The organism is Microbispora oryzae (assembly GCF_017896165.1).
Lineage (GTDB): Bacteria > Actinomycetota > Actinomycetes > Streptosporangiales > Streptosporangiaceae > Microbispora > Microbispora oryzae.
The window spans coordinates 1-56,549 of record NZ_JAFCNB010000015.1 but is presented as its reverse complement, the minus strand read 5'-3'; the positions used below and the strand labels follow the sequence as shown (position 1 = coordinate 56,549).

The following is a 56,549-nucleotide window of genomic DNA, read 5'->3' as shown; positions in this document are numbered from 1 at the left end:
GCCCGGTAGGTGTGACGTGCCTGCGCCGTGATCTTGATGGCGTCGGGCTCGGCCTTCTCGACCGTGACCGTGCCGCCGCCGGTGGTGTCGACGATCTGGTAGCGGCCGGAGAACATGTCGCCGCGTACCTTGACCACACCGTCGCGGTCGGGCGTGATGAGGAACTCGTCGGCCTGCCCGCCGCTCCACGTCGCGCCGACGGTGTGACCGCCGCGGCCGCGCAGACCGTCGACCTTGCCCTTCGGCCAGGCGGCCGGCAGCGCCGGCAGGATGTGCAGCTCGCCGGTGTGGCTCTGCAGCAGCATCTCGGCGATGCCGGACGTGGCGCCGAAGTTGCCGTCGATCTGGAACGGCGGGTGCAGGTCGAACATGTTCGGCGCGAGCCGGGCGGTCGTCACCAGGAGGCGGATCAGGTCGTGCGCCCGCGTGCCCTCCTCCATGCGCGCCCAGTAGTTGATCTTCCAGGCGAGCGACCAGCCGGTGCCGTCGTCGCCGCGCAGCTCCAGGGTCCGCCGGGCGGCATTGTAAAGCTCGGGGGTGCCGCGCTTGGTGATCTGGTGGCTGGGATGCAGACCGTAGAGGTGGGAGATGTGCCGGTGGTTCTTCTCGGTCTCCACCCAGTCGTACAGCCACTCCTGGATGTTGCCGCGCGAGCCGATCTGCATCGGGGCCAGGCGCTCGCGGGCGGCCAGCACCTGCGTCCGGAGGTCGGCGTCCACGCCGAGGACCTCGCTCGCCTGGGCGCAGCCGTCGAACAGGTCACGCAGGATCTGCATGTCCATGGTGGGACCGGCGCACACGCTGACGTTCGGGTGATGGGGGAGCTCGGGGGAGTTGGACGGGTTCGTGACCAGCCAGCCGAGCTTCGGCTCCACCACCAGGGTCTCCAGGAAGAACTGCGCGGAGCCCTTCATCGCCGGGTAGTACTTCCGGAGGAAGTCGATGTCGCCGGTGAACAGGTAGTGTTCCCAGATCATGGTCGACAGCCACGCGCCGCCGGACTGCCACATGCCCCACAGCGCGCCGTCGACGACCGACGTGGCCCGCCACCCGTCGGTGTTGTGGTGGGTGACCCAGCCGCCGGCGCCGTACTGCACCTGGGCCGTTCGCGCGCCGGTCACCGTGAGGTCCTGGATCATGTCGAAGACCGGCTCGTAGCACTCCGACAGGTTCGTCGTGTCGGCCGGCCAGTAGTTCATCGGCAGGTTGGCGTTGAGCGTGTACTTCGAGTCCCACTGCGGGGCCAGCGAGTCGTTCCAGATGCCCTGCAGGTTGGCCGGCTGGGTGCCCGGACGCGAGGAGGAGATCAGCAGGTAGCGCCCGAACTGGAACAGCAGCGTGGAGAACTGCGGGTCGTCGACGGCCGAGTGCTGCGCGATCCGCACGTTGGTCGGCTGGTCGGCGGCGTCGGTGCGGCCGAGGTCGAGCGTCGTCCGGCCGAACAGCTTCTGGTAGTCGGTCACATGCCGGCTGCGCAGGTCGTCGTAGGCCTTGCCGGTGGCGTCGTCGAGGTGTCCCCGCGCGATGCCCTGGTAGTCGCCGCTGACGTCCTTGTAGTTGACGTAGCTGGTGCCGATGGAGATCAGCAGGGTCACACTGTCCGCGCCGGACACCTGGAGCGTGCCAGCGGAGCTGGTGACGGTGCCGCCGTCGGCGACGGCCCGTGCCTGGACCAGGAACTTGACCGAGCCGGTCTTGCCCTCGAAGTTGCCCGAGACGCCGTCGGCGGCCACCGTCCTGGCGTCCGGGCTGGACAGCGTCGTCCGCTGCGGGCTGTCCCATGTCGTGGAGAACGAGATGGAGCCGGGCTTGTCCGCGGTCAGCCGGATGGCGATGACCTGGTCGGGCGCGCTGGCGAACACCTCACGCCGGTAGCGCACGCCGTTCAGGAGATAGGTCACCGAGGTGGTGGCCGTGGTGAGGTCGAGGAAGCGGTTGTACTCGGTCGCGCCGCTGGTGCCGGCGAAGTTCAACCGGAAGTTGCCGACGGTCTGGTAGGCGAGCTGGCCCGCCGGGCTGCCCAGCATGTTCTGGTCGACCAGGGTCTGGGCCTGGCTCCACTGGTCCGCGAAGACCAGCCGCTGGATCTCCGGCAGCGCGGCCGCGCCCTTCGTGTTGCTCTGGTCGTACGGCCCACCGCCCCACACGGTGTCCTCGTTGAGCTGGAGACGCTCCTGGTCGATGTTGCCGAACACCATGGCGCCGAGGCGTCCGTTGCCGATCGGCAGGGCGCTGAGCCAGTCGGTGCCCGCGCCCTTGTCGTACCAGAGGGCGAGGTCGTTGGCGGCGCGCACCTCGGGAGGCGCCACCGAGGCGGCCCGGGCGACCGCCGTCCATTGCATCGGCAACAGCAGGGCTCCGGCTCCCGCTGTGCCGATCTTCATCAGCTGCCTTCGCGTCAGGTCTGGCATCGTGCAACTCCATGCGCACTGCGGCCCAGCGGGCGGCCGGCACCCGCGCCAAATACGACGACGAACGCGGCTCTGGTGAGGAAGCCGAGCTCAGCGGGGCCGGCAGCTTGACGGGGCTAGATGGAAGGGGGTGATCGCAAAGCTACAAAGATTTGATGTATCGCGTCAATGGTTGTTATGAAACAGTCCTAAACCCCGCCTCTGTGCTGGTAGTGACCTATAGACATCCAACCTTTGTTCTGGTTGGGTCGCGAGATGAAGGCATGCCTGGCCCCGCGGGGGCTCCGGCACCGGGATCGGAGGCGCGGCGGTCATCAGCCGGTCGCGGTCCGCTACCTCCGCTCGGGCCGATCGTCCGCGGTGTGGATGTGGGCGAGACGGTCCTGCAGTTTCTCGTGCCGGAACCGGTACACGGGCCCCACCTGGCGGAGCAGCCCGACACGGTGGGCGTCCTCGAGTAGGCGCATCAGCCGTAGCGGGATCCGCCCGCGGGCGCGGAGCACGGCGACGGCGACAAGATAGTTCGAGCTGGCTCCCGTGAACCCGAAGGTGAGGGTGAACACGACTCCGCCCGCCAGCCCGAAGGCGATCCCGGCCTCGGCGCCGCGCGCCAGCCCGGAGAAGCCGTTCACCAGCGTCCCGGCGAAGCCGAACGCGAGGCCCAGCGCCAGCCCGAAGGTGAGGGAGCGCCCGTACACGAGCTGGAGGTCCCGCCGCAGTGTGATCAGCGGGCCCTGCGGCCGGTCGTTCGTGAGAGGGGTCGTCACCCACTTGTTGAGCCCGAGGGTGACACCGCCCATGGCGCCGATAACCAGCGCGTAGAGAATCAGGCCGTCGACCTCCGAGGAGATCCCCGCGACCCGCCACAGGGCGAACGCCGCGATCATGCCGACCGGAAGCACTGTGACCAGGCCGAGCGCGAGCTGCCCGGCGAGCCGGGGGACGCTGCCGCGCCAGCGCAGGTTGGCGTACGCCGGCTCCAGCGTGTAGCCCTTGAGGCGGTCCAGGATGAGCCCGCCGGTGAGGCCGCCCACGAGCCCGCCCACCGGTCCCCCGGCGAGACCGAAGAGAAGCGCGTCCCGGAGGCTGCCGCCGTGCGGGCTGCGCAGCGCCACCACGGCGTCACTGGTAAGCCCGACCGTGACGCCGACGGGCAGTCCGATGGTCACGCCTCCGACGAGGATGCTCCAGCGTCGCGAGACAGCCCGGTGGAGGTGCCACCAGTGGAAGTCCCTGGTGCCGGTCGCCGACATGTGACGGGCGACGAACGAGAGCCACCGGCGGGCCTCGTCCGGATCCCACGACCGCTGCGGACGGAACGGATGATCGTGCTCGTGCCGTTCGGCGGGGTCGTCGTCGGGCGGGGTGGCCGCGAAGCTCGCCTGCACGAGGTTGTCGAGCAGGTGGTCGATGACGGCGGCCGCTGTCGGGAAGCGCTCGGCGTCGCGCAGCGGGGCGGGGTCGGCGCCTGTCTCGACGTACACCTTGTAGAGAAGCCACACGACGAGCGGCGTGGAGAGGGCCTCGGCCAACGGGCCGGGGTCGGCCTTCAACTCGGACAGCAGGCCGGCCCACTCGGCCCGTTGCTCGGGGGCGAGCCGGTCACGGAGATACGAGATCACGTCAGAGCTCTTCACCGGTTTGGGCTCGATGACGGCCGCGCCGGCGAGCGCGGCGCAGCCGCGGACGCTGACGGCCGTCAAGTAGTCGGCCGTCCGGCACGTGAGGATGACTGACTCGACGGTCCAGGCGGCGTTCAGCGCGTTGATCACCTTCGGCCGCATCACGTCGGGCAGCTCGTCCAGGCCGTCCAGGACCGGGAGGATGCGGTGGTACGTGACCAGGCCGCGAGCCGCGTCAGGACCGAACTCGGGGGCGCGCAGCGCAGGGTAGTTCTCCCGTAACCGCCTGCCCAGCCACCGGTGGACGGGCTCGGCCGCCGGATCCCACCCGGACATCGACAGCAGCACGGGAACCGGGTCGCCGGGCTGCGGCTCCCTCAACAGTTCCCTGAGCAGGAGCACGGCCAGCGTCGTCTTGCCCATGCCGGCCTCACCGAGGATCACCAGACGCCGCCGGGCGAGCTTGCGGAACCGGCCGGCCATCTCCGGCATCCGATCGGTGCGCCCGTCGAACCGCACCCGCCCGAAGCCGAACCACGAGCGCAGCAGACCCAGCCCGTCGACGCGCTCGTCCTGGTCCATCACGTCGAGACCGGAGACCTTCCAGCGGACCGGCAGCCGGGCCGGCTCGTCAAGCTCGCGGATCACGATCTCCTCGCGCCACTGCTCGTGCACGAGTACTCGCAGCGCCCGCTCGGCGCGGTCGATCTGCTCGATCGTGCTCGTGCCGCCCGGCGGACGCCGCCGCCAGGTGCTCACCAGGGGAGGGATGAGCGTGAAGACGCCGAGGGCCACGCTCGCGAGCTGCGCCCAGTTGACGGCCGCGTCCGACTCGGAGAGCCTGGTCAGCGCGTAGCCGAGCCCGGCGACCGCGGCCAGGCCCGCGACGGGCAGCGCGACGCGGCGCCAGACGGCCCAGCCTCTCATTCCCACATGGTGACAGCAGACGATCTGTCTGGCGATAGGTCGATACATCCGAGCTTTTGGCGGCCGTCGGCCTCGCCGTGCGGAGTTGACGAATGTCGAGATCATGACGGACAGAAACTCGCACTGCTCGTTCTGCGGCGGCGCGTACGCCGCCGGTCAGCCGTGGCCGAGGACGTGTGCGGCGTGCGGCAACACCGGTTACCTCAATCCGCTGCCGGTCGCGGTGATGCTGCTGCCCGTGGACGACGGCCTGCTCGTCGTCCGCCGCGACGTCGAACCGCACCGGGGCGGTCTCGCGCTGCCCGGCGGGTTCGTCGACATGGGGGAGTCGTGGCAGCGGGCGGCCGCACGGGAGCTCAGGGAGGAGACGGGTGTCGTGGTCGATCCGGGCGAGGTCCGGCTGTTCGACACGATCAGCGCCCCCGACGGCACCGTCCTGATATTCGGTCTCGGGCCGGGCACGACCGCCGCCGCGCTGCCACCGGTCGTCCCGACGGCCGAGACGTCCGGGTGGCTGGTGCTCGACGGGCCGCGCGAGCTGGCGTTCCCCCTGCACACGCGCGTGGTGGCGGCGTACTTCGAGGGCAGATGACGTCGTGGCCGTGGGGAGACGCTCAACCGCCCGCAGGACGGAGGACGACGATCACCTCGAGCCCGCCGGCCGGGAGGGGACGCATGCTCAGCGTGCCGTGGTGCGCCTCGACGATGGCGGCGACGATGGACAGGCCGAGGCCCAGGCCGTCGCCGTCGGTCTTCCGGCCGGTTTCCAGGCGCTCGAAGGGCTGCGGCAGCGTCCGCACCCGGTCCGGGGGACGACTCGACGCGCACTGCGGCGTCGCCGTGCCCGTCGAGTGCCCGCGCGGTGGTCTCGGCGAGGTCGATCGCCACGGCGTCGCGCAGTCCCTGCTGGCCGCGGGCCAGGGTGAGCAGGGCCTCGATGAGCCGTTCCTGGTGCCTGCCCGCGACCAGCAGGCGTTCCAGTACGGCCCGCAGCGACGGCGCGTCGGCGTCCGGGTCCGCGAGCGCGACCTCGGTCATGGCCCGTTGCAGCGTCAGCGGTGTGCGCAACTCGTGCGAGGCGTTGGCGACGAACCGGCGTTGCGCGGTGAACGCGGCCTGCAGCCGGTCCAGCAGTTCGTCGAAGGTGTCGGCCAGCTCCTTGAGCTCGTCGGCGGGCCCGGACATCGCCAGCCGCCGGTCGAGCCGCTCCGCGGTGATGTGCCGGACGGTCGCCGTCATGTCGGTGAGCGGCCGCAGGATCCGTCCGGCGGCGAACCAGCCCATCAGCAGTGCGGCGAGCGCCGTCACCGCGAGCGCGATCAGGGAGTCGGCGAACAGCCGGCGCAGATACGCGACCTGCTGGGTGTCGATCGAGGACGCCTGACCCGGCAGGGCGCCTCCGCCGGCCGGCGCGGGAGCGGCCGGGGCCCCGGGAAAGGGGGAGTGTTCGAAGAGGACATAGATGAGAGCCACCAGCAGCACCGAGGCACCCAGGAACAGGCCGCCGTAGAGCAGGGTCAGCCGCAGCCGAGCCGTCGGTCTCATATCCGGTAGCCCGCCTGCGGGACCGTCTCGATGAGGGGTGGATCGCCGAGCTTGCGGCGTAACCGGCTGATCGTCACCTTCACCGTGTGGGTGAACGGGTCGGCGTACTCGTCCCACCCGCGTTCCAGGAGTTGCTCGGCGGAGACCACGGCGCCCCCGGCCGACAGCAGAAGCTCCAGCACGGCGAACTCCTTGGGAGTCAGCGGCAGGCGGCGCCCGTTCCTCGTGGCGACCCGGATCGACGGGTCGAGGCGCAGATCGCCGTGGACGAGCAGAGGAGGAAGGGCGCGGCCGGACCGCCTGCCCAGAGCCCTGATGCGGGCGACCAGCTCGGCGAAGGCGAACGGCTTCGCGAGGTAGTCGTCGGCGCCGATGCCGAGGCCCGTCACCTTGTCGTCGATCGTCCCGGCGGCGGTGAGCATCAGCACCCGCGCCCGCCGGTCCCCGTGCGAGAGCGACCTGCACACGTCGTCTCCGTGGAGGCCGGGCAGGTCCCGGTCCAGAACGACGACGTCGTAATCGGTCGCCGAGGTCCGGTCGAGCGCCGCGTAGCCGTCCAGCGCCACGTCCACGGCCATGCCCTCGCGGCGCAACCCCGCGGCCACCGTCACGGCCAGTTCCTCGTGGTCCTCGACCACCAACACCCGCATGATTCCAGGATGCCGGGCCTGGCGGTTACAGGGCGGTAACCGTCGTCGTTCCCGGCCCGTAACCGGCGCGCTGGTTGTCTGGCCGCACGGACGCAAGGTCACCGACGGAAACGGAAGCCATCATGAACCACTCGACGATCGGGCGGATCGTTCTCTCCGCGGCGGTCCTCGCCACGCTCATCGCCATGGGGACGGGCGAGATGCCCGCCGCCCTGGCCGGGAAGCCGTCCGGGGACGGCGGAAGGGCGTTCACGGTCTGCATGCGCGCGAAAGGCCTGCCGGACTTCCCGGACGTCTCGTTCTCCTCGGACGGGCTGGTCAACCTCACGATCAGGGGCGAACGCGTCGACGTCCTGTCCCCGAAGTACGGTGCGGCGGTCGCCGCGTGCCAGTCGCTGCTGCCGGCCGGTCCCCGGCGGCCGGGTGCGCCCGTGGCCCCGGAATAGTCCGGAACGGGACGAGCCGGGTCACTTCCCGAAACCGGCCGTGAGGCCGCTCAGCAGCTGGCGCCGGCCGACCGTGTAGAGGACCAGCATCGGCAGGATGGTCAGCACGACGGAGGCGAGCACGGCGGGCACGTTCACGCCGTACGGCCCGCCCTGGAACGCCGCCAGGGCCAGCGGGAGCGTGCGCTTGTCGGGGCTCTGGGTGAGGATCAGCGGCAGCAGGAACCCGTTCCAGACCGTCAGCGCGTTGTAGATCGACACTGTAACCACGGCCGGCCGGGTGAGGGGGAAGGCCAGGCGCCAGAGCGTCATCCACTCGGTCGCGCCGTCCAGCCGCATCGACTCGAACAGCTCCTTGGGCACGTCCCTGATGAAGTTGGCCAGCACCAGCACCGAAAGCGGGATCGCGAAGGCGACCGACGGCAGGATCAGGCCCAGCAGCGAGTCGTAGAGGTGCAGCTTGATGATCATCAGGTAGATCGGGATGACCGTCGCCTGCAGCGGGATGGCCAGGCCCATGAGGAACAACCCGTTCACCGCGCGGAGGAAGCGGCCCGCGCCGCCGCTCCGGACGATCGCGTACGCCGCCATGAAGGCGAACAGGACCGAGGGGATCACCGTGCCCACGGCGACGAGGAGGCTGTTGAGGAAGTAGAGCGGGAAGTCGAGCTGGAGGACGAGCCGGTAGTTGTCCAGGGTCGGGTCGATGGGCGGGAGCAGCGGGTTGGTCAGGTAGTAGTTGGTCTGCGTCTTCAGACTGGTGATCACGATCCAGTAGATCGGGATGATCACCACGGCCAGCCACAGCCAGCCCACCAGTCCGCCCAGCCAGTTGGGGCGCTGGGGCGCCGACGCCGGGCGCCGTCCGCTCGTCCTGGCGGCGGCGCGCTCGGCCCCCGCCGACGTGTGGGTCGCGGTCACGATCAGGCCCCTTCGAGCTGGCTGGCGTTGGGGTCGCGGCCGCCCAGCCGGCGCAGCAGCAGCGCCAGGGCGAGGCCCACGAGCACGAGGATGACACCGATCACGCAGGCCGCTCCCATGAGATTGGCCTGGAAGCCGCGCTTGTACATGTCCAGGGCCAGCGCGCGGGTGGCGTCGCCGGGACCGCCCTCGGTCAGCACGAAGATCAGGTCGAAGAAGGTCAGCGAGCCGACGATCATCAGCGTGGAGGACGTGATGATCGTGTACTTGAGCTGCGGCAGCGTGATGCTGAAGAACATGCGGACCCGCCCCGCGCCGTCCAGCTCGGCGGCCTCGTAGAGCGAACGCGGCACCTGCCGTACGCCGCCCTGGTAGAGCAGCGAGTGGAACGGGATGAACTGCCACGACACCACGAAGACCACGACGCCCAGGGCGAGACCCGGCTCGCCGAGCCAGTCCTGGGTCAGCAGGTCGATGTGCAGTCCCGCGCCGAGCCCGAAGTTCGGGTCGAGCAGCGCCTTGTACGTGATCGCGATGGCGGCCGAGCTGAGCAGCAGAGGGATGAAGTACAGCACCGCGAGCAGCTCGCGGTAGCGCTGGCGGCCCGCCAGGAACACGCCGATCAGGATGCTCGCCGGGGTCTGGAACGCCCAGGAGAGCGCGGTGATCAGGAACGTGACCCACAGCGCGTGCGGCAGGCCGGGGTCGGTCAGCACGGACCGCCAGCTCTCGAGGCCGGTCAGCTTGATCTGGCCGAGGGTGTCCCAGGAGGTGAAGCTGAGCAGCAGGACCCCGATCAGCGGGAGCACCGCGAATGCCACGAAGGCCAGCAGGGCCGGCAGTGCCAGCCACGGCAGGACGCCGCCGCCGCGCGCCTCGGGCGCGACGGCGGACGGCGTCCGGCCGGCGGTTGTCGCGGACATGCTCACTTGCCGATGACCGCGTTCATGTTCGTCGCGAACTGCTGGGGCGAGATCGACAGCTGGAAGAGCTTGGCGATGTTGTCCAGCAGCACCTCGGCCGCGGTCGGGCTGAGCGCCTGGTCCCAGGACTGGGCGAACACCTTGGCGTTGCTGGCGACGCCGTAGATGAAGTTCAGGAACTCGGCGTCCTTGGAGCCGGTGAACAGGCTGTCGGAGCCCTTGACGATCGGCACGCCGCCGGTCCCCACCCACTCCTTCTGCTCCGCGTCGTCGAGCACCCCGGTGGCGAAGAACTTCTTGGCGATCTCCTTCTGCTCGGGCGTGGCCTTGGACGAGATCGACAGGTACTGGCCGGGGTTGCCGACGGTGTCGCTCGGGTCGCCCTTGCCGCCGTCGACCGGCGGGAAGTTCATCCAGCCGAGGCCGCCGCTGGCGACGAAGTCGCCGCCCTGCGCCTGCTGGATGCCGTACGACCAGCTGCCGTGCAGCATCATCGCGGCCTTGCCGGTGTAGAGCAGCGCCTGGTCGGCGTTGGAGTCGGCGGTGATGGAGGAGAAGCCCTTGATGAACCCGTTGGCCTTGATGAGCTCCTGCATCTTGGTCAGGGCCTCGATGGACGCGGGGTTGTTCCAGGCGTCCTTCTCGCCGTCGAAGACGGCCTGGAACACCTCGGAGCCGCCGATGCGGTCGAAGAGGAATTCCAGCCACATCATGTTCGTCCAGCGGGACTGACCGCCGAGGGAGAACGGCGCGATTCCCTTGGCGTTGAACTTCTTCACCAGGTCGAGAATGTCGCCGTACGACTGCGGCGGCTGCACCCCGACCTGCTCGAAGACCTTCTTGTTGTAGAAGAGGACGATCGGCTGCACGGTCTCGCACGGCATCGCGTAGATCTTGTTGTCGATCGTCGCGGCACCGAAGGCGCCGGGGAACAGCCGGTCCTTCACGGCGGCGTTCTCTCCGAACCACGAGGTGAGGTCCTCGACCTGGCCGGCCTGCACGTAGCTGCGCAGGCCGCCGCCGCCCCATCCCCAGATGATGGTCGGCGCCTGGCCGGCGCCGATCGCCGTCTTGATCTTGGTCTTGTACGCGTCGTTCTGGATCGCGGTGATGTCGATCTGGCCGTTGGGGTTGGCCTTGTTGAACCGCTGGACGGCCGCGGTGCGGGGGGCCTCACCGGGCGGGCCGGAGAGGAACCAGTAGCTGGCCTTCGCCCCGCCGCCGCCGGCGGCTCCGCCGCTGGCGGCGCCTCCGCCCGACGGGGCGGGGCCGGAGGTGCCGCAGGCCGCCAACGCGGCACCCAGGGGGACGCCCATGGAAAGGCTGAGGAAGGTGCGGCGGGATGTTGTCCTGGACTCCACGCTGATCTCCGTACGTCGAACGCCGAGGCTGGCCGCGGCTCGGTGAAACATCAAATGCGGTGGCCGGCGGTGTGGAACAGCACGCCAGGTGCCACTTGTCCACTCCTCCTTGCGTCCGCTCGCCGAAACTTTTTCGAAACAGGGCCGCGTGGCACGCCAATTTAGGTTTCGACCACTGGCCTGTCAAGGGTCCGATCACACACTCGCCAGGACCGGGTGAGGCGTGTGTAAAGTACTTTCGCACGGGCGTTCACCTGGAGATATCGAGCGAACCCGAATCGCGCCCGGCGCCCTCACGGCGCTCCGAAAGGTTGCGAAGAGTTGCGGAACAGAGTCCTTTGAGGAGAGCAGATGACGGCGCAGGATTGGACCTCGACGACTGAGCGGACCCTCCGGCCATGGCAGGACCCCACGCTTCCCGTGGCCGACCGGGTGGACGCCCTCCTCGCGGAGATGACGCTGGAGGAGAAGGTCGGCCAGCTCGGGAGCCGGTGGCTTGGCAACGACATGCTGACCGAGCAGGGGGCGGAGCCGGAGGACGGGACGCTCAACGTGGCCCCGATGCAGGACGTGTTCGCGGCCTCGGGGTCGGTGCCCTTCGAGGAGGCGATCCGCCACGGGCTTGGCCACCTGACCCGCGTGTTCGGGAGCGCCCCGGTCACCGCGGCGGAGGGCGCGGCGGAGGTGGTGCGGCTGCAGCGCGAGGTGGTGCGGCACTCCAGGCTCGGCATCCCGGCGCTGGTCCACGAGGAGTGCCTGACGGGGTTCACCACTTACGGCGCGACGGTCTACCCGGCGGCCATCGCCTGGGGCGCGACGTTCGACCCCGCCCTGGTCGAGCGGATGGCCGCGGCGATCGGGCGCGACATGCGCGCCGTGGGCGTGCACCAGGGGCTGTCGCCGGTCCTCGACGTGGTCCGCGACTACCGGTGGGGCCGGGTCGAGGAGACCATGGGCGAGGACCCGTACCTCGTGGCGATGCTCGGCGCGGCCTACGTGCGCGGCCTGGAGAGCGCGGGCGTCGTCGCCACGCTCAAGCACTTCGCGGGATACTCCGCCTCGCGGGCGGCGCGCAACCACGGCCCGGTGCCGATGGGCCGGCGCGAGCTGATGGACATGATTCTTCCGACGTTCGAGGCCGCCATCGTCGAGGGCGGCGCCCGCTCGGTCATGAACTCGTACTCCGACGTGGACGGCGTGCCCGCGGCGGGCGACTCCTGGCTGCTGACCGACCTGCTGCGCGGGGAGTGGGGCTTCACCGGGACGGTCGTGTCGGACTACTGGGCCGTCCCGTTTCTCGCGACGATGCACCAGGTGGCCGCGGACACCGACGAGGCGGGCGTGCAGGCGCTCACCGCCGGGATCGACGTGGAGCTGCCCGACACGCTCGGCTTCGGCGGGCATCTGGTCGAACGGGTGCGCCGGGGCGAGCTGCCGGAGGCGCTGGTGGACCGGGCCGCGCGCCGCCTGCTCACCCAGAAGGTGCAGCTCGGGCTGCTCGACGCCGGCTGGACGCCGGAGAAGTCGGTGGCCGGGGCCGAGGCGGTCGACCTCGACTCGCCGGACAACCGGGAGCTGGCCCGGGAGCTGGCCGAGCGGTCCGTCGTGCTGCTCGACGCGGGCACCGCGCTGCCCCTGCTGGGCGAGGGCCGTCCCGAGCCGCGCCGGGTGGCCGTCGTCGGCCCCTGCGCCGACGACCCGCGCACGTTCATGGGCTGCTACGCGTTCCCCAACCACGTGCTGCCCCGCCACCCCGGGCTCGGGCTCGGCGTCGACGCGCCCAGCCTGCTGGACGCGCTGCGGGCCGAGCTGCCGGACGCCGAGCTGGTGCACGAGCGGGGCTGCGACGTGCGGGACGAGGACCGCTCCGGCTTCGCCGCCGCCCTGCGGGCGGCCCGCGAGGCCGACCTGTGCGTGGCCGTGGTCGGCGACCTCGCCGGGCTGTTCGGGCAGGGCACGTCGGGGGAGGGCTGCGACGCCGAGGACCTTCGGCTGCCCGGCGTGCAGGAGGACCTGATCGTCGAGCTGGCCGCCACCGGTACGCCGGTCGTGGTGGTCGTCGTGTCCGGACGTCCGTACGCGCTCGGTGAGGTGCACGGCAGGGTGGCCGGCCTCGTCCAGGCCTTCATGCCCGGCGAGGAGGGCGGGGCGGCGGTCGCCGGCGTGCTGAGCGGGCGGGTGCAGCCCAGCGGCAAGCTGCCGGTGCAGATCCCGCGCGGTCCGGGCGGGCAGCCGGGCACCTACCTGCAGCCGCCGCTGGGCTCCAACAGCGAGGGCATCAGCAACCTCGACCCGACTCCGCTGTTCCCGTTCGGCCACGGCACGTCCTACACCACGTTCGAGGTCGACGACCTGCTGATCAGCGCCCCCGAGGTGCCGTCCGACGGCGAGTTCACCGTCTCGGTGCGGGTGCGCAACACCGGGGGCCGGGCGGGCGAGGAGGTCGTCCAGCTCTACCTGCACGACGTGCTCGCCCAGGTCACCCGGCCGGTGCGGCAGCTCGTCGGCTTCACCAGGGTCCGGCTTGAGCCGGGGGAGGCCGCGCGGGCGACGTTCTCCGTGCACGCGGACCGGACCGCCTTCACCGGCCGTGACCTGCGGCGCGTCGTCGAACCTGGGGACATCGACCTGTTCGCCGGCACGTCGGCGACGGACCTGCCCTGCCGGGGCCGCGTCCGCCTGACCGGGCAGGCGCGCCACGTCGGCATCGACCGGCGGCTGGTCACGCCGGTGACGGTCGAATCGATCCACAGTTCTGTCGCCGGACCACAGGGAGGGATAGATGCCGGCCAGCCGTAGGCGGGCGACACTGGCCACGGTCGCGGCCTCGGCGGGCGTGTCGGTCGCGACCGTGTCGAAGGTGCTGAACGGCCGCAGCGACGTCGCGCCGGCGACCCGTTCCCTGGTGCAGTCGCTGCTGGAGCAGTACGACTACGTGGCGCCGCCGCAGCGCCGCGGCGAGCCGGCCGGCACCGTCGAGGTCGAGTTCGACACCGATCTCAACTCGTACTCCACCGAGATCGTGCAGGGCGCGGTGGAGGCCGGGGCCGAGCTCGACGTGGCGGTCGTGGTGAGCATCCGGTCGAACGCCGACCGCGCCGGGGCCTGGGCGCGCGGCCTGGCCGGCGCCGGGCGGCGGGCGCTGATCGCCGTCACAAGCGAGATGACCACCAGGCAGGTGGCGGCGCTGTCGCGGGCCCGGCTGCCGCTGGTCGTGATCGACCCGCTGAACCTGCCGCGCAACCGGGTGACCAGTGTGGGCTCGACGAACTTCGCCGGGGGACTGGCCGCGACGCAGCATCTGATCACCCTGGGGCACCGCCGGGTCGCCTACCTCGGCGGCCCGGCCACGGCCGCCTGCAACCAGGCCAGGTTGCACGGATACCGGGCCGCCATGGAGACCGCGGGAGCCCCGGTCCTGCCCGGTTACGTGCGGACCGGTCACTTCCTCTACTACGACGGCGTCACGGGCGGCGCGGCCCTGTTCGAGCTGCCCGAGACTCCGACGGCCGTCTTCGCGGGCTGCGACGAGACAGCGCTCGGCGTGCTGGAGGCCGCCCGGGCGCGGGGGCTGCGGGTGCCCGACGACCTCAGCGTCGTGGGCTTCGACGACACCCAGATCGCCCGGATGGCGTCGCCGCCGCTGACCACCGTGCGCCAGCCTCTGCGGGAGATGGGCGGCGTCGCGGTGCGTACGGCGCTGCGCCTGGCGGCGGGGGAGCGGGTCGACTCTCACCACGTCGAGCTCGCCACCGAGCTCGTCGTGCGCGGCTCCACCGCCCCCGTGCCGGCCGTGCCGCCCGCGTCACCCGTACGGCCCGTGCCGGGGCGGGCCGCGGAGGAATCCTGACGCGGGGAGGCTGTCAGGCGGCCAGCGTGACCAGCGCGTAGCCCCCTGCGGCGGCCAGCAGGCCGAGGACCAGCCCGCCGAGGGCGTTGAGTCCCGCCTCCGGCAGCGAGCCCTCCTCGGCCAGGCGGACGGTCTCGAAGCCGAAGGTGCTGAACGTGGTGAGCGCGCCGCAGAAGCCGGTCCCGAGCAGGCCGGCCGCGTCGGCGGGCAGCCCGGCCGACGCCCGCGCGGCGAGCAGGAGCCCGAGCACGAACGACCCGGTCACGTTGACGGTCAGCGTGCCCCAGGGGAACACGCTGTCGTGACGCCGCTGGACGAACCGGTCGGTCAGATACCGCGCGGGTGCGCCCGCCGCCCCGCCGAGGAAGACGAGCGCGATCGTGGACAGCTCGGTCATCCGGACCCCTCAGGCGCCCCGCGGCCCACGTAGCGGTGCACCCGCACCTCGTCGACGATCACCAGCCCCTCGGTGACCAGCTCGTCGAGCTCGGCCACGAAGGCGGTGATGCGGGGTTCGGCGTCGACGATGACGACGGCCACCGGCAAGTCCTCGCTGAGCGACAGCAGGCGGCTGGTGTGGATGAGCGAGGACGCGCCGAAGCCCTCGATGCCGCGGAACACGCTCGCTCCGGCCAGGCCCATCCGGTGGGCCCGGTGCACGATCTCGGTGTACAGCGGCCGATGCCGGTACTGGTCGCTCTCCCCGACGAGGACGGTCAGCCGCTGCGCCGCGCCACTCAACCTCATGGCGTCACCTCGCGGCCGCGGCGCAGCGGGAGGCGGGTCACCGCCCGCGCCGCCGCGAGGCCCACACACACGGCGGCCAGGCAGGCGGCCAGGCTGCCCGCCGCGTACTCGATCGCCACCGGCCACGCGCCGTGCGCGACCCGCTGGACGATCTCGCCGGTGCAGGTGGAGAACGTCGTGTATCCCCCGAGGAAGCCCACGCCGAGGAAGGGGCGGACGTAGCGGCGCGGCGGCCAGACGTCCAGCACGAAAACCATCAGCGCGCCGAGGGCGAGACACCCGGTGACGTTCACGGCGAAGGTCGCCCAGGGGAACGCCGTGTCCCCGGCCGGGAGCGCGTCCTCCACGAGGTAGCGGGCCACGCTGCCGGCTCCGCCGCCGAGCGCGATGACCGCGAGCACGTCCCAGGACCGGCGTGGCGCGGGCGCCCGTGGGCGGAAGACGTCCGCGCCGGGATGGGTGTCATCGGCCCCGGTGCGCGGGTCCCCATCCGCCGGCGCCGCGATGTGGGCCCGTTCGCATGCGGAGTTCCGGCCCATCGATCCTCCCAAGTCGTACAGAGATCCGGCCGGAGCGGGTCACGCCCCGGGCCGGGCGGCGAGCCGCGCCGCGGCCCGCGTGATCGCCCGCCGGATCGGTTCGTAGCCGGTGCAGCGGCAGAGGTTCGACTCCACCAGGGCCCGCACGCGCTCGTCGCCCGCGCCCGCACCGGGGTCGGCCTCCAGGGCGGCCACGGCCGCCATCAGGAAACCCGGCGTGCAGAACCCGCACTGCAGGGCATGCTCCGCGGAGAAGGCGAGCTGCAGGGGGTGCGGCTCCCCGTCCGCGCCCGACAGCCCCTCCACGGTGCGCACCGAGCGCCCGTCGCACTGCACGGCCAGCATGAGGCATGATCGTACGGCCTCGCCGTCCACCAGGACCGTACAGGCCCCGCAGACACCCTGCTCACACCCCAGGTGCGTGCCGGTGAGCCGGCAGTCCTCCCGCAGCACGTCGGCGAGGATCCGACGGGGCTCCACGTCGAGCGCGACGTCGTCGCCGTTCACCGTCAGGGTGATCTTCACCGGTCCACTCCCTCCGGTCGTCTCTCCGCGTCCGCCGCGGCCTCGCGGAGCGCCCGCCGGACGAGGACCGCGGCGACGTGGCGCCGGTAGTCCGGGTCGGCGTACGGCTCGGGCACCGGGCCGGCGTCCCGTTCCGCGGCGACGGCCCCCGCCCGGGCGAACGGATGGCCGGCGGCCGGTCGCGCGCCGGGGGGCCCGATCTCGGCGCCGATCAGAGACCGCTCGGCCAGGCGGGCCCGCACCGGCCGGTCGGCGCAGTTGGCCAGCCCGATCCGCGCGTCCTCGACGACACCGTCGCGGAGCGTGACCGCCGCCGCGACGGCGACCTGGGCGAAGGAGAAGCAGGTCCGCCGGTGCTCGGCGAAGGCGACGCCCGTGCCGTCCGCCAGCAGCGGGAAGCGCACGAGGGTGAGGAGCTCGCGTGCCTCGCGGGCCGTCAGGTGGGGCCCGAGGAAGAAGTCGCGGGCCGCCACCGCGCGGGCGCCGTCCACCGCGTCGAGCACGAGGACGGCGTCGAGGGCGACGGCGAGGGCGCACCACTCCGACGCCGGGTGGGCCCAGGCGAGGCTGCCCGCCATGGTGCCGCGGGCCCGGATGGGCGGGTGGGCGATCTCTGCCGCGGCGAGCGCGAACAGTCTGCCGAGGGGGCCCGGCACGGCTCCCGGCCGCTCGAACGCGGCGTGCCGGACCAGCGCGCCGACCTCGAGCACGCCGCCGGTCCCGTGCGCGCCGGTCTCCTGCGCGCCGCCGGTCCCTTGCGCGCTGACGGTGAGGCGGCCGAGCCCGCCGACGCGGTTGATGTCGACGACCAGCCGGGGAGTGGCCCGCCGCAGGCGCATCTCCATGATCAGGCTCTGGCCGCCCGCGAGCACCCGCGCCTCCCGCGACGGGTCGCCGAGCGCCTCGACGGCCTGCCGTACGGTCCGGGGCGCGACGTAGTCGAACGGGACCGGCTTCACCGTGGGGCCTCCTGCCGGCGCGTGTGCGCGGCCCGCCACACCACGTCGGGCGTGAGCGGCGTCTGGAGCAGGCCGGGGTCGTCGAGCCGCAGCGCGTCGGCCACGGCGTTGACGATCGCCGCCGGCGTGCCGATGCAGCCCGACTCACCCGCGCCCTTGGCTCCGAGCGGCGTGACCGGGCTCGGTGTGCTGGTCTCCGCGATCGTGATGGGCGGCACCTCGGCCGCCGTGGGGATCAGGTAGTCGAGCAGCCCCCAGGGGAGCATCGGTACGCCGTCGCCGTCGTAGGGGATGCCCTCGTACAGGGCCTGGCCGATCCCCTGCACGGCCGAGCCCAGCGCCTGCCCCCTGACCGCCGCGGGGTTGAGCGCCACACCGCAGTCGTCGACGGCGACCACCCGCAGGACGTTCACGGTGCCGAGCTCGGGATCGACCTCGGCCACCGCGACGTGGGCTCCGAACGGGAAGGCCATGCCGGACTCGAACCGGCCGTCCACCCGGAGCGGCCCGGTGACCTTCACCAGCTCCGCCAGGCCCATGGCGGCCGAGGCGCCGCGCGCCGGGTGCAGCGCGCCGTCCGACCAGGCCACCTCCTCGACCGGCAGCTCCCACAGCCCGGCGGCCCGTTCGCGGGCCGCCGCGACGAGCAGGTCGCAGGCCTGCTTCAGCGCACCGCCCGCCACCTGGGCGGACCGGCTGGCGAAGGACCCGACGCCCTCGGGCAGCTCCTCGGTGTCCCCCTCCACCAGCAGCACCCGCCGCTCGTCCACACCGAGGCTCTCCGCGACCAGCGCGGCGAACGTCGTCTCATGGCTCTGGCCGGTCGCCGACGCGCCGCAGGTCGCCAGGATCGAGCCGTCCTCGCGCGCCTCGACCGCGGCGAACTCGTGCAGCGCCCCCGGCTCCCCGCCCGAACGCTCGACATAGCAGGACACGCCGATGCCCAGGGGCAGGGCGCCGGGGTCCGCGCGGCGGCGCTCCCGCTCGGCCTTCCAGTCGTCGTACCCGGCGGTCCGCAGGGCCAGGTCGAGCGCCGCCGCGTAGTCGCCGCTGTCGTAGCACCGCCCCGTCGGGGTCGTGTACGGGAACGCGTCCGGGGGGATGAAGTTGCGCCGCCGCAGCTCGGCGGGGTCGATCCCGAGCCGGTGGGCCAGCGTGTCCATCGTCCGCTCGAGCGCGATCGTCGCCTCGGGCCGGCCCGCCCCCCGGTACGGGTAGGTGACCATCGTGGTGGTGAGCATCGAGCGGACGGTGGCGTGGACCTCGGGCGTGAGGTAGGGGCCCGTGGCCATCAGGGCCGTCTGCAGGGGCAGCCCGACGGCGAGATGCGGGTAGGCGCCCACGTCCGCGTCGATCCGCAGCTCGTACGCCAGGAGGCGGCCCTCGGCGTCGGCCGCGAGGCGGACCCGCTGGTCCTGGCCACGGCCCCGGGTGGCGGCCAGCAGCGACTCCATCCGGTCCTCGATCCAGCGGACCGGCCGCCCGAGCTTCACGGCGAGGAAGGCCACGACGACGAACTCGGGGAACGTCGGGCTCTTCGACCCGAAGGCGCCGCCGGTGTCGGGCACGACGACGCGGATCCGGTCGGCGGGCCAGCCCAGCGTGGCGGCCAGCTCCCGCCGCAGCCGATGCGGCATCTGGTGTCCCGCCCACACTGTCAGCCGGTCGTCCCCGGGCACGGCCAGAATGGTGCGGCACTCCATCGGCGTGGGCATCAGGAGCTGCTGGCGGTAGGCGGCCTCCACGACGACGGCCGCCCGCCGCCACACGTGATCCTCGATCGGCCGCCCCGCCGCCGCCTGGAACGCCACGTTGCCCAGCCCGTCGTAGAGACGGACCTCGTCCGTGGCCGACTCCGCCGGGGTCACGACCGCTGGCAGGGGATCGATGCGGCAGGTCACCAGGCCGGCGCCGTCCTCGGCCGCGTAGCGGTCGTCGCCCACCACCACCGCGACGGCCTCGCCCGCGTATCTCACCCGGTCCCGCGCCAGCGACGGCCACTCCCGGCCCGCGACCGCGTCCTTGGTCGACAGCCGGGCGACCCCGGTGTACGGGACGGGGGGAAGATCGCGGAGGTACGCCGTGGAGGGCGCGCACGAGGGCAGGTCGGACAGGTCGGCGGCCGACCACGCCCCCGACACCCCGGCGACCTCGCGGGCGGCGTCGCAGCGGACCTCCCGGAGCAGGCCGTGGGCGATCGGGCTGCGCACGAACACCGCGTCCAGGCAGCCGGGCACCGCGATGTCGGCGACGTAGCGCCCACGGCCGCCGAGCAGCCGTTCGTCCTCGCGCCTGGACCACCCCTCCACGGTGTCCTCCCAGGTAGCCTGCCTCTCCAGGCTACGGCGGCGGCGCCGGCCCCCGTCGGCCGGGCCGCGTCTCGGCAGCCGTGCGGCCCCGGCCGATCCGGCTGGTTTCCGGGCGGCGCTTGCCGGGCCCCTCAACCTGTACGACCATCGGTACGCGCGGCCCCCGCGTTCCCGCCGTCGTCCCGCCCCGCCGGAGGCAGCCGGTCGTCATGAGCGCTCACCCCCTCGCGTTCGACACCTCGGTCCCCGCGCTGACGTTCAAGGTCGGCGCGTACCCGGTCCACCACGGGGGCCTCGGCGTCGCCAGGACGCTGGGCCGGGCCGGGATCCCGGTTTACGGCGTGCACGAGGATCGGCTCGCCCCGGCCGGCCTGTCCCGCTACGCGGCCGGGCGGTTCGTGTGGCCCACCGCGGGTCAGGAGGAGCACCGGCGGCAACTGCTCGCGGGCATCGAGTGGGTGGCCGGGCGCATCGGCCGCCCGGCGGTGCTGGTCCCGACCGACGACCACGCCGCGATCTTCGTCGCCGATCACGCCGACACGCTGCGGCGGTGGTTCCTGTTCGCGGCGCCGTCCGCGGAGCTCGTCCGCGAGGTGACGGACAAGGCCGCGCTGCACCGGCGCTGCCGCGACCTCGGCGTGCCCGTGCCCGAGGCCACCGTGATCACCGACTCCGCCGGGCTGCTCGCCTACGCCGAGACCGCCTCGTTCCCGGTGGTGGCGAAGCGGGCCGTGCCCACCCTGCTCGCGGACGGGCGGCGCGCCCGCAGCACCCGGATCCTGCGCGGCGCGGCCGACCTGCTCCGGACGGACGTCTCCTCACCCGTGCTGCTGCAGGAGCACATCCCGGCCGGGCCGGGGGACGACTGGCTGTTCCACGGCTACTGCGACGCGTCGTCGGAGTGCCTCGCCGGCTTCACCGGCCGGAAGCTGCGGTCCTTCCCCGCCGACGCCGGGGAGACCGCGCTCGGCCGGGTGGAGCGCAACCGGACCCTTGAGGACCAGGCCAGATCGCTGCTGGCCGCGCTCGGCTACCGCGGCGCCGTCAGCCTCGACTACCGGTACGACCGGCGCGACGGGACCTACCGGCTGCTCGACTTCAATCCGCGCGTGGGCGCGGTGTTCCGCCTGTTCACGACGGGTTCGGGGGTGGACGTCGTCCGGGCGCTGCATCTCGACCTCACGGGCCGGCCGGTGCCGCGGGACGGGGCCGTTGACGGCCGGGCGCTGATGGTGGAGGGTTACGACGTGCGCTCGTCCTGGTCGAGCCTGGCAGCCGGCGGTCTCACCCCCCGGCAGTGGTGGTCGTCGTTGCGCTCCGTCAGGGAGACCGCGTGGATCGCCGCGGACGACCCCGTCCCCGCCGTCGTCGCCCTGGCCAGAAGCGCGGGCGCGGCCTCGGGGCTGTGGCCGCCGCCGCCCCACCGGCCGGGCCCGCCCGCCTACCTGGAGGGCCGGGCGGCGCGGAGGCGCCGGTGACGGTCCACGCCGAGGGCGACGGCTCGATCGCGCTCGGCGGCGACGCGATCGACAGCATCTTCGTCACGGGCGGCGTCAACCAGTTCTTCGTCGGGCGCTACGAGCGCCTCGCGGAGGCCTATCTCAGCCCCCGGGCGCTCTACCGGGAGCTGCGGCTCGAAGAGTTCACCGGCCGGGCCTGGCTGGTCCGGGCGGTCGACGACTTCCTCGCGGCGAACGAGCGCGGCTACCTGCTCATCGAGGCCGAGGCCGGCATGGGCAAGACCGCGTTCATGGCCTGGATCGCACGGGAGCGCGGGTACGTCCACCACTTCGTCCGGCTGATGCCCGACGCCGACGACGTCGGCCTGGCGCTGCGCAACCTGTCCGCCCAGCTGATCCGCGCCTGGGACCTGGGGGCCATGGCGGCCGGCGGCGTCCTCCCCGCGAACGCCTCCCGGCCCGACTTCTTCGCCGACGTCCTCTACGAGGCCGCAGACCGGCGGGACGCCACCCGCCCCGGGGAGCCCATCGTCCTCGTGGTCGACGGACTCAACGAGACCGCGGCCCTGCCGTTCCAGAACCCGCTCGCCCTGCCGTCCGAGCTGCCCTCAGGGGTGTACGTCCTGGCGACGCAGCGCACCACGCACATTCCCCTGGTGCTGGAGGCCCCGCGCCGCGTGCTGCGCATCCGGCCCCGGAGCCCGGACAACCTCGCCGACGTGCGCGCCTACCTGGAGCGCCGCGTCGGCGCGCCTGACCTCGCCGCGCGCGTCGCCGCGTCCGGGGCCACCCACGCGGAGGTGGTCGACCGGCTGACGGCCTGGTCCGGCGGCGTGTGGCTGGTGCTCAGGTACGTGCTGGCCGAGCTGCGCACCGGTGCCCGCACCCCGCGCGAGGTCTCGTCGCTGCCCGTCGGGCTGTGGCAGTACTACGCCCGGTTCTGGCGCGACTGGCAGCGGTCACACGAGACCACCTGGCCCACGGTCGACCTGCCGCTGCTCGTCACCCTCACCGCCGCGCAGGAGCCGCTCGCCCTCGACCTGCTGTGTGAGCTGAGCCGCTGCCCCGAGCCCGGCCGCGCCGCCGAGCTCGTCGGCGACGCCTGGCGGCCGTTCCTGCAGATCGTCGAGGACGGCACCCGCGAGCGGTACGCCGCCTTCCACGACAGCCTCGGGGAGTTCACGGCCGGCCTGGTGGACGCGAGCGCGCTGTCCAGCGCCGAGCGGTTCTTCGTCGGCCGCCTGTCCGGGGCCCAGCGCGAGGCGCACCTGCGCATCGCCGGACGCTACCTCGCCGCCTGGGGCGACCTCGACCAGGGGTTGCCCTCTCTGCGCGGTGACGCCGCCTCCATGGACGACGGATACGGCCTGCGCCATCTCGTGCACCACCTGGTGCAGGCCAGCCAGGACGCCGTGCTGCACGGCCTGATGGAGCTGGAGTGGCCGCGCGGCGACACCGACGAGGTCGCGTCGGTCTCCCCGGCGGCCAACGCCTGGTACGAGGCGCACCGCACGCGGCGCGAGTTCGCCGGCTACGCGCTCGACGTGCAGCGGGCCTGGAGCCGGGCCGAACAGGTGCCGTACGGACCGGGCGCTCCGCGCGCCGTGGCGCTCGAACTGCGCTACGCCCTGATCGAGGCGTCGGTGAACAGCGTGGCCGGCAACGTGCCCAGCGCGTTGCTGCTGCTGCTCGCCGACCACGGCATGGTCACCACGGCGCAGGCCCTCGAACTGGCCCGGGAGACCCCCGACGCGCGTACCCGCGCGGAGGCGCTCAGCACGCTCCTGCCCCGGCTGGCGGGCGAGGTGCGGGCACGGGCGGCGCGGGAGGCGATGGCCGCCGTGCAACTCGTGCCCGACGGCTACTGGCGCGCCGGTGAGCTCTTCCGCCTCGCCGTGGCCGCCGGCGGCGACCACCTCGGCGACCTGCGGCGCGTCGCCGACGCCATGCGCAAGCCGTACGAGCGTGACATCTCGCAGCGGGGACTGGAGGTGATCGCCCGATTCGGCGCGCTCGTCCCCGCGCCGCCGCGGGAGACGAGCCACACGTTCGACCCCGTCGACCCGGCGGAGTTCGCCGAGCAGTACCTTCAGCGGACCCGCCACGGGGTGGCGACCCTGCTGCTCGGCCTCCCCGGCGCGGGGACCGGAGCGGAGGCGGGAGCGGACCCCGGGGAGGGCGCCGGACGGCGGGTGGCGGCGAGCCGCTTCGTCCGGGCACCCCGCTGGCGGGCCGAACTGCTCACCGAGGCGGCGCGGACCGCGCCGGACGGCTCCCTCGAGGACCTGCTGCGGGCGGCGCTGGACATCTCACTCCAGGTGGGCGACCGTGACATCCTGAACGCCACCCTCCGGTCCGTCGCCGTCCACCTCGCGGAGACCGGCGCGGCCGACACCGCCGTCGCGTGCGCGGAGCGCATTCCGGACGCCGCCTGGCTGGCGAGCGCGCTTTTCGGCGTCGCGGGCAGGAGCGACGAGTCGACCGCCCCCGGGGTCGCGGGCCGTGCGCTCGCCGTCACGGCCGGAATCGACGACGCGGTCACCCGTGGGCGGCTGTTGCGGGACAACGCCGCCCACCTGGCCCCGATGGCGGCCGACGGGTCGCTCGCCCCGGTGCTCGCGGCCCTGCCCGGTGACTGGCACGCCGCCGTGCTCGGCGCCCTGGCCGGGCACGCCGATCCGGAGGATCGGATGCGGCTGCACGCGGAGGCGCTGGAGGCCGCGGTGGCCTGCTCCGGCGACGGCGGCGCCCGGGTGGTGGCCGACCTGGTCGCCGCCGCGCCGCCCGGGCTGCTGCCCGCGGCCCGCCGCGCGGTGGCGGCCGTCGCCGACACCGAGCAGCGCGCCGGCGCCGCCGCCGCGCTGGCCGCCCGGCTCGGCGGCCTGGGGCTGGCCGACGAGGCCGGCGAGGTGACGGGGACGATCCACGATCCCTACTGGGCGATGAGAGCGGCGTTCGGCGTCGCCGCCGCGCTGGCCGGGGGCGGGCAGGCCGAGCGGGCGCTGCGGATCGCCGCCCGGCTTCCCGCGGGCCACTGGCGGGCGGAGGTGCTCGCGCTGGCCGGTCGGCGCGACGCCGCCTTCGCGGTCGCCGACGCGACCCCGGACCCCCGCGAGCGGATCGCCGTGCTGCTCCGCATCGCCACGGCGGCGCGGCCACATGGTTACCGGCACGGGGACGAGCAGGGAGCTCCGGGCGGTGCTGGCGACGGTGCTGGCGACGGCGCTCGCGATGGGGACCACGGGAGCGGCGACGCCGGGCGCCGGGACGCCGTGACGGAGGCGCGGGCGGTGCTCGCCGAGATCACCGACCCCGCGGACCTCGCCCAGGCCACGCTCGCGGTCGCGCTCGCGCAGGCCACGGGAGGCCGGGCCGCCGAGGCCGTCGCCCTCGTCCGCACGCTGCCCGACGTCGACCGGGCGATCGCGCTGACGCGGCTGACCCCGCATCTCGGCGACGCGGTCGCCGACGCCCTGCCGGTCGCGCGCGAGCTGCGCGATCCCGTCAGCCGGGGGCGGGTGCTCGCCGGTCTGACGGGGCCACTGGTCGCCTCCGGCACGCTGGACGCCCAGGACGTCCAGGAACACGTGCGGACGGTGCTGCGGCTGCTCGCCACGGGGACCCGCGCCGACCTGCTGGAGGCGATGCCCGCGCTGATGCCCGCCCTGGTGGAGCTGGCCGGTCCGCAGGGGCCGGCCGACCTGGCGGCGGCGGTCACCGCGGCCTACCGGTGGTGGCCGTGATGAACGAGTTCGAGCTCGTGGTGCACCACGACTACACCTCCGGAAGCCTCGCCGATCTGTCGGGCCACGGCAACCACGGGCACAGCGCGACCGCGCCGGCCGCCGGCGGCATGCCCTTCGACGGGCGGCGCACCCACGTCGTCGTGTTCCCCTCGTCCAGCCTCGAGGAGCTCGGCGGGCTGCGGGCCCGCGCCCGGGTCTGGGCGGACACTCTTGGCGATCGGCGAACCCTCCTGGAGGGATATCTGGCCTTCTCCTTCTCCGTCTCCCCGGACGGCGCCCTGGCCGGCAGCGTGTACGCGGGCCTGCAGTGGCACGAGATCACCACGGCGCCGGGGACGGTGCCCACCGGCAGGTGGGCCGACCTCGGATTCGTCTACGACGGCCGCGACACGATGGCGCTGTCCGTGGACGGCGCGCTGGTCGCCGTACGGCAGGGCAACCTCGGCCGGGTCGGCGGGGTGGAGTGGCCGTACGGGCTCAACGTCGGCGCGTGGCCGGACGACAACGCCCGGGTGTTCAGCGGCCGGATGGCCGAGGTGTGGCTGTGGCGGCTACGCGGCTAGCGGGTGCCCGCGACTCCCGGGACGGCGGCCGTTCAGCGGCCGGCGTCCGGCCCTCCTGTGACGATCGTGCTGTTCGTCGCGTCACGCCCGATCGCCACGGAGCCCGCTCCGCTCGCGGTCACGTTGGTGACGACCGTCCCGCCGCCGGACGCCTGCCGCCACAGCTGCTCGACCCGCGACGCCAGATCCGGGTCCTCCGCCAGCAGCTTCCGCAGCTGGATCTTCAGCACGGTCCGCGACTCCTCGTCGTCCGGGTCGCGCGCCACGTCGGCGACGGCCTCCGCGGCAGCCTCCTTGCCGTCGACCTTCGGGCGGAGCGCGGCCCAGATCCGCTGGGCGATCCCGAACGCCTCCTGGCCGGCCTTCTCGGCCGCCAGATCACCGACCTTCTCACCCGCCTTGACCAGGTAGGGCAGTAAGGGGGCGAGAAATGCGGTCAGCGCCGCGACGTCCATGCCGGACCTCCAGCCGTGATCGACGACTGGAATCCTACGGCCGCGGAAACGGGGGTGCGGCGTGGGCGGCATAACCGGATGGGTACAGTTCGACCGCGATCTTTCCGGTCCGGCGCCGGTCCTGGCCGCGATGACCGCGGCCCTCGCGCCGGGCGAGAACCTCGGCTGGATCGGCGAGCGCGTGGCGCTCGGCTGCCGTTCCCCGGCCGGCTCTTCCGGCCAGGCGGGCGGCGGGAGGCAAGGTCCGGAGCGGCCGGGCGGGCCGGCCGTGGCGGTGACGGCGCAGGGGACGGTCGCGGTCGTGTTCGCCGGATCCCTGGACGGCGCGGCGGGGTGCGCGGACGGCGTGGCGCGCTCCCGCCCGGCGGAGACGGTGCTCGCCGCCTATCTCGACGGCGGGACGGACGCGGCACGGCGGCTGGACGGCGTGTTCGCGTTCGCCGTATGGGACGGGCGCGCCGGCGAGCTGGTGCTGGCCCGCGATCGTCTCGGGGGAAGGCCGCTCTACGTCTATCCGGTCGGCGGCGGGATGGTGTTCGGATCGGCGCCCGGGGCGATCCTCGCCCATCCCTCCGCGCGGGCGGTCGTCGATCTGGACGGATTGCGCCGCATGCTGGCGTTCACGCTGTGCCTGCCCGGCACGCCGTGGGACGGCATGACCGAGGTCACGCCGGGCACCGCGCTGACCGTCTCGGCCGCCGGAGTGGCCGAGCGCCGCTACTGGAAGTTGACGGCCCGCGAGCACACCGGCGACGTCGGCGCGACGGTGGCCGCGGTCGGCGACCTCCTCCGCGACTCGGTGCGCAGGCGACCGGCCGCGAGCGCGCTGCTGTCGGGCGGCCTGGACTCCAGCACCCTCGTCGCGATGGCGGGACGGAACGGCCGGCGGCCCGTCCGCACCTTCGAGCTGGACTTCGGCGACTACGCCGACCACTTCACGCCGGACGCCGAACGGGCCGCTCCCGACGCCCCGTACGCGGCCGAGGTCGCGGCACACCTCGGCACCGACCATCGGCGGATCGTCCTCACCGGGCGCGACGTGGGCGCGGCGGAGCTGCGCGCCGCCGTGGTCCGCGCGTACGGCCAGCCGCCGGGCTGGGGCGACCGGGATCGCTCGGCCGTCCTGCTCTACCGTGCGGCCCGCGCGGCCCGTGAGGTCTCCGCCACCCTGCTGTCGGGAGAGGGCGCCGACGAGCTGTTCTGCGGGTACGCCGACTTCCACGACCCGCGATACCACCGGGCGGGCACGTTCTCGTGGGTGGCGTTCCACTTCGGCGCCTACTCGCCGGATCCCGACGCGCTGGCGCCCGGCCTCGCCGCCCGCCTGCGCCTGTGGGACCACCTCGCGGAGCGGTACGCCGAGGCGGCCGCGGAGGTGGAGCACCCGGACGGCGCGGACGAGAGCGAACGGCGGCTGCGCGTGCTCGCCCACCTTTACATCACCCGGTCGCTGCGCGTCCTCCTCGACCGGGTCGACCGGCTCAGCGGGGCGGCGGGGGTCACCCTGCGGCTTCCCTACTGCGATCACCGGCTGGTGGAGTACGTCTACAACGTGCCGTGGGCCGTCAAGACCTTCGACGGCCGGGAGAAGAGCCTGCTCCGGGCGGTGGGACGGCCGCTACTGCCGCCATCGGTGCCAGAGCGGGTGAAGACCGCCTACCCGTCGATCCGGCACCCCGGCTTCGACGCCGCCCTGCGGCGGGAGGCGGCCGCCCTGGCCGCCGACCACGGGCATCCGGCCTTCGCCGTCGTGCGCCGCTCCTGGCTGGAGGGAGTGGGGCGGGACGCGGCTCCGCTCGCCCCGCGCACCCGCAACACCGTCGAGTGGGCGCTCAACCTGGCGTCGTGGCTGGAGGAGTTCCGTCCCACCCTGCGGCTGCCCTGACCGGCTGTACCGACCGGCCGCCCTGACCGGCCGCGCGGGAGACCGGGTCAGTGGACCGCTCGCGCCGAGCTCTCCCGCAGCACCAGCCGGGCGGGATGGCGGACGACGCCCGACGTCCGCTGCCCGGCCAGCGCCGCAAGCAGGTATTCGACGGCGACGGCGCCCAGGCTCTCCAGGTCGAGGTCGACCGTGGTCAGCGGAGGACGGCAGTCCGCGGCCAGCGCCTCCCAGTTGTCGTATCCGACCACCGCCACGTCGCCGGGCACGTCCCGGCCGAGGTCGGCGAGCGCCTCGCAGGCCCCGTCGGCGATCTGGTCGTTGCCGCAGAACACCGCGTCCACGTCGGGTTCGTCGGCCAGCAGGGTCCGGGTGGCGTGCCGGCCCCACCGCCGCGACCACTCGCCGTACAGGGGCTCGCCGCCGGCGATACGGAGACCGGCCTCGGCCAGCGCCAGGTGCAGGGCCCCGGCGCGGTCGCGGGCGGCGCGGTGGGCCCACGGGCCGGTGATGTGCCCGATGCGGCGGCATCCCAGCGATACGAGGTGCTCGGCGGCGAGGCGGGCGCCCCCCGCGTCGTCGGCGAGGACCGACAGGTCGGCCGGGTCGCCGGACTCGCCGTACGCGTAGACGACCGGCACGAGGACGTCGCGGGTCACGGACGGGCGGACCGCGTTGCCGTCCCCGAGGACGATCAGCCCGTCGACCTGGGTCGGCAGGCTGTGGATGTAGTGCCTGCGGCGGACGGCGTCGCCCCGCGCGTCGCACAGCACGACCGAGGCCGCCCGTTCGCACAGCGCCTTCTCCACGCCCAGCAGCAGGGCCATGGACAGGCCGCCGCCGAGCTCGTCGGTCAGCAGCCCGACGGTGCGGACGGCGGTCCGGCCCCCGGCCGGCCGGATGGCCCGGAACGACAGCTCGGTGGCGGCCACCCGCACCCGATACCGGGTGTCCTCGGCGACCTCCGCCTTGTCGTTGAGAGCCTTCGACGCCGTGGCGATGGAGACGCCTGCGCGCTTGGCCACGTCGGCGAGGGTCACCCGTTCCGATCGGTGTCGGCCCACCGGCTTCCTTCCCCGGGCTCGCGTCTTGTTAGCGTTAACAAAAACGACCCCCAGACGGCCTGATCGGCACGGGGTGGTCGCCCACCAGTTTCCGTACGCGTGTGTCCGCCGTCAACCCCTCCCAGGCGGGGCTCGACGGTGTGGGAGGGAAGGGGGAAGGCCGCGCGGACGGCCGCCGTTGGCCCTCCCGGCGGCCGGTTATCGCTAACAACCGGCGCCTCCGCGGCCTGGGCGGCGGAGGCGCCCAGGCGGTCAGGCCAGGCGTTCGGCCAGCCAGCGCAGCTTCGCCACCTCGTGGAGCTGCGAGCCCGCCTCATGTCCGCTGAACGGGTACACCTCGATCGACTTGTCCGCCGCGTAGTGGTTGTAGGCCGCGAACACGGTCGAGGGCGGGGTGATGTCGTCCACCAGCCCGACGGAGAACAGGGCGGGCGCGACCGCTCGCCGGCCGAGGATCGCCCCGTCGAAGTAGGACAGCGTGGCGAACACCCGGTCCACGTGGTCGCGGTGCACCTTCAGATAGCGGGCGATCTCGGAGTAGGGGTCGGTGTCCACGAGCGTGGTCGCCCGCGGGAAGTCGCAGAGGAAGGGGACGTCGGTGGCGACCCCGGCCAGGTCGTCGACCAGTCCGGCGACGGCCAGGGAGATGCCGCCGCCCTGGCTGCCCCCGGTGACCGCGACCCGGCGGGCGTCGACCTCGGGGTGGGAGCGGACCGCCTCCACGGCCCGTACGGCGTCGGTGAACACGCGCCGGTAGTAGTACTCACGAGGGTCGAGCACGCCCCGGGTCATCATGCCCGGCTGCTGCGGCAGCCCGGCGGCGTCCGGGTCGGGGGTGTCGCCGGCGGACCAGCCGGACCCCTGGCCGCGCGTGTCCATCACGAAGTGCGCGTATCCCGCCTGGGCGTAGAGGGTGCGCTCGTGGGCCAGCCCGCGCCCGCCCCCGTAGCCGAGATACTCCACCACGGCGGGGAGCGGGCCCGTCCGGTGCGCCGGCAGGTGCAGCCAGCCCCGGATCTCGTGGCCGCCGAAACCGGCGAACCGCACGTCGAACGTCTCGATCAGGGCGAGTCCGTTGCCGGCCGGTTCGAAGGTGGCCGCGAGGTCGTGCTCCCGGGTCTCGGCGAGGGTCGCGGACCAGAAGTCGGCCAGGTCGCCGGGGACCGCCAACTCGGGCCGATACTCACGCAGTCGCTCCAGGGGCATGTCGAACTGTGGCATCAATAGTCCTTCCGGGAAGGTCGCCCATAGTTGTGCACACGATAGCGACCCTCCCAAATTTCGGTCACGGAGGGCGGTTTCGCCCGTAAAGACCGAGGACGCCGCTCAGTGCGCCAGGACCCGCTGGTGGATGTCGGTGACGGTCTTGCGGGCGGACTCCAGCGCGCCCGCCTGCCAGGCGATCATGTAGCTGAGCCAGTCGCCCGCGAAGTGGACGTGCCCGGCCGGCTTGTTCAGCAGCTGGTACGCGCCCGTGCGGGACGGCCAGCCGACCCACGCGCCCTCGATGTAGGGCTGGCGTTTCCACGACACCGACGCGGAACAGACCAGCTCGTCGCGGTACTTCGGGCCGTGGATCTTCATCCCCTGCTCGATCGCGCGCTGTTCCCGCTGCGGGTGCGAGAGCGCTGCGTAGACGTCCTGGTTGGCCCCGGTGTTGTAGTAGCCGACGACGAGGCCGCGCCGCCCGCCATACCCGTAGGAGGGATACCACAGCACGGACAGGTCGAGATCGGTGTTGGTGATGCCGCCGTAGATGTTCTCGTCGGTCTCCCACCAGCGACTGCGGTACTCCAGGCCGATCTTGCCGGACGACGTGACGACCGGCGTGGACAGCGCGGCCTGCACGTCGGGCCCGAGGTTGTGCGGTGTCCTGGCCAGGATGTGCGGCGGCATCGCGGCCACGCAGAGATCGGCCTTGATCGTGCGGGTCCGGCCCCTCTCGTCCCGGTACTCGACCTCGACGCCGTCCGCGAGATCGGTGATCTTCGTGACGGCGGAGTTCAACTGGATCCTCTTTCTGCCGATCGCCTCGGCGAACGCCTTGGGGATGGCGTCCATGCCGCCGACCGGCTGGAACATCAGCATCGCCTGGTCGTAGCCGAACTCGAAGGAGAACCGCTGGCCGACGCCGCTGGCGAGCACCTCCGACAGCGACGGCACCGGGCCGAGCACGGTCCCCGGCTGCTCGCCCGCGCCGGGGTCGGTGCTGTATCCCCGGTGTTCGCCCCCGGTGTAGGCGAAGCCGCTCGCCTTGGAGCCGATCGCGCCGAAGCCGCGCAGGAAGGACAGCAACCGCTCCTTGTCGTCCGCGGTCAGCCTGGCGTCGAGCGCGCCCGCGTCGGTGGCGGTCGACAGCAGTTCGGAGATGTAGCCGTACACGTCGGCCTTCGCGGTGCGCCAGCGCACCGGCGCCGTCATGCCGGCCGCCTGGTTGAAGATGTACGCCTGGGCGTTCGAGTTGGTGAAGACCTCGATCGGGACGCCCAGCTCGCGGCAGTAGTCGAGGGTGACCATCCACTGGGCGAGCCGGGCCGGCCCGGCGTTGAGATAGAGCCCGTCGGAGAATCGGGCGACCTGGGTGGAGCCGTCGATCTCGGTGATCTTCTCGCCGCCCCGGATGGTCCAGTTCCGCCCGCCGACCCGGCCCAGGGCCTCCAGGACGGTGCAGTCGTAACCGGCCTTGCCCAGCTCGTACGCGGTGGAGAGGCCGGCGATCCCGGCGCCGAGGATGACGACCTTCTTAGCGTTCCTGCCGGTGAGCGTGAAGTCGGACGGACTCGGGGGCACGAATGCCTGCCGGGTCGCCGCCTCCGCCGTCGGCGCGAGCCCGAGGGCGCCCATCGTCGCCAGGAGTGCTCCGGCGCCTCCGGATGCGCCCACCGCGGTCAGGAATTCACGCCTGCTGTAGCTCACAGCCACCTCCATGATCTCTGGAGTCAGTGTGAGCACGATCTGTTGCCGAAGATCGACGATCATGTTCCGGTCCGATTTCTCACGATTTCCCCATGGCGGGGGCGCCGCGCGGTTCGCCGGAGTGGGCCGGATCGTCAGTAGATAGGGGCCGTCGAGGGATCGTCAGCGGGCGGGGTCGCGCCGGCGGGGGGCCGGGGGCCGCTCCGCGGAGCCCGGCTGCGGCCCGGGGTCCGCGGTCTCGCCGGGCGGCGCGTCCCGGCCGCGGTGGGTGAGGCGGTGGACGAGGAGAGCCGTGCCGATGATCAAAATCCAGAGGAGGATGCCGGCGAGGGTGAGGACGACGAGCTCCCGCCATATGTGGGCGCTCGGGTCGTAGAAGCTCATCTCAGATCCTCTTCCTTCCTGTCGCCTCGCGGCGGGGGAAACGGCCGGGTGCCGTCGTCGGTGGGTCGTGCTGTTTTCATGATTTACCAGGTGAGAGCGCTCTAAAAGGTTTTAACCTGGCCGCCGTACTCCTACCCGCGGGCGGGCGTTGACGGAGTGGATCACCTGGCCGTAGATTCCTCCTGAAAGTTTCGCAACTGGTGGGAAAGTTTCTAAGACCCCGCGACCCCGATGGGAGACCGGCAGTGAGACCCTCCGGGCTCGTCCGAGGATGAACGGACACTGGGTCACCAGCTGGGCCGCGACGCCGCAGCCGACCGAGCCGGACAACATGCCGCCCGCCCCGTTCGGGACCACGCCGGTCCTGGCTGACTGCACCCTGCGGCAGACCGTGCGGCTGTCGCTCGGCGGGCGGCGGATCCGGCTGCGCCTGTCGAACGTGTTCGGCGGGGCGGCGCTGCCGATCACCAGAGTCTCCGTGGCGCTGCCCGCGGGCGGACGGGCCGGGGTGAGCGCCGTCGAGCCGGGCACCGCGCGGGCGCTGACCTTCCGCGGCCGGCCCTCGGTGGTCGTCCCGGCCGGGGCCCAGATGGTCTCCGATCCGCTCGACGTCGCCCCGGCCGCGCGGTCCAATCTCGCGGTGACCGTCTACCTCGCGGACGGGCAGGACTCGGCGGACATCACCTCCCATCCCGGGTCGCGGACCACCTCTCATCTCGTGGCCGGCGATCTGGCCGACGCCGTGGAGCTGCCGGGGGCGACCCCGGTCGACCACTGGTACTTCCTCGGCGGGGTGGAGGTCTGGACGGAGCCCGCCACGGCGGCGGCCGTCTTCGTGGGCGACTCGCTGACCGACGGGCGGGGCTCCACGACGAACGGCAACGACCGGTGGCCCGATCTGCTGCTCGACCGCCTCCAGGCGGACCCGGGCACGGCGGGCGTCGCGATCGTGAACCAGGCCGCGGGCGGCAACCGCGTGCTGAACGACGGTCTCGGCCCCCACGCGCTCGGCCGGATCGACCGCGACGTGCTCGCGCAGAGCGGCGTCCGATGGCTGATCGTCTTCGAGGGCGTCAACGACATCGGCACCGCCCCGGCGACCGAGGCGGCCCAGCGGCGGGTGGCCGACGACCTGATCACGGCGTACGACCAGATCGTCATGCGGGCGCACGCCCAGGGCGTCCGTGTGTACGGCGCGACCGTCACGCCGTTCGGCGGCCATGGTGAAGAGGGCGGGGAGGGCGGCTACGACGACCCCGGCGGGCACCGGGAGCGGGCCAGGCTGACGGTGAACGCCTGGATCCGGGACAGCGGGCGCTTCGACGCCGTGCTCGACTTCGACCGGGTCGTGCGCGATCCGGCGGACCCCCGGCGGCTCCTCGCGGCGTACGACGTCGGCGATCACCTGCACCTGAACCCGGCGGGCTACCGGGCGCTGGCCGACGCCGTGCCGGCCAGGCTGCTCCGATGGGAACCGCTCCCGCCGGGCTTCGGGTTCACCTGATCAGAATCCGGCGACGACGACCTTTCCGATCATGCGTCCGCTCTCGACCATCTCGTGCGCCTGCCGCAGCGTCTCCGCCCGGATGGGCCCCAGGGTGGTCGTGACGGTGCCGCGGACCACTCCCTCGTCGACCAGCTCCCGCACCCGTTCGAGCAGGTCGTGCTGGGCGATCATGTCGTCCGTCCGGAACAGGGGCCGGGTGAACATCAGCTCCCAGTGGAAGGCGATGCTCTTCACCTTGAGCGGCAGCAGCTCCAGGCCCTCGGGCTCGTCGATCGCCGTGATCGCCCCTCCGGGGCGGAGGAGCTCCGCGTACGCCTCGATGTTGCCGTCGGTCTTCGGGGAGAAGACGTAGTCGACCCCGCCCGGTGCCACGGCGCGGACCGAGTTCACCAGGTCGTGGTGGTCGGCGACCGCGTGCGCGCCCAGGTCGAGGGCCCACTGCCGCGACTCCGGACGGGACGCGGTGGCGACGACGGTCACCCCGGTGAGCGCACGGGCCAGCTGGATGATCATGGATCCGACTCCGCCCGCGCCGCCGAGGACGAGCAGCGTGCCGGTGTCGGACGAGGTCAGCCGGAAGCGGTCGAACAGCGTCTCCCAGGCGGTGATCGTGGTCAGCGGCAGCGCTGCGGCCTCGGCGAAGCTCAGCGTGGCCGGCTTGTGGCCCACGATGCGCTCGTCCACCGCGTGGTAGCGGGCGTCGGTGCCCATCCGGTCGATCGACCCCGCGTAGTAGACCTCGTCGCCGACCTCGAAGAGCGTCACCTCAGGGCCGGTCGCGACGACGACTCCGGCCGCGTCCCAGCCGAGCACCTTGGGTTCGCCGGCCGGGTCGTGTCCCTTACGCACCTTCGTGTCCACCGGATTCACCGAGACGGCCTCGACGCGGACGAGGAGATCACGCGGCCCGGGCTCGGGAATCGGCAGTTCGAGGTCTTCGAGGCTGGCGGGATCGGAGATCGGAAGGGGCTTGCGGTATCCCACCGCGGGCATCGTTTCGGTCATGGCCCCCACCGTAGCCAGGCCGTTATGCGGGCACCCACGCCGCCCGGAGGTGCGGGGCCGGGGCCGGGCCCCCGGGCGGCCCGGCGTACGGCACACTCGCCTTGTGACGTACAAAGTGACGAACTGGGCAGGAAACATCGCCTTCCGGGCTGATCACGTCGAACGACCCTCCACGGTCGCGGAACTGCGGAGCCTGATCGGCCGCGCCGGCAAGGTCCGCGTTCTGGGCAGCGGCCACTCATTCAACGAGATCGCCGACTCGGCGGGCGCGCTCGTCTCGCTCGACGGGCTGCCGGCGGAGGTGGAGATCGACACCGCGTCCGCCACGGTGCGGGTCGCCGCCAGCGTACGGTACGGCGACCTCGGCCGGCGGCTGCACGAGAAGGGATACGCGCTGCCCAACCTGGCGTCACTGCCGCACATCTCGGTGGCGGGCTCCTGCGCCACCGGCACCCACGGCTCGGGAGACGCGAACGGCGGCCTCGCGACGGCGGTCGCGGCGATCGAGATGGTCACCGCGTCCGGCGACCTCGTGACGCTCAGCCGGGCCGCGGACCCCGGCCGGTTCCCCGGGGCGGTCGTCGCACTGGGGGCGCTCGGCGCCGTGGTCGGCCTGACCCTCGACCTCGTGCCCGCGTTCGAGGTCAGGCAGTCGGTCTACGAGGGCCTCGACGCGCGCGTCCTGGACGACCACTTCGACGACGTCGTGTCGGCCGCCTACAGCGTCAGCCTGTTCACCGACTGGCGGACGTCCGCCGTCAACCAGGTGTGGGTGAAGGAAAGGATGGACGGCGGCACCCCCGCCGAGCCGGCCGCCGGCTTCTTCGGGGCGGTCGCGGCCGACGGCCCGCGGCACCCGGTGCCCGGCGTGTCCCCGATCCACTGCACGCAGCAGATGGGGGAGCCAGGCCCCTGGTTCGAACGCCTCCCGCACTTCCGCCCGGACTTCACGCCGAGCAGCGGGGAGGAGCTCCAGTCGGAGTTCATGGTGCCCCGGCGGCACGCCGTGGCGGCCTTCCACGCCGTCGACGCCATCCGCGAGCACATCGCCCCGGTCCTGCAGATCTCGGAGATCCGCACGATCGCCGCCGACGACCTGTGGCTCAGCCCGTCGCAGGGGCGGGACACCGTCGCCTTCCACTTCACGTGGGTGAAGGACCCCCAGGCCGTGCTGCCCGTGCTGGCCAGGATCGAGGACGCGCTCGCGCCGTTCGACGCCCGGCCCCACTGGGGCAAGCTGTTCACCCTCGCGCCCGCCGTCGTGGCCTCCCGTTACGAGCGGCTCGGCGACTTCCGCGCGCTCGCCCGCGAATACGACCCGAGGGGCGTGTTCGCCAACGAGTTCGTCACCCGGCATGTCCTGACCGGCTGAGCGGAGCGCCGGAGCGGGACAAGGGCCGCTCCGAGAACGGACCCGCCGGGGAGCCCCGGCGGGTCCGTCCGGATGGCTCAGGCGGCCCCGCGGCGGGCGGAGGCGAGGCCGGGCGGCGCCGTGGCGAGGGCCTGCTGGATCGCCTCGACGAGCGCCACGGCCGCCTCCTCCGTCAGCTCCACCGCCACCCGCGCGGACGGCCCCTCGCCCGGATTGGTGAAGTCGATGTTCACCGTGTGCTCCTGGCAGGCGTGGTACGGGTGATCGACGTAGACGAGGCCCTCGCGGAGGGTGAACCACCCGGAGGCGCCCTTGGCCGCGCCGTCGAGCTCGATCTTCTCGGTCAGGTACGTGCACATGACGGGCTCCTGTCAGGCGGCCAGGTGGCGGCCGTAGAAGTCGAAGATCTTCTTCCAGCCGTCCATCGCGGCGCCGGGCCGGTAGGAGGGCCGGTCGACCGCGAAGAACGCGTGCCCGGCGCCGGGGTAGCTGTGGAACTCGTGCTCCTTGCCCAGTTTCTCCAGCTCGGCCGAGAGCACGCCGACCTCCTCGGGCCCCGGGTACTGGTCGTCCGCGCCGAACAGGCCCAGCAGCGGACAGGACAGATCGGGCGCCAGATCGAGCACCGGACGGGCCTTCATCGGCGACGCCGCGGGCGGGGCGTTGACCACGAACGCGCCGTAGCAGTCGACCGCCGCGTCGAGCCGGAGCGAGCACGCGGCCATGAACGCCTGGCGGCCGCCGGAGCAGTATCCGATCACCCCGATCTTCCCGTTCGCCCCGTCGAGCGAGTTCAGGTAGGCGGCGGAGCCGCCGACGTCGCCCACGAGCTGCTCGTCCGGGACGCCGCCCTTGGCCCGCGCCGCGGCGGCCTGGTCGTCGGGGCTGACGCCGGCTCCCTCACGCGAGTAGAGATTCGGGCAGACCGCCGCGTACCCGTGGGCGGCGAACGTCCGCACGATCGCCTTGGTCGCCTCGTCGTACCCGGGCATGTGGTGGATGACCACCACGCCCCCGCGCGGCCGGTCGCCGAGCGGCCGTGCGAGATACGCCTCCAACTCGGCCGACTCGTGTCCCGGATAGGTCACGGTGCCCGCCCATAGTGCGTCGTCCATGCCATTCCCTGTGATGATCGAGGATGATCCGACCAGAAAAGCTGAATACATTTGTCACGTTTTGTCCACCCGGCGGCCGTCCAGCAACGAGGCCGCCGCGCCCACGATCATCATGACGGCGGCGGCGCAGAAGACGACCACCAGCCCCTGGTGGACCGGGCCGGAGATCAGGTCCGGGAAGAACCGGTTCCCGGTCAGGCGCGCCTGCGCCGCGGGTGGCAGGCCGTTCATGACGTCCGGCGGCAGCAGCGTCCGGATGGGGTTGTAGCCGAGGAACGCGGCGAACACGCTGCCGACGGGCGGCAGACTTCCAACCGCGGCGGCGGCGCCCGCCGGCACGCCCGCCGCCTCCAGGCCCGAGGTGAGCGCCTGCGGCAGCCGGGCCGCGAGCCCGACGATCAGCAGGGAGAAGAAGACGCCGATCGACAGGGCCTGGCCGGAGTTCTGGAAGGTCCCGCGCATTCCGGCGGCGGCGCCCCGCTGGCCGGCCAGCACACTGCTCATCACCCGCGAGGTGTTGGGCGAGGAGAAGACGCCGGAGCCGACCCCGTTCAGGGCCAGCAGCAGGGCGAACGCCCAGTAGGGGAAGTCGACCGGCAGTGCCAGCAGCCCGACGAAGGTGACCGCGGTGAGGATCAGGCCGCCCGAGGCGAACAGCCGCTGGCCGTACCGGTCGGACAGGTGCCCTGACACCGGACCGGCGGCCAGGAAGCCCAGCGTGAGCGGCAGCATGTAGATCCCCGCCCACAGCGGGGTGTCCTCGTAGGCGAAGCCGTGCAGCGGCAGCCAGATGCCCTGCAACCAGATGATCAGCATGAACTGCAGGCCGCCGCGGCCCACCGCCGACAGCAGGACGGCCAGGCTGCCCGCCGAGAACTGCGGGATCCGGAACAGGCTCAGCCGGAACATGGGCTCGGCGACCCGGGTCTCGATGACGCAGAACGCCGTCAGCAGCACGACGCCGCCCGCGAGGCCGCTCACCACCCACGGGTTGGTCCAGCCCGTGGCGTGGCCGCCGTACGGCTGGATGCCGTACGTGATCGCGGCGAGCAGGACGCCGAGCCCGGCGGCGAAGGTGCAGGCCCCGGCCCAGTCGACCCGGGCCGGCCGCCGCTCGCCCAGCTCGCTCAGCGAGGCGTACGACCAGATCGTGCCGGCCAGCCCGATCGGCACGCTGACCAGGAACACGGCCCGCCAGTGCCACTCCGACAGCAGGCCGCCGGCGACCAGGCCGAGGAACGACCCGGCGATGGCCGCGACCTGGTTGACGCCGAGGGCCGTGCCGCGCTGCCTGAGCGGGAACGCGTCGGTCAGGATCGCGGTGGAGTTCGCGAAGAGCATCGCGCCGCCGACGCCCTGCACGACGCGCCAGCCGATCAGCCACACGGCTCCGGCGCCGCCGCGCAGCGGGTCGAGCGACAGGCCGACCGAGGCGACCGTGAAGATCACGAATCCACTGTTGTAGATCTTGACCCGGCCGAACATGTCGCCCAGCCGGCCCGCCGGGACCACCAGGATCGCCGACACCAGCAGGAATCCCATGATCATCCACAGCAGGTAGCCGACGTTGCCCGGCTGGAGCGGGTTGAGCCCGATGCCCCGGAAGATCGCGGGCAGTGAGATGATGACGATCGACGAGTTCACGGTGGCCAGGAGCATGCCCAGGGTCGTGTTCGACAGCGCCACCCACCGGTATCGGGGGTGATCCCGGTCGAACCGCCTCGCCCGGCCGCCGGTCGCCGCCTCCGCCGCGACGGTCCCGGGCCCGCTCGTCTCCGGCATGCGCCGTCACCTCCCTGCCACGTACGTTAGTACTTGCTTAGCCTAACTAAATGACAGGGTGGCGCTCTTCCCGGGCGGCGTGGGACGGCCCAGACCGGGGGAGGGGCGGCCCGGACCGGGAGAGGGGACGGCGGCGGCCGGCCCCTCCCTCCGGGCGCGGCCGCTACTTCAGGCCGCGGTAGCGGCGGATCAGGGCGTTGGTCGACGAGTCGTGCGACAGCTCGGGCTCGGCCTCCGACTGGAGCTGCGGCGCGATCCGGCCCGCGAGCACCTTGCCGAGCTCGACGCCCCACTGGTCGAAGGAGTCGATGTCCCAGATGACGCCCTGGGTGAAGACGATGTGCTCGTAGAGCGCCACCAGGGAGCCGAGCACGCGAGGGGTGAGCAGCTCGGCCAGCAGCACGTTGCTGGGCCGGTTGCCCTCCATAACCCGGTGCGGGACGACCTCCGGCGCCGTCCCCTCGGCCCTGACCTCCTCCTCCGTACGGCCGAAGGCGAGCGCCTGCGCCTGCGCGAACACGTTGGCCATCAGCAGGTCGTGGTGGGCGCCCAGCGGGTTGTGCGTCCGGCCGAAGCCGATCAGGTCGGCCGGGATGAGCCGGGTGCCCTGGTGGAGGAGCTGGTAGAAGCTGTGCTGCCCGTTGGTGCCCGGCTCGCCCCAGTAGACCGGCCCGGTCGCGTAGTCGACGGTGCGGCCGTCTACCGTGACGTGCTTGCCGTTCGACTCCATCGTGAGCTGCTGGAGATAGGCGGGGAACCGCTTCAGATACTGCTCGTACGGCAGCACGGCGACGCTCTCCACCTGGAAGAAGTTCACGTACCACACGCCGAGCAGCCCCATGAGGACGGGCAGATTCTCCGTGAGCGGGGCAGTGCGGAAGTGCTCGTCCATCTCGTGGAAGCCGTCGAGCATCTCGTGGAAGTGGTCCGGCCCGATGGCCAGCATGGTCGACAGCCCGATGGCCGAGTCCATCGAGTAGCGCCCGCCGACCCAGTCCCAGAAGCCGAACATGTTCTCCGTGTCGATGCCGAACTCGGCCACCCGCTCGGCGTTGGTGGACACCGCGACGAAGTGGCGGGCGACCGCCTCCTCCGTGCCCAGCTGCCCGACCAGCCAGTCGCGGGCGGAGCGGGCGTTGGCGAGCGTCTCCTGCGTGCCGAACGTCTTGGACGAGACGATGAAGAGCGTCTCGTCGGCGAACAGGTCCCGGGTCGCCTCCGCCACGTCGGTCGAGTCGACGTTCGAGACGAAGCGGAAGGTGAGGTCGCGCCGGCTGTAGTGCCGCAGCGCCTCGTAGGCCATGACGGGCCCCAGGTCGGAGCCGCCGATGCCGATGTTGACGATGTTCCTGATCGGCTTGCCGGTGTGCCCCTTCCACTCACCCGACCTGACCCGCCGGGCGAAGCCGGCCATGCGGTCGAGGACCTCGTGCACCTCCGGCACCACGTCGGCGCCGTCTACGACGAGCGAGGACCCGCGCGGCATGCGCAGCGCGACGTGCAGGACCGAACGTCCCTCCGAGACGTTGATCCGGTCGCCGCGGAACATCATGTCCCTGCGCTGCTCCAGCTCGGACTCCCGGGCGAGGTCGACGAGCAGGCGCAGCGTCTCGTCGGTGATCCGGTTCTTCGAGTAGTCGAGGTAGAGGCCGGCCGCCTCCGCCGTCATGCGCTCGCCGCGTCCGGGATCCTCCTCGAAGAGGTCGCGCAGGTGCCGGCCGCCGATCTCGGCGTGGTGATGCTCCAGCGCCTTCCAGGCGGCGCGGTCGCGGAGCGGGCTGATCGGCATGGGTGTTTCCCTCCAGGCGGGGTGACCGCCCGACCCGGGCGGTCAGTGTCCGATGTCCTCCGAGAGAGCATCCTTCCCCATGTGGCCCGTACGGCACGCATCCGGTCACCGGTGGCCGGCCACGCTAGCTCAGGTGCCCTGACGGGGCAGGTCTCCGGCGGCGCGGCGGCGTCGTCCGGCGGCGGCGAGGGCCGTCGCGCGGGCCGCCTCGGTCGGCGAGAAGGGCAGCTCCGGCCGCCGGGCGAGCAGGGTGCCCACCCCGTCGACCGGGAGGCGCAGGGCGGTGTCCTCTTCGTCCCCCGCCTCCCCGTGCGGTCCCGTCCCGGCAGGGTCGTTCCAGCGGACGTCGGAGGTGCGCAGCAGCTCGCGCATGGCGGGCAGGAGCTCTCCGGGGTCGTCCCGCACGCGGTCGGCCAAGAGGAGCGCCTGGATGCCCGGATCGATGAGATCCTTCACCTGGGCCGGGACGATGACCGCGTCCGCGCCTCCCGCCCGCTCGACCGCGTTCCGCAGGTCGTGCCACGTGAGGCGGGCCGGCGCCTCGATCACGAACTCGTCCAGCGCCTCACAGGCCCCCTGGGCGAGCGTGTCGCTGCCGGCCGGGGCGATCTGCAGGGAGAGGATGCTGCAGCGCAGTGCGGCGAAGGCCCCCGACAGTGCGGCCAGCGCGCCGGGACGCTCGGCGACCCGGGCCCGGACCCGCCAGAGGATCATCACCTCGGCCCGTCCCCTGCCCCGGCGCAGCCGGGCCCTTACGCCTCCTGAGGCCGACAGCTTGCGGTGCAGGGCCGAGCCGGCGATCAGCGCCGAACCCACCCCGATCAGGACGACCGGGCCCGGGTCGCGGTGGCCGAGCAATGTAGTGAGCACGTGGGCGAGCCCGACGGCGACGAAGAGCGCGGCCAGTTCCGCGATCTCCCGCGCCCAGGTGCGCGTGTGGCCGGCCTGCGAGACACGTCCGTGCACGGATTTCCTCGGTTCGCTCATGTCGCCCGAGTCTCACAACCCGCCGTTACGTGATTACTCTTGGTGCGGTTTCCCGGCGATCAATTCACTCTCACCGCGACGGCCGCGCCCGTGCCGGATGCGACGAGACGGTTTCCTCCGGGTGTCCGGCAGGACTGATCAGCACTGGGCGAGCGGGAGGGCGGGGCGTCAGCTCCGGGCGAGCCGGGGAAGCAGGACGGACGCGATGACGATCATCGCCGTCGCCGCGGCGACCAGCACGCCGTAGTCGAGCGCGAGCCGGGCCGGGGTGCCCGCGAGCAGGCCACGCAACGCCTCGACCTCATAGCTCAGCGGGTTGATGTGGTTGACGACCTGCAGCCAGCCCGGCATGAGCTGGACCGGATAGAGCGCGTTCGACGCGAAGAACAGCGGCATGGTGATGGCCTGCCCGATACCCATCAACCGGTCGCGAGAGAGGACCAGCCCGGCGATCGTGATCGACATGCAGCAGAAGAACGCCGATCCGAGCAGCAGGGCGACCACCACCCCGGCGTACTTCAGCGGGTTAGCGGTGAGGTGGACGCCGAGCAGCAGCGCGAGCAGGAGCACCACCACGGCCTGGGCGACGGCCCGCACTCCCGCTGCGAACGCCTTCGCCGCCACGAGCGCGATACGCGGGGTGGGAGTCACCAGCAGCTTCGACAGCACGCCCGCGTCGCGCTCCCAGATGATCTGGATGCCGTAGAAGATCGCGATGAACAGCGCGGACTGCGCAAGGATGCCGGGCGCCAGGAAGTCGAGGTACGGCGTCGAACCGGTGGGGATGGCCCGGATCCGGGTGAAGACCTGGCCGAACACCAGCAGCCACAGGGCGGGCTGGACGGCCCGGGTGACCAGCTCGGTGCGGTCGTGGCGGAGCTTCTGCAGCTCCACCAGGCACATGGTGAGGGTGCGCGAGACGGCCGTACGGACCAGGTCGAGCGGACCCGGCTCAGCCGACACGGCGGGCGGTACGACGAGTTGCGCGGACATCCCGCATCCCTCCGTTCTCGAGATCTCCGGCGAGATCGTCGCCGGTGTGATGGCGGAAGACGTCGTCGAGCGTGGCCCCGGGGCCGAGCGCCGACTTCAGCTCGGCGGGGGAGCCCACGGTGCGCACCCGGCCCCGGTGCATCAGCGCCACCCGTTCGCAGTGCTCGTCGGCCTCCTGCATCGAATGGGTGGTGACCAGCACGGTCATGCCGGTGGCGGACCGGACGGCCTCGATCCGGTCCCACACGCCTTCGCGGGCGACCGGGTCGAGGCCGACCGTCGGCTCGTCGAGGATCAGCACTCTCGGCGCGCTGACCAGGGCCTGGGCGAGCTCGAGGCGGCGCACCATGCCGCCGGAGTAGGTCTTCGCCTGACGATCGGCGACGTCCGCCAGGTCGACCGCCTCCAGGACGGACGTGACCTGGGCGGCCCTCGTCCGCCGCGGCAGGTCGTAGAGGCGGGCGAACAGGGCGACGTTCTCCCGCCCGGTGAGTGTGCCGTCCGCCGACAGCTGCTGCGGCACGTAGCCGATCAGGCGGCGTACGGCGGTACGCTGGCGGGCCACGTCCCGGCCCAAAACCTCGATGGTGCCCGACGGGACCGGCAGCAGCGTGGTGATCATGCGAATGGTGGTCGTCTTCCCGGCGCCGTTCGGCCCGAGCAGGCCGAACACCTCGCCGGGCTCGATCTCCAGGTCGAGGCCGTCGACGGCGACGGTCTCGCCGAAGGCGTGGCGGACGCCGGAGCACCGCACGGCGGGAGTCACTCGTCCTCCTCTTTGGCGAGTTCGGCGATCAGGTGGCGCAGGGCCGGAAGGGCCGCCTCGACGGCGGCGATCTCGTCCTCCGGCAGCCGGGTCAGCGCGTCGCCGACCAGCCGCAGGCGGGCACTGCGCCAGCGGGACATGCGCTCGGCGGCGGCCTCGGTGACGAAGAGCCGGGCCGCGCGGCGGTCGGCCGGATCCACCTCGCGCCGCAGCATGCCGGCCTCGACGAGCTGGTTCACCAGGGTGCTCACCGAGTTGCCGGCCAGGTGCAGCGTGCGGGCGGCGAGGGCCACTCCGATGCCGGGGTCGGTCTCGACGAGGCGCAGCAGTTCGACCTGCGCTCCGCGCAGGCTGGGGCCGGGCAGGTCCTGCCGCAGCCGGCGGCGGATCACCCGGCGGAATCCGAGCACGACCGCCGACAGTTCCTCGGCCGTGCCGTCGAGATGGTTCACGTTCACAGGCCCGACATTACCTCTTAGTCAGAGGTATTTTGGCAGGGGGGTCCCCGGACCGCCCTCGGAGAGGTCTCGGACGGGTCCGGGGCCCAGAGGGTGGCGGGGCCCCCTCGGGAGCGTCAGGGCGTGACGGTGACGCCCTTCCAGAACGCGATCCGGCCCCTGATCGAGCTCGCCGCGTCCTTCGGCTCCGGGTAGTACCAGGCGGCGTCGGCATTCGTGGCGCCGTCGACCTCAAGCGTGTAGTAGGACGCCGTCCCCTTCCACGGGCAGACGCTGTGTGTGTCCGACTCCCGCAGGACGTCCGCCTTCACGGCGTCCCTGGGGAAGTAGTGATTGCCCTCCACGACCACGGTGTCCTCGCTGTCCGCGATGACGACGCCGTTCCATGTCGCCCTGGCCATGCCGTCATTCCCCTCGTTCCGGTGCCGGGTGGTCCCGGCACGTGTCTCGAAGTCCGTTCGTCACCGTAACGCCGGGATCGGCACCGGCCATGCCGGTTTGGCGAGGTCTGGGCATGGTTCGACAAAAACAGTGGACAGATGCCCGGTCGAGCGATGAAACCCGACATATATTCACCAAATGGACATTGAGTGCCTCCTCGGGGACTTCCTCCGTGCCCGGCGCGCGACCACTCTCCCCTCACAGGCGGGGCTGCCCGTCTCCGGCTCCCGGCGGACGCCCGGGTTGCGGCGTGAGGAGGTCGCGATGCTGGCCGGGGTGAGCACCGACTACTACGTCCGGCTCGAACAGGGCCGGGAGCGCAGTCCGTCGGACCAGGTCCTGCGGTCGCTGGCCCGGGTGTTCCGTCTCGGCGACGAGGCGACGGATTATCTGTACCGGATCGCCGGGCCCGAAAGGCCGGTCGACATGGCGGCCGTCAGCGGGGAGGTGAGCCCCAGGCTGATGCAGATCATGCGGAGCTTCCGGCACGCCCCGGCCTACCTGATGAACCACCGGCTGGACCTCCTCGCGTTCAACTCGCTGAGCCAGAGGTTCTACGGCTCGTTGGTCCGCTACAACAACTGCATCCGGGCGATCACCCTGAGCGCCGAGGCGCGCGAGTTCTTCACCGACTGGGAGCAGGCCATCCGGGACAAGACCGCCCGGCTCCGCGCCGGCGTCGCGATGGCCCGCCACGATCCGCGGCTGCACGAGCTCGTGGACGAGCTCACGGAGGCGAGCGAGGACTTCCGGCGGGTGTGGGCCCGGCACGAGGTGCTGCCCGGTCCCGGTACGGAGATGAGGCGGGTGCGTCACCCCCAGGTGGGGGAGCTGTCGTTCACCAATCTGATGGTGACCGTGGGCGGCGCGCCCGGGCAGTACCTGGGGGTCGTGCTGGCGGGGCCGGACAGCGCGTCGGAGCGGGCACTGGCGGATCTCGCCGAGGACTCATCGGCGGTCGACTCCTGAAGTGCCGGTCCGGCCGACGATCTCCCCGCAGTTGTCCCCGGGGCGGGAGGCCGCTTGGCGGCTCCGGCGTAGGGTGACTGCATGGGACGGACGATGAGGTTCACGGCGACCGTCACCAAAGAGGGGGACGGCAGGTACCGCGCCCGGTGCGTGCAGGTCGAGGCGGCCTGCCAGGGGCACACGGTGGACGAGGCGCTGACCAGGCTCAGGCTGGAGCTGGAGCGTTACTTCCGGCACAACCCCCTCCCGTCGGTCCCCCCGGAGCAGCCGGTGATAGTGCCGATCGAGATCGACATGCCGGCCTGACGCCGTTCCCGGCCTCCCGGCGGAGTCTCCTCGGTGAGGCCGCTGATGCCCATGTTTGACCGGACATTGATCGTCGGATGCGTGGCGGTCCGGCCCCCGGCGCTTACGGTCGTGATCGTACGTTCATGACCTCGGGGGAGTCTCATGCCCATCTGCAGTGCCGTACTCACCGCCGCCCTCCTCTCCGGGCCGGCCGCCGCCGCGCCTTCCGAGCCGCCCCCCGCGGTTCCCAAGGCGGCGGCCAAGAAGATCGACAGCACGCCGGCGGGAGCCGCCGACCGGCCGTTGGCCACGCTCCCGCTGAAGCCCGCACTCCCGCCCCGCCCCCACGAGGCGGTCCAGCCCGAGATCGCGCCCGCTCCCGAGAAGCCGGCGACGCGGCCGGTCATCAAGCCGATCGCCGAGCACGTGGCCAAGCCGGTCACCATGCCGATCACCAAGCCGGCCGCCATGCCGGTGATCAAGCCGATCACCAAGCCGATCACGAAGCCGGCCGCCATGCCGGTGACCAAGCCGGTCACCAAGCCGGCCCTGGATCTGCCGCAGGTGTCCGGCGCGGCGCAGGCGGGGAACGTGCCGCAGGTCGCCGCCCCCGTTATGCCGGCGCAGGCCGTGGGTGGCCAGAACGCCGCGGTCGCCCAGAAGGCCCCTGGCGGGACCCCGGCCAAGACGCGGACGACCGGTGACGCGCTCGCGTCGATGTTCGACCCGAGGACACATGACCTGCTGATCGACCCGGCCCTGTCCGGGACCACCAGCGGTGTCCCGCTGAAGCCGTTCGTCCTGCACTCCGGAGACGGCGTACAGGTGGCGAAGGTGTACCCGGTGTTCACCAAGACCCGCCATCGGGCCGTCGCGCACCACGTGAAGCGGCCGGCGAAGCCGGGGCGCTGACGGTCCCGGCCCGCTCACGCGGGCGTCGCCGGTGTCCTGTTTGGACCGTTCCCGGCCGCCGACCCGCATCGACCTCTCATCTACGAAGGAACACGAAGCAAATGAAGTCACGTCTTCTCGCCCTGTCCGCCTTCGCCGCGGCGCTGGCGCTGTGCACGTCATGCGGCGGCCAGAGCGCCACCACGTCGGCGGCCCCGGCCGCCGCCAACGAATCGGAGACCGCCTCCGAAGGCGCCACCGCGGAGACCAGCCAGAGCGAGTCGGCCACCGCGTCGCCCGGGGCGTCGGCGACGCCCTTCGGCCCGGGCTGTTCCTCGCTGCCCGCCTCGGGTCCGGGCAGCGCCGCGGAGGTGGCGAAGCAGCCGGTGGCCACCGCGCTCGCGTCGATCCCGTCGCTGTCGACCCTCGCGAAGGCCGTGAAGAAGGCCGGTCTGGTCGAGACGCTCAACGCCGCGGACGGCATCACGGTGTTCGCCCCGACCAACGAGGCGTTCGACAAGATCCCGAAGAAGAAGCTCGACCAGGTGCTGGCCGACCGCAAGGCGCTCACCACGCTGCTCAGCTACCACGTGGTCAAGGGGCGTAAGTCGCCGTCGGACCTGCAGAGCGGGAAGGTCAGCAGCCTGCAGGGCAGCGATCTGACGGTTTCCGGCTCCGGGGACAACCTCAAGGTCAACGACGCGAACATCGTCTGCGGAAACGTGTCGACCCGCAACGCCACCGTCTACATGATCGACAAGGTTCTCATGCCGAGGTGATCCCGGCCTCGAATCAGCATGCCTTCCGAGGGGCGAGCCGCCGTGCGGCTCGCCCCTCGTTCGCGTCTCCGGCTGCTCCCGGGCGGCGGTCCCGCGGATGATTGCGCGATCAATGTCCCTGAAGCGGCTGATCCTCTTATTTGACCGGACACTGAGCGTCGGGTCCGTGATCGCCCGTCATGCGACGCATAGCGTCGTGCTCGTACCGTCCAACCATCAACGGGGGAATCTCATGCCTATATGCACGGCTGTCATTGCTGCGGCCCTTCTGTCCAGCCCGGTCTCGTCCACGCCCGCCGACCCGGTGCCGGCCTCGGGCGCCAAGGCCGGCGTCGCGCCGGGCAAGCAGATCGCACAGCTCGCCATGAAGAACCCGGAGGAGCCCGAGCTGATCGCCGGCAAGGCGATGGAGCTGCTCAAGGGCAAGGGCACCAAGGTCGGCCCCACGTCCTCCGGGAGCACCCAGCCTCGCCAGAACGCCAACGGCGACGGCGGCAGCGGCGAAGGCGGGCCGCAGGACGTCTTCCTGACCGGCGGCAACAAGCCGATGAGCTTCGGCGGCAGCAAGCCGAAGATCACCGGCGACTACGCGCCCGAGAAGGGCGACAGCATGCCGGACAGGGACGACTCCGCGCCGGCCAAGGACGACGCAGCGAACGACGGGTTCGGCATTCCCACCATCACCAAGGCCAACAAGCCGCTGAACTCCTCCTCCTCGAAGGCCCCGGGCAAGCAGTCGATGATGCCGGCGGTCTTCGGCGAGCAGTTCGCCAGCTCCTTCGCCTGGCCCAAGGTCAAGGACCAGGCCAAGGCCAAGGCGAAGGACACCGGCCGGGCGCTGAGCAAGGACGCCAAGAAGTCCGCCGGCAAGGACGACGACTGGTGGAGCGACTGGAGCTGAACCGTCGGAGCGGACAGGGGTGAGCCGGGCGCGCCGGCTCACCCCCTGTCGTTCCCGGCGGTCGTTCCCGGCGGGTACGGGAGGACCGGCGGCCCGCCGCGCACGCCGCGGTCAGCCGTGGAGAAAGGCGAGCACGGCATCGAGGAACGGGCCGGGCGCCATCGCGTGGACGAGGTGCCCGGCGGGGATCGTGACCACGCGGCAGTCGGGGATCCACTCCGGCATCCGGGCGGTCCGTTCCTGCGGGATGTGGCTGTCCGGGCCACCCGCGACGACCAGAGCCGGGGCGGTGATCCGGCGGAGCCCGTCAAGCCAGGCGGGGTCGGGGTCGTCGATCTGCGCCCGCACGGCCGTGACCATCGCCCAGTCGAAGGCGAGCGGACCCTCCGGCCGCTCCGGGACGGTCCTGGGCCTGGGCAGCGGCGGCGGCACGTCCTCAAGCACCAGCCGCCGCACCCGGCGGGGCTGCGCCTGGGCGAACAGGTAGGCCACCGCTCCGCCCATCGAGTGCCCGACCAGATCAACCTGGTCGAGCCCCAGGGCGTCGAGCAGCGCGGCCACGTCGTCGCGCATCAGCTCCAACGAGTAAACCCCCGGCCACTCGCTGCCGCCGTGCCCCCGCAGGTCAGGGCCGTACACCCGGTGCCCGGCGGCGGCGATCTCCGAGGCCACCCGGTCCCAGCCGGCCGCGTCCTCGCCGAGCGCGTGCAGCAGTACGACGGGGGAGGACCCCTCCTCGCCCCAGACGCGGTACGCCGTCCGGATCCCGTTCGTGGCGACGGTGTGCTGACCGGCGGTGTGCTGATCGACCATGCGCGGACCCTACCGCCGGCGGTCCGGCGTCACTCCCGCGGGTTGTCGTAGGCGACCACGAGGGCGCCGCCGACGAGGTCGACCCGGATCAGGGCGCCGTCGCGGACGTCGCCCGCCACCAGGGCCCGGGCGATGCGGGTCTCGACGTCGCGGGCGATGAACCGGCGCAGCGGGCGCGCGCCGTACACGGGGTCGAACCCCTGCCGGGCGATGAACCCGGTCGCCTCCTTGGTGATGTCCAGCGTCATCCGGCGCTCGGCCAGCCGCTCGCGGATCTCGCCGAACATCAGCTGGACGATCCGCGCGATCTCCGGCTCGGTCAGCGGCGTGAACAGGACCGTCTCATCGATGCGGTTGAGGAACTCGGGGCGGAACCGCGCCCGCAGCTCCCCCATGACGAGCTCGCGCGCCTCGGGGTCGATCTCGCCCGCCGGTCCGGGACGCTCCATCAGGTACGGCGATCCGATGTTGGACGTCATGATCAGAATCGTGTTGCGGAAGTCGGCCGTACGGCCCTGGGCGTCGGTGAGCCGCCCGTCGTCGAGCACCTGCAGCAGGGTGTTGAACACGTCCGGGTGGGCCTTCTCGATCTCGTCGAACAGCACGACGGAGTACGGCTTGCGCCGGACCGCCTCGGTGAGCTGGCCGCCCTCCTCGTAGCCCACGTAGCCGGGAGGGGCGCCGACCAGGCGGCTGACGGTGTGCCGCTCCTGATACTCGCTCATGTCGACCCGGATCATGTTGTCCTCGGTGTCGAACAGCGCCTCGGCCAGGGCCTTGGCCAGCTCCGTCTTCCCGACTCCGGTCGGCCCGAGGAAGATGAACGAGCCGATCGGCCGGCGGGGGTCCCTGATGCCCGACCGGGCCCGGATGATCGCGTCGGCGACGGCCTGGACCGCCTCGTCCTGACCGATCACCCGCTCGTGCAGGATCTCGTCGAGCCGCAGCAGCTTCTCCCGCTCACCCTCCTGCAGGCGGCTGACCGGGATGCCGGTCCACCGCGACACGATGCCCGCGATCTCGTTCTCGGTCACCACCTCGCGCAGCAGCCGGTGACCGTTCTGCTTGCTCTCCAGCTGCTCCTCGGCCGCGCGCAGCCTGCGTTCCAGCTCGGGCAGCCTGCCGTGCCGCAGCTCGGCCGCGCGGTTGAGGTCGTACTCGCGCTCGGCCTGCTCGGCCTCGCGCCGCATCGCCTCGATCTCCTGTCGGAGCTGCTGCGCCCTCCGTACGGCGTGCCGCTCGGCCTCCCACTGGGCGCGCATGGCGCCGGCCTGCGCCCGCAGGTCGGTCAGCTCCCTGCGGAGGGTCTCCAGGCGTTCCGCGCTCGCCGGGTCGTCCTCCTTGGCCAGCGCGGCGTCCTCGATCTCCAGCCGCATCACCCGGCGGGTCAGCTCGTCCAGCTCGGCCGGCATCGAGTCGATCTCCGTACGGAGCATCGCGCAGGCCTCGTCGACCAGGTCGATCGCCTTGTCCGGCAGGAAGCGGTCGGAGATGTAACGGTGGCTGAGCACCACCGCCGCGATGATCGCGGAGTCCTGGATCTTCACGCCGTGGAAGACCTCAAGCCGCTCGCGCAGCCCGCGCAGGATCGAGATCGAGTCCTCCACCGACGGCTCGTCGACGAAGACGGGCTGGAACCGGCGCTCCAGGGCGGCATCCTTCTCGATGTGCTTGCGATACTCGCCGACCGTGGTCGCGCCGATCATGTGCAGCTCGCCGCGGGCCAGCATCGGCTTCAGCATGTTGCCCGCGTCCATGGCGCCCTCCGCGGCGCCCGCCCCCACCACGGTGTGCACCTCGTCGAGGAACAGCAGGATCCGCCCCTCCGACGAGGTCACCTCGGTCAGCACGGCCCGCAGCCGTTCCTCGAACTCGCCGCGGTACTTGGCGCCGGCGAGCAGCGCGCCCAGGTCCAGGCTGAAGATCGTCTTGTCCTTGAGCCCCTCGGGCACGTCTCCGCGGGCGATCCGCTGGGCGAGGCCCTCCACGATCGCCGTCTTGCCGACGCCGGGGTCGCCGATCAGCACCGGGTTGTTCTTGGTCTTGCGCGAAAGGATCTGCACCACCCGCCGGATCTCGCCGTCCCGGCCGATGACCGGTTCGAGTTTGTCCGCCCGGGCCGCCGCCACCAGGTCTCGCCCGTACTTCTCCAGCGCCTCGTAGGCGACCTCGGGGTTGGCGGAGGTCACCCGCTGGTTGCCGCGCACCTGGGCCAGGATCTCCAGCAGGCGGTCCCGGCTCAGCCCCTGGCCGCGCAGCAGGCGGCCGGCGGCGGAGTCGACCCCCTCTTCCACCAGCGCGGCCAGCAGATGCTCGACCGAGACGTACTCGTCCCTCAGCCTCCCGGCCTCCCGTTCCGCGGCGTCCAGTAGCCGGGACAGCCTCTGGGTGACGTACACCTGCCCGGGTGCGGCGCCCGGCCCGCCGACCCGCGGCCGCCGGTCCAGCTCCGACTCGACCTCCAGCCGCAGCTTGTCGGGATCGGCCCCCGCCCGGGCCAGGAGCCGCGGCACGAGCCCCTCGGGCTGGCGCAGCAGGGCAAGCAGCAGGTGTTCGCCGTCCACCTCCTGGTGGCCGTACCGGCCCGCGGCGGTCTGGGCGTCGTGCAGGGCCTCCTGCGACTTCTGCGTGAGGCGGTTCAGGTCCACGGCGTGCCTCCAGTGGTTCCCGTACGGGCCCGGAGGGCGGCCTCGAGTTCCGCGATGCGGTCGAGGAGGTCGGCCACCAGCCCGAGCGAGGCGTAGTTGACGGCGAAACCGGCGTGCAGGCGCTGCAGCCGTCGCGCGGCGGCGACCTGGGACGGCGGGAAGCACAGGTCGCCGGACGCGTCCCGCCACGCCTCGAGCAGGCCGAGGGCGACCAGCCTGCGGACCAGGTCCGGATGCAGTCCGGCCGCCCGCGAGAAGGATTCGAGCCTCCTGTGCGGGAGCGGTACGAGTGGCTGGGCCGACTGGGTGGTCTGGTTCGCCTGGGTCGCCTGGGTCACGGCCGCCTCCTCGGGACACCGCGGGGATCGAATTCCGACACACTGGCCAGCTGCTCGAACAGGCGGCGCTCCGCGTCCGTCGGCGCGCGGGGAACCACGATCCGCGCTTCGGCCAGGACGTCGCCGGGAGTGCCGCGCGGGTTGGGCATGCCCTGTCCGCGGAGCCGCAGGCGGCGCCCCGACGAGGTGCCCGGCGGCACCCTGACCTTCGTCTCGCCGCCCGGCGTCTCGACGGCGACGGTGGCGCCGAGCGCGGCCTCCCAGGGAGCCAGCGGCAGGTCGACGTGGATGTCGCGCCCTTCGACCCGGTAGCGGGGATGCGGGGAGATCCGGACGACGAGGTAGAGGTCGCCCGGCGGCGCGCCTCCGCTGCCCGTACCGCCCTGCCCGGCGAGCCGGACGCGCTGGCCGTCGGTCACCCCGGCGGGGATGTTCACCTCGAAACGGCGGGTCCCGCCCCGGCCGGGCAGGGTGATGGCTCGGCGTCCACCGCGGTAGGCCTCCTCGACCGTGAGCGGCAACTCGGCCTCCTGGTCGCCTCCCGGGACCGGGCCCCAGCGGCGGCGGGCACGGTCCGCCCCGCCCCGGCCGCCGAACACGCCGCCGAGCAGGTCCTCCAGATCGATGCCTTCGAAGCCCTCGCCTGCGCCGAACCGGATCTCCTCCCCGCCGGGACCGCGGGCCCGGCCGGGGGCCGCCCCGGCGCGGGCCCGCGCGTACGCCGCGGGGTCCACGTCCTCGGGCACCTGGCGGAAGCCGGGCCCGAAGGCGTCGTACCGGCGCCGCGTCGCCGGGTCGGACAGCACCTCGTACGCCTCGGAGACCTCCTTGAACCGGTCCTCGGCGCCGGGGTCCTTGTTGACGTCGGGGTGATAGGCGCGGGCCAGCCGGCGATAGGCCCGCTGGATCTCCTCCTGGCTCGCCGTCCTCGGCACGCCGAGAGCCTCGTAGAAGTCCCCGGCCGCCATCAGTCCGCCGTCCCGGTGGCGACGACCACGGACGCGGGCCGCAGCTGGCGGGTGGCGTCGCCGTAGCCGGGCCGCACGACGGCCACCACGGTGCCCGGCTCGGCGCCGGGGGTGTCCGCCGTGCTCACCGCCTCGTGACAGGACGGGTCGAACCGCGCCCCGAGATCGTCCCGGCGCGGGTAGCCGAGACTCCGCAGCACGCCGACGGCCTGGTCGCGGACCGCGCGCACGCCCTCGATCACGGCGCCCGCGTCCCCCTCCGCGTGCTGGAGCGCCAGCTCCAGGTTGTCGACGACCGGGAGCCACTCGGCCGCGACCCGGGCCCGCTCGGCCTCCCGTTGCCGGTCGAGCTCCTGGGCCGCGCGCTTGCGCGCGTTGTCGAGATCGGCGACGGCCCGCAGCCACCGGTCCCGCAGCTCGGCGACCTCGTCGGGCGGCCCCGTCCCTGCCTCCGGCTGCGGCTGCGGCCGCATTGGCTGTGGAGCTTCCGGTGGCGCCGTCTGTGGCGCTTCCTGTCGTGGTGGCTCTGGCGTGCGGTCGGTCATGTCACTCCGGGCTCGTGAACTCCGCGTCGATGACGTCCTCGTCTTCCGGCCCGGGCCGGCCCTCCTCCCGCGGCCCACGCGCGGAGCCGGGACCGGGGCCGCCGTGACCGCCACTGGCACCCGCACTGGGGGCGGTCACGCCGAGGCCGTGGTAGACCTGCTGCAGCTCGGCCGTGAGCGAGCGCATCCGGTCGAGCGGCACCTCCTCCTTGACGGACTGCCGGGCCTCCACCACGAGCTGGTCGGCGCGGGCCTTCTCGTGGAGCGGCACGGCGTCGCCCAGCTCGGCGACGCGCCGTTCGACCTGGTAGGCGATCGAGTCGAGCTCATTGCGCGCGTCGATCGTCTCCCGGATCCGGGCGTCCTCCGCGCGGTGCCGTTCGGCGTCGGCGACCATCCGGTCGATCTCGCTCCGGTCCAGGTTGGAGCTCTCGCTGATCGTCACGCGCTGCTCGGCGCCGGTGTCCTTGTCCTTGGCGGAGACGTTCAGGATGCCGTTGGCGTCGATGTCGAAGGTGACCTCGACCTGCGGCACGCCGCGCGGGGCGGGCCTGATGTTCTCCAGCCGGAACCGGCCGAGCACGCGGTTGTCCGCCGCCCGCTCGCGCTCGCCCTGCAGGATGACCACGTCCACGGCCGACTGGTTGTCGTCGGCGGTGCTGAACGTCTCCGTACGGCGGGCCGGGATCGTCGTGTTCCGCTCGATGATCTTCGTCATGACCCCGCCCAGGGTCTCGACGCCGAGCGACAGCGGGGTGACGTCGAGCAGCACGACGTCCTTGAGCTCGCCCTTGATGATCGCCGCCTGCACGGCCGCGCCCAGCGCCACCACCTCGTCGGGGTTGACGGTCATGTTCGGCTCGCGGCCGGTCAGGCGGCGCACGAGGCGCTGGACGGCCGGTGTCCGGGTGGCGCCGCCGACCAGGATGACCTCGTCGAGATCGTCGGAGGTGAGCTTGGCGTCCGACATGGCCTGCTCGACCGGCGCCCTGAGACGCTCGATCAGGTCATGCGTGATCTCCTCGAACGTCGACCGCATCAGGGTGGTGCTGAGGTGCTTGGGCCCGTTGGCGTCGGCGGTGATGAAGGGGAGGCTGACCTGTGTCTGTGCGACCGCGGACAGCTCCACCTTGGCCTTCTCGGCGGCCTCGAAGAGCCGCTGCAGCGCCTGCGGGTCGCGCCGCAGGTCGATGCCCTCCAGCCGCTGGAACTCGTCGGCGAGATGGTCGACGACGCGGCGGTCGAAGTCGTCGCCGCCCAGGTGGGTGTCGCCCGACGTGGCGCGGACCTCGATGACGCCCTCGCCGATGTCGAGCACGCTCACGTCGAAGGTCCCGCCGCCCAGGTCGAAGACGAGGACCGTCTCGTTTCCCTTCTTGTCGAGCCCGTACGCCAGCGCGGCGGCGGTCGGCTCGTTGATGATGCGCAGGACCTCCAGCCCGGCGATCTTCCCGGCGTCCTTGGTGGCCTGCCGCTGGGCGTCGTTGAAGTAGGCGGGCACGGTGATGACCGCCTCGGTCACCTTCTCGCCCAGATACTTCCCGGCGTCGGCGACGAGCTTGCGCAGCACGAACGCCGAGATCTCCTCGGGGGCGTACCGCTTGCCCCGCACATCGAAGCGGGCGGCGCCGTCCGGCCCCGGCACCACGTCGAACGAGACCGCCTTGATCTCGTCCTGGACCTCGTCGAACCGCCGCCCGATGAAGCGCTTGGCCGAGTAGATCGTGCCCTTCGGGTTGAGAATCGCCTGACGGCGGGCCATCTGCCCGACCAGCACCTCGCCCTGATCGGTGAACGCCACCACGGACGGAGTCGTCCGCGACCCTTCGGCGTTGGCGACGACGTCCGGCTGACCGTCCTGGGTGGTCGCGATGACCGAGTTGGTGGTGCCGAGGTCGATGCCCACTGCCTTCGCCATCTCCTCATCCCCTTCGCGTCCTCGCGCGGGCTCGGCCGCGTGGGCTGCCTCGGCGGTCCGGCCGGTCCAGTCGGGCGAACGGCGGCCGCGTCCGCCGGGGCGCCCCAGGGGTGAGCCGCCGATGGGGGGCGCCGACGACTGCTTCCGCTGCAATGCGGCGCGATGACCGCCGGATACCGTCTCGTCCCGCTCGCTTCTCGTGACGCAGAGTCACGTGATCAATGCGAGCCCGTGGGCTCACACGAAAGACGTCCGCCCTTGGAGCGGTTCACCCGAATTGTGCCCATGCGCCTGTCGGCGTTATCGCCACCGAATACCCGCCCGATCAAATTGCCCGGCAAGCTTGGGCAAAGTGGGCACTCCGGTGACGGGCGTAACGAGGTCGCGGAGCGTCGGGGGGCCGTGCGGAGGCCGTCCAAGGGCTGCCGGCGGAAGCCTCACCGCGTGGGTGCCGCGTGAGTGCCGCGTGAGTGCCGCGCGAGGAGAGGAACCCGTCGCCACCCGTGGCGATCTCCGTCCCGGCCCGCCCGTCCGCGAATTTTTGTAACCGGTTTCAATTTAAAGTTCGATTAAGGTTTCAAGGTATAGTCATTTGCGTCTCGTTATCTGAGCCTGACTTGACATAGAGGTTGGCAATTATGTGAGATTGCCGTCTCAGGTGACGCTCTTTCGTCACCGGAGTCGTGCCGCACGTCTCGCCAGTCACCTGTACTTTCCGATGCCGGAGGAGAACACGAGTGCCTGTCGCGCCAACGCGCCGGCTCGAGAGTTACGCGTGCCATCGGGGCCTGGGCACGGACAGTGCCATGGGCACGCCTCTCCAGGGAGGGGGAGGCTTCCCGGAGGATCCTCGCGTGTGGGGGCGCCGCGGCCGAGCCGGTCGCGCGGGTCTTCCTCCGCCGGATCCAGCATCGATCGCCGGGTGCCCGGCGCGGTGGCGGGAAGCGAGTCCGGTGAGTTCGCCTGCGATCACTATTACCGCTGGCGGGAGGATGTCGATCTGATGAAGGAGCTGGGGGCGGGGGCCTACCGGTTCTCGGTGGCCTGGCCGCGGGTGTTCCCCGACGGGAC

49 protein-coding genes and 2 pseudogenes (1 of these 51 running past the window's edge) are annotated in these 56,549 nt (G+C 72.4%); 16 read left to right on the top strand and 35 right to left on the bottom strand.

From position 1 onward, the window contains the following. Window positions 1-2,411, bottom strand: partial view of a glycosyl hydrolase family 95 catalytic domain-containing protein gene (locus JOL79_RS24135; RefSeq protein ID WP_210158184.1) — the 5' portion only. Its footprint begins 1,207 nt before the window's first position; the window shows 2,411 of its 3,618 coding nt (coding positions 1-2,411); its start codon is at window positions 2,409-2,411; its stop codon lies off the left edge, out of view. A 332-nt stretch (window positions 2,412-2,743) separates the two neighbouring features. Then, window positions 2,744-4,960: an NACHT domain-containing protein gene (locus JOL79_RS24130; RefSeq protein WP_210158183.1), complete on the bottom strand. Its 2,217-nt coding sequence runs from the start codon at window positions 4,958-4,960 to the stop codon at window positions 2,744-2,746. A gap of 103 nt (window positions 4,961-5,063) precedes the next feature. Here JOL79_RS24130 and JOL79_RS24125 point away from each other — a divergent pair, with 103 nt between their 5' ends. Beyond that, window positions 5,064-5,552 carry an NUDIX domain-containing protein gene (locus JOL79_RS24125; protein WP_210158182.1) on the top strand — a complete coding sequence of 163 codons (489 nt, stop codon included), beginning with the start codon at window positions 5,064-5,066 and terminating at the stop codon, window positions 5,550-5,552. Window positions 5,553-5,574: 22 nt separating this feature from the next. Here the strand turns inward: JOL79_RS24125 and JOL79_RS24120 are convergent, their stop codons facing one another. The 3 genes and pseudogenes from JOL79_RS24120 to JOL79_RS24110 all read right to left on the bottom strand — a co-directional run bounded on the left by JOL79_RS24120 (window position 5,575) and on the right by JOL79_RS24110 (window position 7,155). Next, the gene (locus JOL79_RS24120) at window positions 5,575-5,760 is read right to left on the bottom strand and encodes an ATP-binding protein (RefSeq protein WP_210158181.1); all 186 of its coding nucleotides are present in this window, start codon (window positions 5,758-5,760) and stop codon (window positions 5,575-5,577) included. A gap of 160 nt (window positions 5,761-5,920) precedes the next feature. Next, a pseudogene (locus JOL79_RS35875) lies at window positions 5,921-6,199 on the bottom strand (histidine kinase dimerization/phospho-acceptor domain-containing protein); the annotation flags it as partial. 302 nt (window positions 6,200-6,501) lie between these two features. Next, window positions 6,502-7,155 carry a response regulator transcription factor gene (locus JOL79_RS24110; protein WP_210158180.1) on the bottom strand — a complete coding sequence of 218 codons (654 nt, stop codon included), beginning with the start codon at window positions 7,153-7,155 and terminating at the stop codon, window positions 6,502-6,504. Window positions 7,156-7,277: 122 nt separating this feature from the next. Here JOL79_RS24110 and JOL79_RS24105 point away from each other — a divergent pair, with 122 nt between their 5' ends. Continuing rightward, on the top strand, window positions 7,278-7,601 hold the full coding sequence (locus tag JOL79_RS24105; RefSeq protein ID WP_210158179.1) for a hypothetical protein: 324 nt from the start codon (window positions 7,278-7,280) through the stop codon (window positions 7,599-7,601). A 21-nt stretch (window positions 7,602-7,622) separates the two neighbouring features. Here the strand turns inward: JOL79_RS24105 and JOL79_RS24100 are convergent, their stop codons facing one another. Genes JOL79_RS24100 through JOL79_RS24090 form a run of 3 tightly spaced genes read right to left on the bottom strand, consistent with a single transcriptional unit; the run spans window position 7,623 to window position 10,806 of the window. Next, window positions 7,623-8,522, bottom strand: coding sequence for a carbohydrate ABC transporter permease (locus JOL79_RS24100; RefSeq protein WP_210158178.1), 900 nt, complete (start codon window positions 8,520-8,522; stop codon window positions 7,623-7,625). 2 nt (window positions 8,523-8,524) lie between these two features. Next, complete coding sequence (locus JOL79_RS24095; protein WP_210158177.1) at window positions 8,525-9,445, bottom strand: carbohydrate ABC transporter permease; 921 nt, start codon at window positions 9,443-9,445, stop codon at window positions 8,525-8,527. 2 nt (window positions 9,446-9,447) lie between these two features. Further along, the gene (locus JOL79_RS24090) at window positions 9,448-10,806 is read right to left on the bottom strand and encodes an extracellular solute-binding protein (protein WP_307848697.1); all 1,359 of its coding nucleotides are present in this window, start codon (window positions 10,804-10,806) and stop codon (window positions 9,448-9,450) included. 351 nt (window positions 10,807-11,157) lie between these two features. Here JOL79_RS24090 and JOL79_RS24085 point away from each other — a divergent pair, with 351 nt between their 5' ends. Together JOL79_RS24085 and JOL79_RS24080 are read left to right on the top strand one after the other, a co-directional pair. Further along, complete coding sequence (locus JOL79_RS24085) at window positions 11,158-13,605, top strand: beta-xylosidase/alpha-l-arabinosidase (RefSeq protein ID WP_210158176.1); 2,448 nt, start codon at window positions 11,158-11,160, stop codon at window positions 13,603-13,605. Further along, the gene (locus JOL79_RS24080; protein WP_210158175.1) at window positions 13,589-14,656 is read left to right on the top strand and encodes a LacI family DNA-binding transcriptional regulator; all 1,068 of its coding nucleotides are present in this window, start codon (window positions 13,589-13,591) and stop codon (window positions 14,654-14,656) included. Before JOL79_RS24085 ends, JOL79_RS24080 begins: the two co-directional genes overlap by 17 nt. A 13-nt stretch (window positions 14,657-14,669) precedes the next feature. Here the strand turns inward: JOL79_RS24080 and crcB (JOL79_RS24075) are convergent, their stop codons facing one another. From crcB (JOL79_RS24075) to JOL79_RS24050, 6 genes are read right to left on the bottom strand one after another with little or no spacing between them, the layout of a single operon-like run. Further along, on the bottom strand, window positions 14,670-15,053 hold the full coding sequence (gene crcB / locus JOL79_RS24075) for a fluoride efflux transporter CrcB (RefSeq protein WP_210158174.1): 384 nt from the start codon (window positions 15,051-15,053) through the stop codon (window positions 14,670-14,672). Then, window positions 15,050-15,403 carry a DUF190 domain-containing protein gene (locus JOL79_RS24070; RefSeq protein ID WP_210158173.1) on the bottom strand — a complete coding sequence of 118 codons (354 nt, stop codon included), beginning with the start codon at window positions 15,401-15,403 and terminating at the stop codon, window positions 15,050-15,052. The genes crcB (JOL79_RS24075) and JOL79_RS24070 overlap by 4 nt, the downstream gene beginning before the upstream one ends. Then, a complete protein-coding gene (gene crcB / locus JOL79_RS24065; RefSeq protein WP_210158172.1) occupies window positions 15,400-15,942 on the bottom strand; it encodes a fluoride efflux transporter CrcB in 543 nt (180 codons plus the stop codon). The genes JOL79_RS24070 and crcB (JOL79_RS24065) overlap by 4 nt, the downstream gene beginning before the upstream one ends. A 39-nt stretch (window positions 15,943-15,981) precedes the next feature. After that, window positions 15,982-16,467, bottom strand: a complete 486-nt coding sequence (locus JOL79_RS24060) for a (2Fe-2S)-binding protein (RefSeq protein ID WP_210158171.1) — start codon at window positions 16,465-16,467, stop codon at window positions 15,982-15,984. Beyond that, window positions 16,464-17,426, bottom strand: a complete 963-nt coding sequence (locus tag JOL79_RS35555) for an FAD binding domain-containing protein (RefSeq protein WP_210158170.1) — start codon at window positions 17,424-17,426, stop codon at window positions 16,464-16,466. The genes JOL79_RS24060 and JOL79_RS35555 overlap by 4 nt, the downstream gene beginning before the upstream one ends. After that, entirely contained in the window at window positions 17,423-19,735 is a 2,313-nt protein-coding gene (locus tag JOL79_RS24050) for a xanthine dehydrogenase family protein molybdopterin-binding subunit (RefSeq protein ID WP_210158169.1), read from the bottom strand. The genes JOL79_RS35555 and JOL79_RS24050 overlap by 4 nt, the downstream gene beginning before the upstream one ends. Window positions 19,736-19,944: 209 nt before the next feature. Between JOL79_RS24050 and JOL79_RS24045 the strand changes: the two genes are divergently transcribed. The 3 genes from JOL79_RS24045 to JOL79_RS24035 are packed head-to-tail and all read left to right on the top strand — an operon-like array spanning window position 19,945 to window position 25,504. Further along, window positions 19,945-21,213, top strand: a complete 1,269-nt coding sequence (locus JOL79_RS24045; protein WP_210158168.1) for a carboxylate--amine ligase — start codon at window positions 19,945-19,947, stop codon at window positions 21,211-21,213. Continuing rightward, window positions 21,210-24,938 (top strand): P-loop NTPase family protein, encoded by a 3,729-nt coding sequence (locus JOL79_RS24040; protein ID WP_210158167.1) that lies wholly within the window; start codon window positions 21,210-21,212, stop codon window positions 24,936-24,938. Before JOL79_RS24045 ends, JOL79_RS24040 begins: the two co-directional genes overlap by 4 nt. Beyond that, window positions 24,938-25,504: a LamG-like jellyroll fold domain-containing protein gene (locus JOL79_RS24035; protein WP_210158166.1), complete on the top strand. Its 567-nt coding sequence runs from the start codon at window positions 24,938-24,940 to the stop codon at window positions 25,502-25,504. The genes JOL79_RS24040 and JOL79_RS24035 overlap by 1 nt, the downstream gene beginning before the upstream one ends. A gap of 32 nt (window positions 25,505-25,536) precedes the next feature. Here JOL79_RS24035 and JOL79_RS24030 read toward each other — a convergent pair whose 3' ends face one another. Beyond that, window positions 25,537-25,959 carry a hypothetical protein gene (locus JOL79_RS24030; RefSeq protein WP_210158165.1) on the bottom strand — a complete coding sequence of 141 codons (423 nt, stop codon included), beginning with the start codon at window positions 25,957-25,959 and terminating at the stop codon, window positions 25,537-25,539. Between the two features lie 61 nt (window positions 25,960-26,020). Here JOL79_RS24030 and JOL79_RS24025 point away from each other — a divergent pair, with 61 nt between their 5' ends. Next, complete coding sequence (locus JOL79_RS24025) at window positions 26,021-27,844, top strand: asparagine synthetase B family protein (protein WP_210158164.1); 1,824 nt, start codon at window positions 26,021-26,023, stop codon at window positions 27,842-27,844. A 47-nt stretch (window positions 27,845-27,891) separates the two neighbouring features. On the opposite strand, the gene JOL79_RS24020 is transcribed toward JOL79_RS24025, so the two are convergent. The 4 genes from JOL79_RS24020 to JOL79_RS24005 all read right to left on the bottom strand — a co-directional run bounded on the left by JOL79_RS24020 (window position 27,892) and on the right by JOL79_RS24005 (window position 32,205). Next, a complete protein-coding gene (locus JOL79_RS24020; protein ID WP_307848696.1) occupies window positions 27,892-28,905 on the bottom strand; it encodes a LacI family DNA-binding transcriptional regulator in 1,014 nt (337 codons plus the stop codon). A 252-nt stretch (window positions 28,906-29,157) separates the two neighbouring features. After that, window positions 29,158-30,126: an acetylxylan esterase gene (locus JOL79_RS24015; RefSeq protein ID WP_210158163.1), complete on the bottom strand. Its 969-nt coding sequence runs from the start codon at window positions 30,124-30,126 to the stop codon at window positions 29,158-29,160. Between the two features lie 105 nt (window positions 30,127-30,231). Next, the gene (locus JOL79_RS24010; protein ID WP_230985365.1) at window positions 30,232-31,884 is read right to left on the bottom strand and encodes a flavin monoamine oxidase family protein; all 1,653 of its coding nucleotides are present in this window, start codon (window positions 31,882-31,884) and stop codon (window positions 30,232-30,234) included. A 99-nt stretch (window positions 31,885-31,983) separates the two neighbouring features. Continuing rightward, window positions 31,984-32,205 (bottom strand): hypothetical protein, encoded by a 222-nt coding sequence (locus JOL79_RS24005; RefSeq protein WP_210158162.1) that lies wholly within the window; start codon window positions 32,203-32,205, stop codon window positions 31,984-31,986. A gap of 271 nt (window positions 32,206-32,476) precedes the next feature. Between JOL79_RS24005 and JOL79_RS24000 the strand changes: the two genes are divergently transcribed. After that, on the top strand, window positions 32,477-33,709 hold the full coding sequence (locus JOL79_RS24000; RefSeq protein ID WP_210158161.1) for an SGNH/GDSL hydrolase family protein: 1,233 nt from the start codon (window positions 32,477-32,479) through the stop codon (window positions 33,707-33,709). Here JOL79_RS24000 and JOL79_RS23995 read toward each other — a convergent pair whose 3' ends face one another. Then, the gene (locus tag JOL79_RS23995; RefSeq protein WP_210158160.1) at window positions 33,710-34,717 is read right to left on the bottom strand and encodes a zinc-binding alcohol dehydrogenase family protein; all 1,008 of its coding nucleotides are present in this window, start codon (window positions 34,715-34,717) and stop codon (window positions 33,710-33,712) included. Between the two features lie 103 nt (window positions 34,718-34,820). On the opposite strand from JOL79_RS23995, the gene JOL79_RS23990 reads away from it, so the two are divergent. Next, entirely contained in the window at window positions 34,821-36,089 is a 1,269-nt protein-coding gene (locus JOL79_RS23990) for a D-arabinono-1,4-lactone oxidase (RefSeq protein ID WP_307848695.1), read from the top strand. A gap of 77 nt (window positions 36,090-36,166) precedes the next feature. On the opposite strand, the gene JOL79_RS23985 is transcribed toward JOL79_RS23990, so the two are convergent. From JOL79_RS23985 to JOL79_RS23945, 9 genes are all read right to left on the bottom strand, one after another. Next, complete coding sequence (locus JOL79_RS23985) at window positions 36,167-36,448, bottom strand: DUF6295 family protein (RefSeq protein ID WP_210158158.1); 282 nt, start codon at window positions 36,446-36,448, stop codon at window positions 36,167-36,169. Between the two features lie 12 nt (window positions 36,449-36,460). Next, window positions 36,461-37,204: a dienelactone hydrolase family protein gene (locus JOL79_RS23980; protein WP_210158157.1), complete on the bottom strand. Its 744-nt coding sequence runs from the start codon at window positions 37,202-37,204 to the stop codon at window positions 36,461-36,463. A 54-nt stretch (window positions 37,205-37,258) separates the two neighbouring features. Next, entirely contained in the window at window positions 37,259-38,986 is a 1,728-nt protein-coding gene (locus JOL79_RS23975; RefSeq protein ID WP_210158156.1) for an MFS transporter, read from the bottom strand. A 163-nt stretch (window positions 38,987-39,149) separates the two neighbouring features. After that, window positions 39,150-40,775, bottom strand: a complete 1,626-nt coding sequence (pgi, locus tag JOL79_RS23970; RefSeq protein WP_210158155.1) for a glucose-6-phosphate isomerase — start codon at window positions 40,773-40,775, stop codon at window positions 39,150-39,152. 129 nt (window positions 40,776-40,904) lie between these two features. Continuing rightward, complete coding sequence (locus JOL79_RS23965; protein ID WP_210158154.1) at window positions 40,905-41,741, bottom strand: ACT domain-containing protein; 837 nt, start codon at window positions 41,739-41,741, stop codon at window positions 40,905-40,907. Window positions 41,742-41,930: 189 nt separating this feature from the next. Next, window positions 41,931-42,755, bottom strand: a complete 825-nt coding sequence (locus JOL79_RS23960) for an ABC transporter permease (RefSeq protein ID WP_210158153.1) — start codon at window positions 42,753-42,755, stop codon at window positions 41,931-41,933. Then, on the bottom strand, window positions 42,715-43,521 hold the full coding sequence (locus JOL79_RS23955) for an ABC transporter ATP-binding protein (protein ID WP_210158152.1): 807 nt from the start codon (window positions 43,519-43,521) through the stop codon (window positions 42,715-42,717). Before JOL79_RS23955 ends, JOL79_RS23960 begins: the two co-directional genes overlap by 41 nt. Beyond that, window positions 43,518-43,979 carry a MarR family winged helix-turn-helix transcriptional regulator gene (locus JOL79_RS23950; protein ID WP_307848694.1) on the bottom strand — a complete coding sequence of 154 codons (462 nt, stop codon included), beginning with the start codon at window positions 43,977-43,979 and terminating at the stop codon, window positions 43,518-43,520. The genes JOL79_RS23955 and JOL79_RS23950 overlap by 4 nt, the downstream gene beginning before the upstream one ends. A gap of 116 nt (window positions 43,980-44,095) precedes the next feature. Beyond that, window positions 44,096-44,380: a DUF427 domain-containing protein gene (locus tag JOL79_RS23945; RefSeq protein ID WP_210158151.1), complete on the bottom strand. Its 285-nt coding sequence runs from the start codon at window positions 44,378-44,380 to the stop codon at window positions 44,096-44,098. A gap of 178 nt (window positions 44,381-44,558) precedes the next feature. Here JOL79_RS23945 and JOL79_RS23940 point away from each other — a divergent pair, with 178 nt between their 5' ends. The 5 genes from JOL79_RS23940 (at window position 44,559) to JOL79_RS23920 (ending at window position 48,248) form a co-directional block, all read left to right on the top strand. Further along, window positions 44,559-45,389 (top strand): helix-turn-helix transcriptional regulator, encoded by an 831-nt coding sequence (locus JOL79_RS23940; RefSeq protein WP_210158150.1) that lies wholly within the window; start codon window positions 44,559-44,561, stop codon window positions 45,387-45,389. 81 nt (window positions 45,390-45,470) lie between these two features. Next, the gene (locus tag JOL79_RS23935; protein WP_210158149.1) at window positions 45,471-45,695 is read left to right on the top strand and encodes a type II toxin-antitoxin system HicB family antitoxin; all 225 of its coding nucleotides are present in this window, start codon (window positions 45,471-45,473) and stop codon (window positions 45,693-45,695) included. 144 nt (window positions 45,696-45,839) lie between these two features. Next, entirely contained in the window at window positions 45,840-46,589 is a 750-nt protein-coding gene (locus JOL79_RS23930; protein WP_210158148.1) for a hypothetical protein, read from the top strand. A gap of 101 nt (window positions 46,590-46,690) precedes the next feature. Next, complete coding sequence (locus JOL79_RS23925) at window positions 46,691-47,347, top strand: fasciclin domain-containing protein (RefSeq protein WP_210158147.1); 657 nt, start codon at window positions 46,691-46,693, stop codon at window positions 47,345-47,347. Window positions 47,348-47,579: 232 nt separating this feature from the next. Continuing rightward, complete coding sequence (locus tag JOL79_RS23920) at window positions 47,580-48,248, top strand: hypothetical protein (RefSeq protein ID WP_210158146.1); 669 nt, start codon at window positions 47,580-47,582, stop codon at window positions 48,246-48,248. A gap of 111 nt (window positions 48,249-48,359) precedes the next feature. Here the strand turns inward: JOL79_RS23920 and JOL79_RS23915 are convergent, their stop codons facing one another. The 6 genes from JOL79_RS23915 to dnaK form a co-directional block, all read right to left on the bottom strand. Then, window positions 48,360-49,061 (bottom strand): alpha/beta fold hydrolase, encoded by a 702-nt coding sequence (locus tag JOL79_RS23915; protein ID WP_210158145.1) that lies wholly within the window; start codon window positions 49,059-49,061, stop codon window positions 48,360-48,362. A gap of 29 nt (window positions 49,062-49,090) precedes the next feature. Continuing rightward, window positions 49,091-51,709 (bottom strand): ATP-dependent chaperone ClpB, encoded by a 2,619-nt coding sequence (clpB, locus tag JOL79_RS23910; protein WP_210158144.1) that lies wholly within the window; start codon window positions 51,707-51,709, stop codon window positions 49,091-49,093. Beyond that, window positions 51,700-52,047 carry a chaperone modulator CbpM gene (locus JOL79_RS34310; RefSeq protein ID WP_210158143.1) on the bottom strand — a complete coding sequence of 116 codons (348 nt, stop codon included), beginning with the start codon at window positions 52,045-52,047 and terminating at the stop codon, window positions 51,700-51,702. Before JOL79_RS34310 ends, clpB begins: the two co-directional genes overlap by 10 nt. Continuing rightward, window positions 52,044-53,015 (bottom strand): DnaJ C-terminal domain-containing protein, encoded by a 972-nt coding sequence (locus tag JOL79_RS23900; RefSeq protein WP_210158142.1) that lies wholly within the window; start codon window positions 53,013-53,015, stop codon window positions 52,044-52,046. Before JOL79_RS23900 ends, JOL79_RS34310 begins: the two co-directional genes overlap by 4 nt. Next, on the bottom strand, window positions 53,015-53,488 hold the full coding sequence (locus JOL79_RS23895) for a nucleotide exchange factor GrpE (RefSeq protein ID WP_210158141.1): 474 nt from the start codon (window positions 53,486-53,488) through the stop codon (window positions 53,015-53,017). Before JOL79_RS23895 ends, JOL79_RS23900 begins: the two co-directional genes overlap by 1 nt. A 73-nt stretch (window positions 53,489-53,561) precedes the next feature. Further along, window positions 53,562-55,478 carry a molecular chaperone DnaK gene (gene dnaK / locus JOL79_RS23890; RefSeq protein WP_210158140.1) on the bottom strand — a complete coding sequence of 639 codons (1,917 nt, stop codon included), beginning with the start codon at window positions 55,476-55,478 and terminating at the stop codon, window positions 53,562-53,564. Between the two features lie 919 nt (window positions 55,479-56,397). On the opposite strand from dnaK, the pseudogene JOL79_RS34305 reads away from it, so the two are divergent. Further along, window positions 56,398-56,549 (top strand): annotated as a pseudogene (locus tag JOL79_RS34305) (family 1 glycosylhydrolase); the annotation flags it as partial.

Bases quoted from the DNA above. Each gene is read 5' to 3' on its own strand.
- JOL79_RS24130 (WP_210158183.1), bottom strand. From the start codon at position 4,960: ATGAGAGGCTGGGCCGTCTGGCGCCGCGTCGCGCTGCCCGTCGCGGGC.
- JOL79_RS24125 (WP_210158182.1), top strand. From the start codon at position 5,064: ATGACGGACAGAAACTCGCACTGCTCGTTCTGCGGCGGCGCGTACGCC.
- JOL79_RS24110 (WP_210158180.1), bottom strand. From the start codon at position 7,155: ATGCGGGTGTTGGTGGTCGAGGACCACGAGGAACTGGCCGTGACGGTG.
- JOL79_RS24105 (WP_210158179.1), top strand. From the start codon at position 7,278: ATGAACCACTCGACGATCGGGCGGATCGTTCTCTCCGCGGCGGTCCTC.
- JOL79_RS24095 (WP_210158177.1), bottom strand. From the start codon at position 9,445: ATGTCCGCGACAACCGCCGGCCGGACGCCGTCCGCCGTCGCGCCCGAG.
- JOL79_RS24085 (WP_210158176.1), top strand. From the start codon at position 11,158: ATGACGGCGCAGGATTGGACCTCGACGACTGAGCGGACCCTCCGGCCA.
- JOL79_RS24080 (WP_210158175.1), top strand. From the start codon at position 13,589: ATGCCGGCCAGCCGTAGGCGGGCGACACTGGCCACGGTCGCGGCCTCG.
- crcB (WP_210158174.1), bottom strand. From the start codon at position 15,053: ATGACCGAGCTGTCCACGATCGCGCTCGTCTTCCTCGGCGGGGCGGCG.
- JOL79_RS24070 (WP_210158173.1), bottom strand. From the start codon at position 15,403: ATGAGGTTGAGTGGCGCGGCGCAGCGGCTGACCGTCCTCGTCGGGGAG.
- crcB (WP_210158172.1), bottom strand. From the start codon at position 15,942: ATGGGCCGGAACTCCGCATGCGAACGGGCCCACATCGCGGCGCCGGCG.
- JOL79_RS24045 (WP_210158168.1), top strand. From the start codon at position 19,945: ATGAGCGCTCACCCCCTCGCGTTCGACACCTCGGTCCCCGCGCTGACG.
- JOL79_RS24035 (WP_210158166.1), top strand. From the start codon at position 24,938: ATGAACGAGTTCGAGCTCGTGGTGCACCACGACTACACCTCCGGAAGC.
- JOL79_RS24030 (WP_210158165.1), bottom strand. From the start codon at position 25,959: ATGGACGTCGCGGCGCTGACCGCATTTCTCGCCCCCTTACTGCCCTAC.
- JOL79_RS24015 (WP_210158163.1), bottom strand. From the start codon at position 30,126: ATGCCACAGTTCGACATGCCCCTGGAGCGACTGCGTGAGTATCGGCCC.
- JOL79_RS24010 (WP_230985365.1), bottom strand. From the start codon at position 31,884: ATGATCGTCGATCTTCGGCAACAGATCGTGCTCACACTGACTCCAGAG.
- JOL79_RS24005 (WP_210158162.1), bottom strand. From the start codon at position 32,205: ATGAGCTTCTACGACCCGAGCGCCCACATATGGCGGGAGCTCGTCGTC.
- JOL79_RS24000 (WP_210158161.1), top strand. From the start codon at position 32,477: ATGAACGGACACTGGGTCACCAGCTGGGCCGCGACGCCGCAGCCGACC.
- JOL79_RS23995 (WP_210158160.1), bottom strand. From the start codon at position 34,717: ATGACCGAAACGATGCCCGCGGTGGGATACCGCAAGCCCCTTCCGATC.
- JOL79_RS23985 (WP_210158158.1), bottom strand. From the start codon at position 36,448: ATGTGCACGTACCTGACCGAGAAGATCGAGCTCGACGGCGCGGCCAAG.
- JOL79_RS23980 (WP_210158157.1), bottom strand. From the start codon at position 37,204: ATGGACGACGCACTATGGGCGGGCACCGTGACCTATCCGGGACACGAG.
- JOL79_RS23975 (WP_210158156.1), bottom strand. From the start codon at position 38,986: ATGCCGGAGACGAGCGGGCCCGGGACCGTCGCGGCGGAGGCGGCGACC.
- pgi (WP_210158155.1), bottom strand. From the start codon at position 40,775: ATGCCGATCAGCCCGCTCCGCGACCGCGCCGCCTGGAAGGCGCTGGAG.
- JOL79_RS23960 (WP_210158153.1), bottom strand. From the start codon at position 42,755: ATGTCCGCGCAACTCGTCGTACCGCCCGCCGTGTCGGCTGAGCCGGGT.
- JOL79_RS23945 (WP_210158151.1), bottom strand. From the start codon at position 44,380: ATGGCCAGGGCGACATGGAACGGCGTCGTCATCGCGGACAGCGAGGAC.
- JOL79_RS23940 (WP_210158150.1), top strand. From the start codon at position 44,559: ATGGACATTGAGTGCCTCCTCGGGGACTTCCTCCGTGCCCGGCGCGCG.
- JOL79_RS23935 (WP_210158149.1), top strand. From the start codon at position 45,471: ATGGGACGGACGATGAGGTTCACGGCGACCGTCACCAAAGAGGGGGAC.
- JOL79_RS23930 (WP_210158148.1), top strand. From the start codon at position 45,840: ATGCCCATCTGCAGTGCCGTACTCACCGCCGCCCTCCTCTCCGGGCCG.
- JOL79_RS23925 (WP_210158147.1), top strand. From the start codon at position 46,691: ATGAAGTCACGTCTTCTCGCCCTGTCCGCCTTCGCCGCGGCGCTGGCG.
- JOL79_RS23920 (WP_210158146.1), top strand. From the start codon at position 47,580: ATGCCTATATGCACGGCTGTCATTGCTGCGGCCCTTCTGTCCAGCCCG.
- JOL79_RS23915 (WP_210158145.1), bottom strand. From the start codon at position 49,061: ATGGTCGATCAGCACACCGCCGGTCAGCACACCGTCGCCACGAACGGG.
- JOL79_RS23900 (WP_210158142.1), bottom strand. From the start codon at position 53,015: ATGGCGGCCGGGGACTTCTACGAGGCTCTCGGCGTGCCGAGGACGGCG.
- JOL79_RS23895 (WP_210158141.1), bottom strand. From the start codon at position 53,488: ATGCGGCCGCAGCCGCAGCCGGAGGCAGGGACGGGGCCGCCCGACGAG.
- dnaK (WP_210158140.1), bottom strand. From the start codon at position 55,478: ATGGCGAAGGCAGTGGGCATCGACCTCGGCACCACCAACTCGGTCATC.